We start from the raw sequence: 42,324 nt of genomic DNA on the forward strand, positions 1-42,324 counted from the left end.
CCCCCCGTGATCGCCCAGGTCACCGCCTTGTCGGCGGTCAGCGTGGTCACCGCGGTCTGGTTCTCGTTCACCGAGATCGCCGAGGCGGTCGCCCCCGCACCGCCCGACGGACCGGTGATCACCGGCGGCGTGGCGTTCGGGAAATACTGGTTGAGCGCGCCGATCGCCGCACCGGCGTTGGCGCTTCCATCGAGACCATCGGGGAGACCCGAAGACAGGTTGTAGGAACTTTGAGGGAATTGGAGAATGTAGGTCTTCGAGGCGCCGGCTGACGGCGTATATCCATCGTTAACCGTCACGCCCGATCCGATCGTGAGGCCGATCCAGTCGTACTGCCCACCCCCGGCATTCTTCACCCAGTTGATCGCGGCGGGAAAAGTTTGCGTTGAACCATTGGTAAACCGGATCGTCGCGGTCACCGTAGTGTCGTTGCCCTGCGAGCCGCCCCACTGTCCATTGCTGGAGCCCTGACTAATCGAGATGCTCGTGATATTGAGCGATGAAAACAGCATCGCTCGGCTCGTCCCGTTGGGATTGTTGGTGTACTCGGCGATGGCCCCGCGTGAAAAGGTCGCGGTGACCGTCGACTGCGCTTGCGCGGGCGCGGACATCAGCGAGGCCACGCCGACCGATGCGAGGCAGCGCACGGCCAGCGGCAGGCCGCGCACGACCGCCGCGTTGAAGGTGAGCAGGAGGGATGCGCGAGCAGGCGCGGGTCGGACGAGAGATGTCATTTGCAAACGGCCCCAATTCTTGGATGCGCCGCTATTTTAAGAAATGACGGTTAACAAACTTGAAAATTATCAAACGAGCTGTTGGGCGCCGTCGCCTCGCTCTCGGGCCGTGGTTCTAAAAACGACCATACCCTGACTATGGATAACCAGAAATGGTTACCAAAAGCACGGGTCCCGTGGGTGCGCAGAAATTGCGTCGGAGTGCCCGCTCACTTTGGGTCATTGGGTCCGGATCGACAATTTGGGTCCCCACGCGGCCCACAATGACTTGTGGGTCGCGCGCTTATATGGATTGCCGAGCGGGCTGCAGCCCTGAACAGCTTGTCGTACAGATCAGGCACCGGCCGCACCGTCAGGGCCCGGTCCCAATCACCCCTTGCCCGCGCCGAGCCGTCCCCTGCGCGCAAGCAGGAACAGCACGGATGGCCAGAACAAGGTGTTGATGACATCAGCCGCCGAAAGGCTGTCCCATGCGTCGGGACCGACTGCATCAACGAGCTCGTTAGCGACCGCGAACACCGCGACTACCCCGAGCGGAAGCCAAGAACGCATGCGCCGCCGGGCAAGCAGCGCCGCGAGCACGAAGATCGCGAGCCCGGCATGGACGTGGAGAAGGTCGTCGCTCAGGCCAAGAGCGTGACCGAGGGTGTCCTTCGCGTTCGAGTAGACCTCGGCGTAACGGGGGAACTCACGGTCCAAGGGCATCTCGCTTTCTCCGCGCGCGGGTCATCTTGAGGCTGAAGGGAACAAGGATGTCGGTACGCTCGCGACCTCGGTGATCAGTTGATTGTCGTTGGCTGGATCAGAAATCAAATAAAGAGTGAGATCCTGGACGATCGCCACCTCCCGGCCGCGACTATCATTCAATCGACGGTGATTCTTGGTTGGCTTCTCCGCCATGCCGGTCATGACCGGCGAGCGCGCCAATCAGGCGGGCCACCTATCCTCGGCGGCATCCGGGCCGGCATGCGCTGGGGTCAGGACGCTGCAGCGCCGTTGAACCCACTCACCGGGCGAACGGTTGCACAGTCACCGCGCTCGCCGACCGCCAAGGCAAACCCCGAAGGAAACCGCGCGCGGAAAGTCTCGAACTCGACCGGTTCGCTGAGCAGGTTTCCCTGCACCCCGTCGCAGTTCGACGCGCGGACAACGATCAGCTGCTCGGGCGTCTCGATCATCTCGGCGACACAGCTCATCCCCATCGTGTGGCAAAGGTCGACCGTTGCCTTGAGCAGCATCCGGCAATGCCGCGAGGTCGCGATAGTGCGCACGAGCGAGCCGTCGAGCTTGACGACGTCGAACCGCATCTCGCGAAGGTACGTCAGCGACGCGTTGCCCGCGCCGAAGTCGTCGAGCGCAACGCGGGCGCCTGCACCCTGGAATCTCCGCAAGTTCTCTCGCGCGATGCCGAGGTCTGACAACAGCGCGGTCTCGGTCACCTCAAATTGCACGCGGGCGGGGCTGAGGCCTGCCCTGTGCATTATCCCGATTAACCGCTCACCGCTATCCGCCTCGCAAAGCTGGATCGCGCTGACGTTGAACGAAAGCACGAGGTCGGGAATCGTGGCAACGTCGAGACAGGCGCGCTCAAAGCAAGCCTCGCTGATCGCTGTGACCTCGCCGGTGCGCTCCGCGATCGGGATGAACTCGCTCGGACCCACCGCGCCGAGCTGGGGATCGGTCCACCGGGCGAGCGCCTCGAGTGCAACCACCCGGCCCCCTTCGCGTAGGCTGACGATCGGCTGATACGCGACCTCGACCGACCGCGCGACCGCGCCGCTGAGGACCAGCCGCTCGATCGCGCGGTGGCGCTCTTCGGCCTTTTCAAGCGCCGCGTCGAATACCTTGAATGACATGGAATCCGCTGCCTTGGCCACGTAAAGCGCGCGGTCCGCCTTGCCGAGGGCTTCCCCGGCGGGGATCGGCTCGCTCACCAGAACGAGACCACAGCTCGCGCCCGCACTCAGGCTGTGGTCACGGAAAATCACCGGTTTGCGCGCCGCTTTGCACAGGCGTTTCGCGAGGGCACGAGGGAGGGCCTCGTCGCCCCCCCCCGGTAGCAGGACGGCAAACTCGTCACCTCCCATCCGGGCGAGCAGTGCGGTCTCGCCGAGCGTTTCCTGCAGGTTTCGGGCGATGCCGTTAAGCAGGGCATCGCCCGCGGCATGGCCAAAGACATCGTTCACCGGTTTGAAGTCGTCGAGATCGAGCAGGAATAACGCGTAGCTGCCGTCTCCGCGCTTCCCTTCGGACCACGCCTCGAGTTCCTCGACAAAGGCCCGCCGGTTGGCCAGCCCGGTCAGCGGGTCCCTCCGCGCGATCGAAGCCGCGGTCTTTTCGGCATGGACCAGCTTGCGCTGTTCGCGCTCGAGCTCGAGCGTGTTTGCGACCATCCGGTCGGCCGTGCGGCTGTGGTGGACCGAGATGCGGCCGATTAGGACCGAGACCAGCAGGATGCAGATTCCCACGAGGTTGAGCGTCGCGTCGGGCGCGAGCGCCAGCCTGATCGCCAACGGTCCCGCGAGGAGAAACAGGGGGATAGCGGCGGCAACAGTATACCCGGTAAGCGCATAGGCACACCCGATTGCCGCAAACCCGCCGAAGAACCCCACTTGGAGCGCCAGCTCGGGGCGGACCCCGATCAAGTATTGGCCCCACAGCGAGAAACCCGCGCTGATGATCGCTGCGAACACCAGCGTCTGGCGCAACGCCTTGCGCTTCGCACCAAAACCGGGTGTCGTCCTCCTGAGCCGGATCCAGTGCCCGAGCCGGGCAACGATCAGCAGCGCCAGGATGGCGATCGCCGGGGACCAGCGGTCAAGCGCGGTCCCTGCCGTGAGGTACATGCCAAGGAAGTTGGCGATCGCGACGAGATAGAGCAGCGGAACGTTTTCGACGAGCGCATCGAACCGCGCGTGGGTCCGTGCATGCTCTTGGATAGGGGAGATATCCCCGCCCGGCGCCGATATGGTGACCCCTCTCATGGGGCTGTTTCTAGTAGATGATGGTTAAGGACGCGCTAACTCGCACAAACCCACAAGATTGGCAAAGGCGCGGTGCACATTGGGCGCCCAAGTAAGAACGATAAAGGGGCGACCCCGCCGGGCCGCCCCTCTCTTTGGACTCGGTCCATTTCTTGCACCCGCCACAAGCTGCAGGCCTATCGAAACGCCAACGGCACTGTCAGGGGATACTGTTCAGCGAGTGTTGAAGCGTTAGTGAGCTGATACACGCTGGCGATTGCCGCGCGATTTCCGAGGTTCTAGGGAAAACTGCGTAACTGGCTAGAGCGCCCCCCGCGCTCAGCGACGTCGGTTATCTAGGCAAACAGGGACTTTCGCGGCTTTCAGGAAGCTCAGGGGAGCGAGCGGTACCCATAGCTGATGCGTCCCAGGGCATACCGACCAGAGGCCCCTCTATAAATTAAAGCATATTAGAGCATAACCGGGATTGTGCTTGCTGAATGCAGCTTTAAGAGGACACCCTTCATTGTAATTGCAGGGTTGGTGTCCAGTGCAGTTAAAGACAGGGTCCGCCGATTCACTTGGAAGCCGCATTCAGCGGGCGCGTCAAGCGCGCGGGTGGTCTCTGCGTGAGCTCGGAGAGCGCGTGGGAGTTGCCAAGGTTAGCGTGTGGGCGTGGGAGAAAGATCACGCCCGTCCTCGATATCAGACCCTCGAGCGGATGTGTCAGGCCTTGGGCGTACCCGTCGCGGAACTGCTCGATTTCCCTGTACCTGCGGCTCTCTCGCTCGATCATATTCTTGCCGATTGCCGCGACCGCGTTGCGCGGGCGCTTGGTTTAGACGCGGCATGCATCGAGATTCAGGTCGTCGACAAGGCCGGGCGCGCGGTCCGCGGCGCGGATCTCCCGCCCGTTGTCCAGTCCGCGCCGCTCGAAAGCTGAAAGATCCGGGCGAAAACCTCAAGCCTCCCATCCGCTGTCGCATCTCCAGCCGATCAGGCCCGCTCCGGGAGATCTCGCAGCGCGCTGCATCGTGGTTCTGCTGGTTGTGGCCGCGCCATTACCTCGCGCGGCCAAACTGGAGACGGATGTGCTCGAGCACCGAGGGGTGCAGCGGCGCGTCGAAGAGCACGCCGACCGTCGGATCGCGGTTCCACCGCACTGTTGCCGGGATCGGCCCGACGGTCCCGATCTTGATCGTCAGGTGCGCCCCTCTCTCCATTCTCCGCCCCGAGTAGTCGTCGAAGCGGCACCCCGTCGCCGAGAGGTCCGCGATTATCGCTTCCCAACTGCCGCCGGACGTGAACACCCGCCCAACGATCGACACCGCGTGACGCTCGGCTGACCGCTCCTGGAGAGCTCGCTCTCTCTCGCCGCTGACCTCGCTCGTATGGGGTGACGGAGGTGGCGGAGGTGTTGGCGGCGTGCGATCGGTTTTCGCCTCGGGATGCCGCTCGTCGTAGAACGTAGTCACCGCCTCCCAAAACGCATCCTCTGCCCCGAGCCGGACCGCAGGCCGGCCGTCGAGGAAACACGCCCAGATCGCGCCCGCGCGGGCGACAAAGAAGGCGCTCTCTTCGCTCATGTGTGCCGCATTAGTGCGAGCGGACCGCGCAACGCAACCGCGTGGAATTGCGGGCCCACCACGTGTCTTGCGCTTCGACCGCATCCATTCTGGCTGGCCACTCGCGGGCCGTGCCCGTGAGAACCCTCCCCTTTCCCCCGTGTTAACCATGTTCTGGTAGGCGTCAGGGCAGAAAGGAGTGTGCAGCATGCCTACTCGCTGTCACATCGCGAGGAGCCGGATCCTCCGACCCTACGAGGCGCGCGTGCGCTTGGCGACGCGCCTGCGCGCGGCAGGCCTTGCCAGTTTCGCGCTTGCCGCGATCGGCGCGGCGCCCGTCTCGCGTCCCCACCACGACCCCGCCCCGCCGGCAATCGCGCTGGCCGGGCAACCGCGCGCAGGCAACGAACTGGGCAACAACCGGGCGGGCCCGCACTGCCTCGCCTCGCTCGCGGGGCCGCATGGCGCGGTCGGTGACGCGCTCGAACGCTCGGCTGCCGCGCAGCTTGCCTATGCGGTCCACCAGGTCAGCGGCGAGCCCGATGCCCTCGGGCGTTATCACCTGAGCGCTCTCTACTGGTCGGTCGGTCCCGCAGGTCGCCGCTGGCTAACGCAGGCCCAAGCGACCATCGACCCCGTGACCTGCGCGGTCGAAATCACCTCATCGCACTGAGATCCTACCTTCCTAAAGCGCGCACCGCCTCCCCACTAGCTGAGCGTGGTTCCTGTAACGGGCGCCCGAGCGAACTGAGTACTGCACATAGAGTTGAATTGCGGAGAGGCTCCGCGCCTCCCCGGTACCCACCTTTCACACGAAAGAACCCTTTCATCGTGATGGCCAACCAGCCTGAGCCATATCTCAGGGATGGAGCGAGCCAGGTGGTCCTTAGCACGGTTTGCGCTCAATCTTAGCCGTTAGCTCGCGTCCGCTACCTCGCGAAGATGCCGCCGGAGGTTCTCGCGCCAGTGGACCGCCTGCAGGCCCAGGAAACTTCGCGTTTCGCTAGAATCGAGCAGCGAGAACGCCGGGCGGGCCGCGGGGGTGGGAAACTCGCTCGTCGGGATCGGGTTGACCGGGACCGCGCGATCGAGCACGCCGAGCGCCAGCGCTTCTTCCTGGATCGCGAGCGCGAAATCGTACCAGCTGGCGACTCCCGCATCGCTCCAGTGCCACGTGTCCACCGCATCCCGCTCCACCAGCCCCCAGATCGCCTGCGCGAGGCCGCCGGTCCACGTCGGCGCGCCGATCTGGTCGCAGACGACGCGCACCTCGTCGCGCTCGCGCATCAGGCGAAGCATCGTGGTCACGAAGTTCGCCCCGCCCGCGCCGTGGACCCAGGCGGTGCGCACGACGATCGCCCGATCGCCTGCGGCAACCTCCCCCGCGGCCTTGGAGCGGCCATAGGCGGAGATCGGGTTGCGCGGATCGCCGGGCATCCATGCGCGCGGGCTGTCGCCGTCGAACACGAAATCGGTCGACACCTGCACCAGCCGGCCGCCGGTTCGGGCCAGCGCCTCGGCCATCGCCTCCACCGCGCCGGCATTGACCGCGTTGGCGAGGGCCTCCTCGCTCTCGGCGCGATCGACCGCGACATAGGCCCCGGCGTTGACGACGACGTCGGGCCGTACATCGGCCAGCGCGCGGGCGATAGCGGAGCGGTCGGCAAGATCGAACATGTCGCGGGTCGCCGGTATCACCTCGGCATCACGCGGGGCGCTGGCCAGGAGCGCGCGCCCGAGCTGCCCCGCCGCGCCGGTCACCAGAATCTTCATCGCCTGTGTCCGTCCTTCACCGGTTACTCAGCGCGCGCGGATGCACGATGCGGCGCGATCTTGCAAACGCCACTAGGCGCGCTCAGGCGGTGCGCCTGATCCGGTCCATCTCGTCGTGGACGAGGGCGCGCTCGATGCCGATCGTCTGTATGGTCTGGATCGCATCTGCCATTTTGCGGTCGATGGCGCGGAGCTGCATGGTCATTTCGCGCTGACCGCTCCCGACTAGGTTCGCCACGTCGATGAGGGCGATCGAATCCTGTGCAAGCCCGGCCAGGATCTTAACGCCGGGAACCATGTGTTTGAGCCCCTTGTTCTTGACCTGCTCGGCAGCGAACTCACCGATCTTGCCGGCGACATCGATCGCCATCTTCGCTTCGCTGGACTGGCCCCGCGTCCCCGACTTGGCCTTCTTGTCGTAGACGAACTTTGCAACCGCCTGGATCCAGGTCGCGGGCGAGGCGGGGGCGAAAGCATTAACGATGATGTTGAGCGGAACAAGCGCCGCGTTCGACAGCACGGCGGTGAGTCCCCATCCGTTAGCCCCTGCGATCGTCTTGACCAGTTCCTCCCGGGTCAGCTTCATGAGGTGCAAGCCCTCGCTGTATGCCATCTGGCGCCGCCGGAGCTTGTCGTCATATTTCGCGAGGTCCATCGCTGCTCTCCTGCTTGAGTGTGGCGTCCCGATTTACTTGTAGAGTTCCTTGAACGGGGTGAGGGCCTTGTAGGCGGCCGCCATCACGGTAGCCGTCCGGTCTTCCTTGAAATTGGTTCCGAATGCGTCGAGCGGCACTAGCAGCTTCACTTCGTCGCCGCTTTGGAAGACCCGGATCGACACGTGGGTGTTGTTCACATGCGCGATCCGCACGTCCTTTCCCGGAACGAGGCCGTTCTGCCGGTTACGCGGGGTATCGGCGACGGTGAACTTGTCGCCAACGATCAGCTTGGTCATCGCAGCCGCCTCCTTATCCGAACTCGTACTCGAACCGGCCGTCTCCCGCCTTCACCTCGATGCGTTCGATCCGGTCGCCGTCCATCTGCTTCTCGAGCAGCTGGACCGACATCTCGGGCAGCATCGTGTTGGTCAGGATGTTGTCGATCATGCGGCCGCCCGAGTCCGCGTCGGTGCAGCGGCTGACGATGAAGTCGACGACGTCGTCGCCATAGTCGAACGCGATCTTGTGATTGCCCTCGATGCGCTTCTTGATGCGATCGAGCTGGATGCGGATGATGCCCTTGAGCATGTCTGGCGACAGCGGCCAGTAGGCGAGCTGCACCGTGCGGCCAATCAGCGCGGGCGGGAACACCTTGAGCAGTTCGGGGCGTAGCGCGGCCGCCGCCGCCTCCGGCTCGGGCTTCAGCTCCTCGTCCGATGCCATGTCCATGATCAGGTCGGTGCCGACGTTGCTGGTCAGCAGAATGATCGTGTTCTTGAAGTCGATGTAGCGGCCCTCGGCATCGTTCATGAAGCCCTTGTCGAAGACCTGGAAGAACATCTCGTGAACGTCGGGGTGCGCCTTTTCGACCTCGTCGAGCAGGACCACCGAGTAGGGGCGCCGCCGCACCGCCTCGGTCAGCACCCCGCCCTGCCCATAGCCGACATAGCCCGCCGGCGCGCCCTTGAGGGTGGAGACCGTGTGCGCCTCCTGGAACTCGCTCATGTTGATGACGATCATCGATTCCTCGCCCGCGAACAGCAACTCGCTGAGCGCGACCGCGGTCTCGGTCTTGCCCACGCCCGAGGGGCCGCATAGCATGAACACGCCCACCGGCTTGTTCGGGTTGTCGAGCTTGGCGCGGCTGGTCTGGATGCGCTTGGCGATCGCGTCCATCGCGTGGTCCTGCCCGACGACGCGCTTCTTGAGCCGTTCCGCGAGGTCGAGGGTGGAGCGGATCTCGTCCTTGACCATGCGGCCCACCGGGATGCCGGTCCAGTCGGCGACGACCGCCGAAACCGCGTCGGCATCGACCACTCCGAACACCATCGGGTCGTCGCCCTGGGCTTCGTGCATCGCGTCGATCGCGGCGGTCAGGTCCGCCTTCAGCCTGTCCTCGTCTGCCCCGGCACCGTCCTCCGCAGCGCGCGCACCGGTCAGCGCCCGGCGCGCCTCGACCACCTTTTCGAGCGCGGCCTTCTCGGCGTCCCACTTGGCCTGCGCCTCGTCGAGCGCGGCCTTCGCCTCGTCGATCTCGTCGACGATCTTCTGGTGGCGGTCGTCCGACCGGTACTGCCCGCCCAGTTCGCGCTCGACCACCTCCCGCTCGACCTCGAGCAGTTCGAGCTTGCGCTTGCGGTCCTCGACCCGTGCCGGGGTGGCGTGCTGCGATACCGCGACGCGCGCGGCCGCGGTGTCGAGCAGGCTCACCGCCTTGTCGGGCAGCTGGCGCGCGGGGACGTAGCGCTGCGACAGCGTGACCGCCGCGTCGACCGCTTCGTCGAGCACGACGATGTCGTGGTGCGCCTCCATCATCGGGGCGACCGAGCGGATCATCTGGATCGCCTTGTCGCGGTCGGGCTCGCCGATGTCGACCGTCTGGAAGCGGCGGGTGAGCGCGGGGTCCTTCTCGAAGTACTGCCGGTATTCGGCATAGGTCGTCGCGCCGATCGTGCGCAGGTTGCCCCGCGCAAGCGCAGGCTTGAGGAGGTTGGCTGCATCGCCCGTGCCCGCCTGGCCGCCCGCGCCCACGAGGGTGTGGACCTCGTCGATGAACAGGATGATCGGGGTGGCCGAACCCTCCACCTCGTCGATCACCGCGCGCAGCCGTTTCTCGAACTCGCCCTTCACCGACGCACCGGCCTGCATCATGCCGATGTCGAGCGAGCGCAGCGTCACGCCCTGGAGCGCGGGCGGCACGTCGCCCTCGGCGAGCCGCTTGGCGAACCCCTCGACCACCGCGGTCTTGCCCACGCCCGCCTCGCCCACGAGGATCGGGTTGTTCTGCCGGCGCCGCAGCAGGATGTCGACGATCTGGCGGATCTCGGCGTCGCGACCGATGATGGTCTCGATCTTGCCGTCCCTTGCCGCCTGCGTGAGGTCGGTGGAGAACTTGGCGAGCGCGCTGCCCTCGCCCATTCCGCCCGCGCCCGGTGCGCCGGTGTCGCCGTCGGCCCCGCCGCCCACGGCCGCAGTCCCGGCGGTCTGGGTCTGTTCGGTCGAAGCCCTGGTCAGGCCCTCGAAATCGCTCGCCAGCCGGTTCGCGTCGATCTTGCGGAACTCGATACTGATCGCCAGCAGCGCGTTCTTGAGCGTCGGGGTCTTGAGCATGCCGTACAGCAGGTGGCCGGTGCGCACCTTGGCCGCCCCCCATTGGAGCGAGGCGTAGAGCCAGCCCTTCTCGATCGCTTCCTCGATCTGCGGCGAGAAGTCGGAAATCGCGCTCGCCCCCCGCGGAAGCTGGTCGAGCGCCGCGACCACATCGCGGGCAAGCTGCGCGTCGTCGATGTTGAACGCGGTGCGGATCGCCGCGATGTCGTTTTGCGCGTCCTGCAGCAGGATGTGCAGCCAGTGGACCAGTTCGACATAGGGGTTGCCGCGCATCTTGCAGAACCCCGTCGCCGTCTCGATCGCCTTGAGAGCGGTCGGGTCCAGGCGCCCGAACAGGGCTGAGCGGCTGATCTCGGTCATTGCGAACCTTTCCTGGATTTGAGCTTCATTGCGGACCGGCGCAGGTGAACGTCGCGCCGCATGTGGTCGGTGTCGGGACTGCCCACCCACGAGGACCAGCCGAGCCGGTGCTCTCCGTCCAGCCGGGCGGGGGCGACGCGCCCCTGCGCCAGGCACAGGGTCATGGTCCATTCAAGGTGGGAGGGAGTGAAGGCATCGAGCGCCTCGGCTGCGACCGGGAACAGGTCGCCCGCCGGCTGCATCCGGCGGAACTGGCCGATGTCGTTCGCGGTGATACGCGCCTCGAAACAGTCCGACGCCTGCAGCACCCTGCGGCCGAGGATCGCATCGCCGAGCCGGTGGTGCCTGACGCCGAGGCGGGTCCGGTCGTCGACCTCGATGTCGCGCCAGCGGGGCTGGAATTCGCGCACCTCGGTCTTCATGCCGAGCAGGTGCGTCATCCCGCCCTCGATCGCCCCAGCGCTTCGCCGCGACGCGAACAGCGCGGCATAATGCAGCCGGGCCTTCGCCGGAAACGCGGAGTCCTCGCCGGCGCCCTCGTTTGCGCCGGTCAGCCGCCCGACGTAGTCGGCGAAATGGTCGGCATCGGGCCGATCGGCCTCGACAGCCGGCTGCGATACTGCCCAGGCGCGGTAGAACAGCTGCAGGAACCGTTCGGCCAGCAGGTGCAGGAAATCCCCGAACGGCTGCTTCTTCGCATTTCTGCGCTCGAGCATGGCGTATTCGGTAATGTGGAGCGGCAGCGGCGACATCGGCCCCGTCAGCCCCAGCCAGAAACCCTCTGCGCTGCCCTTGCCCCCCTCGAGGTTGATCGCGTCGAGCGTCGGCGCGGGGTAGCGGACGTGGGGAATCTGTCTGAGGCCGATGATGTCCTGCGAGGGCAGCCGGCTGGCGCCCACGGGCGGCTTGTCGGGACTGCGGGCTGCTGCTCCGCGGACGAGCGCGAACAGGCTGAAGGAGCGCGGTGCCTCGGCGGCCCGGCGCAGGAAGGTCAGATAGCCTGACGTCTGCCGATCCGGGGCATCCATGCCGCGATCTCTCCCTGTAGCTTGGTGCGGAAATGCGCCTCCGTGAACGAGTTGACGATCGCAAACTCGCTCAGGAAGCGCTCGAGCACGGCCGTGAACATGAAGATCCGCGCCTGGTCGAAGGAGCTGTCGTCCAGCTCGATCTGGACCTTGATGCCGCGCGCCATCGCCATCCGGCCAAGGCCCGGCACGCGGCGGGTAATCGGCGTGCCCCGGGCAGTCAGGATGCCGTCGATTTGCGAGCGCATGACCGGGTCCTCGGGCCGCCCGTAGAGCGCAAGATGGTTGCGCAGGAGTTCCGCATCGCCCCCGTCCTCTGGCAACAGTGCGGCGTAGTTGGGCGTGATGTGCCCGATGACCCGCCAAGCCGCGTCGCCGATCCCCATGGGTGGCAGGGGGCGTGTGGGCGAGCGCACGACGCGGATCTGGCGCGCCGGGATGCCGGAGGCGTGAAGATGGTTGTCGCTCGCGAATTCGAGCAGTTCGGGAAGCTCGCGGTTGGTGACGAGCGCCCGGACCGAGAGGTCATGGATCGTGTCCAGCCGCTCGGCATCGCCGGGGCTGGTGATCGAGAGATAGGTCTCTGTCCCGGTGTAGTCCTCCCGCCGCCGCAGCCGCCGCTCCCGCCGCGACAGCCGCCGCATTCGCACCGTGGTGGTGTAGAACAGCGCGGACCGGTAATCGTACAGCAGCGAGCCGAACGCGAACAACGGCGCGACCACGCGCGGATCGCGGTTGTCCCGGTCGTAGGCCTTGACCTCGAGCAGGCGGAAGACTTCGAAATCAAGCGGGCCCTCGCGGTCGGGCACAACCTTGAACTCGTGCTCGGCCTGGCTGAACGGCACGCGGTTGAGCTGCTTTTCGAACAGGTTGATCGCCGGCGTTGCGAACAGCTTGAAGTTCCGCTCGCTGACCGACTGGACGAGCGCATCGGCCGAGCGGGAAAACAGGATCGTGACCTCGACCGCCTTGCTCGACATCGCCAGTGCCTTGCGAAGATTGCGCAAGCGCACGAACCGGAACCGTTCGGGGCAGGCGAAGTATTCGCTTAGGATGCGATAGGCGCCAAGCGTCCGCCCGTCGTTGGGCAGCAGCGCCTCGTCCTCATCGAACCCGTGCTGCAGGGGGGTGTCGAGCAGGACATGACGGTCGTCCTGGCTGTCGAGCGGCCGCGCCACCACGGCGACGGCCTCGCCGATCAACTGGCGATAGAGCTCGTTGGGGACGGCCTCGCTGCCGTCGAGGTAGATGTCGAGGTGATCGGCCTCGACGGTGGTCATGTCGATGCCCTCGAGAGGTTCGATCCGCAAGGTCAGCGCGGCCTGCGCCCTCACCCCCGCGCGCGCGGCGTGGCCGGCGGCTGCCGCGCGGCTGCCGACGTACTCCGCTGCCGCAATCCTGAGCGGCCAGATCGTGACTTCGTGCCCGGTTTCGAAGGTGACCGGCGTGCGGCTCGAGCCCGGCGGCTCGGCGGTAAGCTGTGTCCGGCGGGGAACCACGTGACCCGCCGCCAGCCCCGGGTCACCCGGCATCGGCTCGAACGCGGCGATGCATATCGATGGGGTCGGCGCGAGGTAATGCGGCTGTACTGCCTGAAGCAGATGCTGCGTGAACTCGGGAAACTGGTCGTCGATCTTGAGATGAACGCGGCTCGACAGGAACGCCACTCCTTCGAGCAGGCGCTCAACATAGGGGTCCGGTTCCGAACTGTTCAGTCCCAGTCGCCGCGCCGCAGTCTCGTGGCTTTCGGCAAAGACTTTCGACTGGGCGTGGAGGTATTCGAGCTCCGCCTCGTAATAGTCGAGCAGCCGGGGATCCATTATTCGCTCACCTCGACCGCGGATGTCTCGACATCGATATCGGTACGAAAGCGCACCGGCAGCGACTTGGGACCGCCGAGCACCTCGGCCTCGATGAAGAAGCTGACCTTGCCGGGCATGTCGGTATTGCGGACCGGCTCGACGCGCAGGGTGCGCGGGTTGAGCCGGGGTTCGAACCTGAGGATCGCGGCGCGGATTTCCCTCGCCTGTTCGCGGTCGTTGTTTGCGCCCGACGACCGGCCCGCGAAATCGCGGACGCCGAAATTGAGCACGGACTTCTGCACCCAGGGGTGTTTCGACAGATCCTGTGCCGATTCGAATGACAGCGTGTTGAGGAGCCAGGCGAGGTCCCGGCGGACGGTCGCGCGAAGCGCGGCTTCGGTGAACCGCTCGACGTTGGCCGGGGCAAAGTTGCGGAAATCCTCGCGCGAGACGGCGGGCGCTTCTTCGTCTGCACCGATGCCGGCAAGGTCGTTGCCGCTTACGAGCTTGTCGAACAGCGTCGGGGTAAGGCGGACCTTGACCGCCATGGTCACTCGTCTGCGAAGTCGATGCGGCGGACCGCCAGCAACGGACGCTCGGTCCCGTCCGACAGCACCAGGAGGCGTTGGCCCAGGCCGGCCTCTCCGGTTCCGGTCTCGATCCACGTGGTCGCCTGGCCCAGAGCGATCGCGGGGTCTTCCGCGTGCTCGGACCCGGGGTAGCGAACCGGAATGAACCCGGCGACCTTGACGCCCTGGCGCAGCGCGAACTCTGCCGGGACCCACACCGTGTCGCGCAGGTCCTGCGGCGGATGCACGACAAGCGACTCGAGCGCCGCGAACGGCATCAGGCCATAGCGGCCCGCGATTATGGCCTCGATGGTCGGGCCGAAGCGGGGGTCGGCATCCGCGACCCATTCGAATTCTGTCCCGTCGTCGAGCGTGCCCGCGCTGGCAGGGGCCGCATCGAAGGCAGCCGCCATCGCCTCCTCGGCCCCGGCGGCGCCGGACTGGCGCAGACGGAGAGCCTCGGCGAACCGGGAGCCCCATTCGACCCTGGCGAGCATCGCCGCCGGTTCCTGCCCCGCCATCACGGCGGCGCGCGTCGCCTCGGCATCGATGCATTGCGAATAGGCGACGGCGAGCATCTTGGCGGCGGGATCGAGCTTGCCCAGCGTGTCCGCCTGGCTTTTCGCCCGATCCCATTCGCCGGTGAGCGCACAGAGTTGAAACAGGAACATCCGCACCCGCGGGTCCCCGGGATTTGCCCTGACCTCGTCGATCAGCGCAGCCCGGGCCCCGCGGATGTCCCCACCCGCCAACAGTTCATCGACATTCGACACGCCGTTCCCCCGCCGTGGCGGGCCGGGATCAACCGGCCTTGTTGAGGAGGACGTCGAAGTAACCTTCGACCTTGCCCTTCGATGTGCCCTTCTCGTCGCGCTGATCGTAGATCTGGCGGATTTTCGCGTACGTCAGGCTGCCACTTTCATCGGCATCGGAGGCGGCCGAGAAGTTGTAGTTGTTCACCACCACGTTCTCGAGTTCGTAGACGAGGAAGTCGATCTTCTTGTCGTCGCCGACGTTCGTCTGGAACGAGATCTTCGCCTTGGGGATCACCTTGCCCGATGCGCAAGCCTTGAACAGGGCGACCGAGGTCTTGTCAGCCTCCTTGGTGAAGGCGATGTCGGCCATGCGGGCCTGGCCCTTGGAAACGGTGGACGAGGCGTTGTTGTAGGCAGATGAATTATGCGCCGAGAAACTGCACGAGCTGAGCTTGATCTCGTTCTTGTGGCCCTCGTCGGTCGCTTCCCCCTCGATGCCCTCGAGCTTCATGAAAACTGAAACAGCCATTACTGGTCTCCGTTAGCTGGTTTGGACGGTTTTCACGCCGCGCAGGATTATTCCTGCTTCGGCAGTCGCGACACCATGCTGACGCTCACATCCATCCCCTCCAGCTGGTGGTGGGGAACGAACAGGAAGCGGCTTCTGTAGTAGCCCGGATTCTCAGGGTCCGGCTCAACCTTCACCTCGGCGCGCTTGAGCGGCAAGCGGGCCTTGGTTTCTTCAGACGCGGATTCGGGATCCGCGGTCACGTACTGGTGCACCCAGTCGCTCAGTTCGGCCTCGAGCTGCGGCCCCTCGCGGGTTCCGCCCACCCAGTCGCGGACCATGCACTTGAGGTAATGCGCAAACCGGCAGCTGGCGAAGATGTACGGCAACCTGGCCGCGAGCCGTGCATTGGCGGTCGCGTCCGCGTTGTCGTATTTTGCCGGCTTGTGAACCGTCTGCGCGCCGATGAACGTCGCATCGGTCGTGTTCTTGCGGTGAATCAGCGGCATCAGCCCGAGCTCGCTCAACTCGGCCTCCCGCCGATCCGAGATGGCCACCTCGGTCGGGCACTTCTGGTCTACCCCGCCATCGTCGGTCGGGAAGGTCGACAGCGGCAGGTCCTTGACGGTGCCGCCGCTCTCCACGCCGCGGATCCGGGTGCACCAGCCGTATTCGCGGAATGCGGCGTTGATCCGCACGCCCATCGCGTAGGCCGAATTGATCCACAGGTGGTTGTCGTGATTTCCGTCGGTCGTCTCGGTAAACTCGAACTCCTCGATCGGGTTGTCGCGTGCGTCATAGGTCTGCCGGCCGAGGATGCGCGGCATGGTCAGCGCGAGGTACTTGCTGTCGTCCGATGCACGGAACGAATTCCACGCGGCATGTTCGGTGGTCGAGAACCGGTTCGCCAGGTCGCGCGGATCGGAGATCTCCGTCCAGTTATCCATGTTGAGAAGGTTCGAACTGGCCGCAGCGATGACCGGCGCGTGCGCGGCGGCGCCGATGCGGGCAAGGCCCTTCATGATCGCGAGATCGGCCGACGAGTGATCGAACTGCAGGTCGCAGATGAAGGCCCCGTAGGGTTCGCCGCCGAGCTGGCCGAACTCGTTCTCGTAGATCTTCTTGAACAGCGGACTCTGGTCCCAGGCCGCGCCGCGATACTGCTTGAACACCGTCGCCAGCTCGCCGCGGCTGATGTTCATCACGCGGATCTTGAGATCCTGCCCGGTTTCGCTGCCGGTGACGAGATAATCGAGCCCGCGCCACGCCGATTCGAGGTCCTGGAATTCCTTGTGGTGGAGGATCGCGTTGACCTGCTGCGACAGCTTGCGGTCGATTTCCGCCACCATCGAATCGACGGTGGAGAAGACGTCGTCGCCGATCCGCGTGGCATCCTGCAATGCCTGCTGGGCGAGCGTCGCGACTGCCGCCTGGATCTTGCTCTTGCCCTCTTCGTTCTTGGGCTTGAAGTCGCGCTGGATGAGCTCGGCGAAGTCGTCGATCGCGATCGATTCGGTTGCTGCTGCGCCAGCTTGCTGAAGCGGATCGGTAGCCATCATTTCCTCCGTGGATCACCGCTCGAAGCGGTGGTCAGATTTCGTTCGTTTCGCCTTACTCTGCCGCGGCGTCGCCTTGCGCCGTGGCCTGCTCCGCCTCTTCGGATTTCGCCGCGGTGAGCGCCTTCATCAGGTCCGGGTCCTTCAGGACCTTGTCGAGCAGCTCGGTGGCGTTCTGCTTGCCGTCCATGAGGACGAGAAGGTCGTTGAGCTGTTCGCGCGCCTCGAGCAGCTTCGCCAGTGCCGGCACCGATTTCGCGATATTGCCCGGGTCGAAATCGTCCATCTTCTTGAAGGTGAGGTCGACCGCCAACTTGCCCTCGCCCTCGATCTCGTTGTCGACGTAGAATGCCGCCCGGGGCGCGATTGCGGCCATGCGCTTGTCGAAGTTGTCGACGTCGAATTCGAGGAAATCGCGGTCCTTGAGGTCCTTCTTGGCGACTTCGCTCTTGCCCGAAAGGTCGCTCATGACGCCCATCACGAAAGGCAGTTCGACCGACTTGCGGGCACCGTAGGTCTCCACGTCATAGGAGATGTGCACTCGCGGCGCGCGATTGCGGCTGATGAACTTCTGACCTGAATCCGACACGTCAATTCCCCCAGTCAAAAAGCACGCGTTGCGCGCCGCCGGCAGGCCCGGAGGACCCGCCACCTCGTATCACTTCATTCCACGTTACGCCGTTCCAGCAAAACGTTTTTTGCGTCGTCCACGCTGTTCGGCACTATATCTTCCAGTATCGCCATGAAGTCCTTTGTCACCCAGCCGCGCAGCCGTGCGGAAGCGACCTTTACCGGGTGGCCCGGCTCGAACCGGGCATAATACTGCTCGATCTCGGTCAGCGCCCGCAGCACGTCCTCGCGCGAGCGTACCTTGCCGCTGAAGCCGGCCCCGTTGGCAACCGCGGGATCGCCCGAGACCATGCCGGCATCAACTCCATCCCCTGCAACGTCCGCAACCTCGCCGCCGCCGGTCTGCTGCGCCAATCCGGCCAGCGAAAGATAGGCGTCCTGGACCGCCTGGATGATATCACGGGTCGTGCTGAAGTCGGGGGCGCTGGCGCCGTCCGCGTGCTCCTTCATCGCCCGTTCGATGCGCGCAAGGGCATCGAGCAGGGCGACGAACCGGGCTGCCAGCGCCTGCTTGTGGGCCTCATCCAGCGAATCGAGCACCCGGCGCGCGGTCGCGAAGTGGTCGGATGCGCCTTCGTTTTCCGCCGCGTCGCGCAGTTGCTCTCCGGTGAGAGCCATGCGACCGTCACGCACGATCGCCATCTGGAGGAAAGGGATCCCGAACGCGCCGCGCTGGGCAAGGTTTTCGAATATGCCCGCGCGCCCCGGGTACCCCATCACCCCGTCGATCGGCGGGTTCACTGCCTCCCAGTACGATTCAAGGAGGCCAGCCGAGAACATCAGCCCCCGCTCGACCGTATCGAGGTCGCCGAGAACGAGACCGCAACGCGCATAGGATACGGCCAGGAACAGATCCTTGGTCTGATCCGAAAGCGCCTCGATCTCGTCACGCAGTTCCTCCCAGTCTACGGGTGCGGGTGCGGGCACGCCGTCATCCGGCTCGATGACCTTCGCGTCGAGCGGGAAGTTGATATCGAACGCGGTTCGCAGCCGGTCGAATTCGGCGCTCTCGTCCATGTCCGGGCCGGTCGGGGCGTCGCCCGCAATCGGCGCCAACAATTCATCCAGCGGTTTCACTGCGCCCCCCCCCGGCAATCGAGACCGTTACTTGATCTCCACCGCCTCGACGCGCCGGTTGACCGGGTTCGTCTTGTCGTACCCCTCGATCGGCTGGTCAGCGCCGTAACCCACTACCTCGATCCGCGAAGGATCGACCCCTGCCGCGAGCAGAGCCGCGCGCACCGAGGCCGCACGCTCCTGCGACAGCTTGCGGTTGAAGTCGGCATCGCCCGTCGAATCGGTGTGCCCTTCGATCCGGTACCGCTTGTCCATGCCCGACGCCGCGATGTCGGCGAGCGCCTTCGCGAAGCTCTTCACCTCGGAGGCCGATTCCTTGGTCAGCCGGGCCGAGTTGATGTCGAAAGTGATGAACAGCGGAGCGCGCCGAGCAAGCGAGGCGGGCACGTCGGCAGCCGTCGAACCCAGCGCAGCGACCGGATCCTTCGAAACCGGAGCAGCGCGGCCCGCGCCGGCTGACCGGATCGAGCGGCTGGCAGTCCGCGTGGCCTGCGCCCTGGGCGCCTCGCTCACCCTTGCCGGGGCGGCGGCCCTCGGCGTGGTCGATTGCGAACGGGACGCGGTGGAACCCTTGCTGGCAGCCTTGAGCGCGCCGATGGAAAGAAGACCGCGCGTTTCCACGTCGACAATCTCTTCCTTGTCGCGGCCCGCCTCTTCCGCGGCGAGTTCGCCGCACAGACCTGCGAGTTCACAGGCCAGTTCGGCCGCGCGCGCATCTTCCGCAGCGCTCGTCTGGGCTACGGCCGCAGCCGGCAGCAACGCGGCGATTGGGAGAACTAGGTACCAGGATTTCATCTTTCACCTCCAGAGCGGGGCGCGTGCGAAAAAAGCGGCCAACCCGCTTACACCGCCCCCGGACGCGACCTGATGCTTGGAAGGTTTATCCCTCTTGTCTGGCCCTGTGGTAACATTTTGTTAATGGGATGACAAGCAGCCCTGCTCGCGGCTGTACCGGAACGAGGCAGGCCAACCCGGGGCGGAGAAGCGGTGCGCTAGCGAACCCGCTGCGTCGGTGCACCGCCTTCGCCAGGCCGGCGCCGACCGCTCGACATGTCCGCTATCTTATCTCGACCGCCTCGACCCGCCGGTTGATCGGGTTGGCCTTGTCGTATCCCTCGACCGGTCTATCGGAACCGAAGCCGGCCACCTCGATCTGAGCCGGGTCGATACCCGCCGCTATCAGTCCCATCCGCACCGCGCCCGCCCGCTCTTCGGACAGCGTGCGATTGAGCCGCTCGTCGCCGGTCGCATCGGCGTGTCCTTCGATGCGGAACCGCTTCGTCTGCCCCGAAAGCGCAATCAGTTCGAGCGCCTTGGCGAAATCGCTGATTTCCCGTGCCGACTCCTGCGTCAGCCGTGCAGAGTTCAGCGGGAATGTCACGAAAAGCGGTGCCCGTGCGGCCAGCGCCGCAGGAATGGTCGCCGCACCGGCATCGACAGGGGTGCCGATTTCGCGCGGCGCGAGCTTGCGGGTGCGCTTCAGCCTGATCGGCTCTGCGGCACGGACGACGTTCCCGACACCGGCGCCGCGGGGCCGAGTAGCGGCCTTGATCGCGCCCACCGACAGGAGCCCGCGGGGAACGACGTTTTCAATGACGTCCTTTTCCCGCGCCTGCTCCTCGTCATATGCTTCGCCGCACAGGTCGCCGAGTTCACAGGCAAGTTGAGCGATACGCTCGTTCTCGGCGACCAGGTCCTGCGCGGACGCCGGGACAACCGTGGCAAGGGCCAATGCAGGGACGAGAGGCAGCGCGAGCGGCACAATCAGCGGTCTCATATCAGGTCTCCACGCCTAAACCGCCTGGGCGCGACGGTTGCCCGCAGCCCTTTCGGCGGCACGCGACCCGATTTACGAAGACCCGTCCTCTTGTCTGGCGTAAGAGTAACAAGTTGTTTACGACGGCACAAGCCGAACGCCCGACCGCTCGCGGGGGTTGCTCGGCCAACGAGAACAGATGGCTGGATCGTCGGGGCGCGAACGACGGGAGCAGACATAGATGGCCGACAATTTTCGCGAGACGAGACTCGCGATCGACCTGGGCGGGGAACAGGTCGAATTCGTCTCGCTGACAGCGCACGAATCGATTTCCGATCCCTTTCACATCGAGCTGCAGATCACGGCTCCGCTGGGCGAACTCGATCTGGCCCCCCACATCGGCGAGCCGGTGGGGGTTACGGTGTTCGAGGACAACACCGAGGTGCGCTACTTCAACGGACTCCTGGCCGAGGCCGTCTACCTGCGCGAGACCTCGGACGGGTTCTTCTACAACCTCTCGCTGCGTTCGTTTTTGCACTTCATGGCGAGCAGGTCGGGCTTCGCGATCTTTCAGGAAAAGACCGCGCTCGACATTCTCAAGGACGTCTTCGCATCGGCCGGCGTGACCGATTACGAATTCCGCACCTCGGCAACCTACGAACCGTTCGAATACTGCGTGCAGTACGGGGAGAGCGATTTCAATTTCATCTCCCGGATAATGGAGCAGGAAGGCCTCTACTACTTCTTCGAGCACACCGAATCGAAGCACACGATGGTGATCTGCGACAAGGCGAGCAACCACCGGGAGACGCCGGTCGGCGGGCTGGCCTTCAATCCCACCGCCGAAGCGAGCCAGTCGTACAGGGTGTCGAGCGACTGGGGCGACAAGCACTATCTCAAGAGCTGGACCGAGCGCGTGTCGAGCAGCGCGCACGACCGCGTTACCTTGCGCGATTTCGATTTCAAGAAACCGACCAGGCCGGTCCAGGGCGAGGCCACCGACGAGACCAGGCACCCGAAGGACGAGGTCGAGCTCTACGGGTATCCCGGGACGTTCGTCGAGTCCGCCCGCGGCAACCGGTTGAGCAAGGCGCGGCTCGAGCAGCTGCGCGCGGAGCGCCGAACCTATACCGCCGAGGCAACGGCGAAGGGCCTGACGGTGGGATCGACCTTCACCTTGTCGCAGCATCCCAATACGCGTTTCAATGCCGAATACATGATCGTGGCGACGACGCATTCGCTCCAGTCGCAAAGCTACCGTTCGGGAACCTCGCAACTCGACGAGGACCGCGTCCACCTGGTCGCAATCCCCGCCCAGACCCAGTATCGCCCGGCTCTCAGGACACCCAAGCCGCGTGTGGTCGGCCTGGAATCGGCGATCGTCACCGGGCCGAAGGGCGAGACGATCTTCACCGACGAGTACGGCCGGATAAAGGTGCGCTTCCACTGGGACCGCACCAACACGCCGGACGAAAAGTCGACCTGCTGGATCCGCGTCTCCCAGACCGGCGGCCTGGGCAACAACATCCTGCCCCGTGTGGGCCATGAAGTGCTCGTCGACTTTCTCCATGGCGACCCCGACAGGCCGGTGGTCACCGGGCGGGTGTTCAACAAGGAGCACATGCCGATTTACCCGCTCCCGGCGAACAAGACGATCGCGCTCTGGCGCACGCTCACCTACGGCAAGCAGGGCTCCTATCCCGAGACCGAGAAGCTCGACACGGGCGAGCCGAAGGCGAATGAACTTCGCTTCGAGGACAAGGGCGGACAGGAAGAGGTCTTTCTACACGCCGAGCGTAACATGAACGTGCGCGTCCGCTTCGATTCCTCGGCCCACGTCGGACACGACGAGGAGCTAAAGGTGGGTCGCAACCGCCAGCGCTACGTCAAGAAGGACGAGAAGGTCACCATCGACGGCAACAAGACCTACGTTCTCAAGCTCAACGAGAAGAACGAGATAACGCAGGGCAGCCGCACGACGGTGATCAAGCAGGGCAACGACGACCTGACGATCAAACAGGGAAACCTCACGATCAAGGCGAGCATGGGCAAGGTGCTCATCGAGGCCATGCAGTCGATCGAACTCAAGGTGGGGTCGACGTCGCTCAAGCTGACGCCGGCCAACGCCACCCTGACGTCCCCGATGATCAAGGTCGATGGCAAGGCGATGACTGAGGTAAAGGCGGGCGGGATCCTCACGGAGCAAGCCGCGCTCATCAAGATCAATTGACGCAGAGGCCGCCGACAGTGCAGGTTCCCGCGCAATGACGGACTGGTCGATCGTCTTGTGGGCCGATGCGCGACAGGTCGCCGAGCAAGCCGGGCTGCAGCCCGCACTGTGGCCGGCCACGGGCACCGCGCCGCAAGCCTATTTCGAATCCCTGCGGGACGACGGCCGGGGCGACTTGGCGGCGCTCGTCATGGCGTCCTCGCTGCCCCGGCACGAAGCGATCGCCTGGGTTACAAGGGCACTGCCCGATCCGCCGGAAGACGATCCCGATTACCGGAGCAGGCGCCTGATCCTCGACGCCGCGCGGCGATGGGTGGACGAGCCCGACGACATCAACCGGCGGGCAATCTACGCGCTGGCCGAAACCGCCGATACCCAGTGGCCCGAAACGCTTCTGGGGCTGGCGATCTTCTTTTCGGGCGGCTCGATCACGCCGGAAGATCTCGACCCGGTGACCGCGGATCCTGCGGTGTCGGCGCACCTTGCGGCCGCGGCCTTGCAGACCGCGGCGATCGAGCGACTTCCCGCGGACGAGGGCGTGCTGGCGCGCGCGCTGGACCTGGGCAACCAGGTCGCCATCAGGGGACGCGAGGCGCTCACCCGCTCATGACGCTTACACTTGCGATCACCAACAGGGACCGGCTGGAAAACGGTTCACCCCGCGAGCTCGTGCTTCACGGGCGCGGCGCGATCATCGGCCGCGAGCAGACCAGCGACTGGTGCCTGCCCGATGATACGCGGGTGCTGTCGCGGCGCCACTGCGAGGTGGTGTTCCGCGACGGCGCCTACACCCTCGTCGACATAAGCGCTCACGGCACGTTCCTCGGCCAGGAAACCGAGCGCATGGGCGAACCGCGCCGGATCGCCCATGGGGACCGCTTTCGCCTGGGGCCGTACGAGATGGAAGCGCGGCTCAGCGGCGAGGCGCGCGCGGTCTACGAAGCGGAAGTGGCCGCCAGCGCCTCAGCGTCGCAGGGACCCTCGTGGAGCGACTGGGACGATTTTCCCGGCGGCTCGCCCGCGCCGTCCGCGGCGCCGTCAGCCGATCCGTTCGCTGCCGGAAGCGCTGGCGACTGGGATCTTGCGGGCGAACCGCGCGAGGATGTTTCTTCCTGGGCCGACCGGGCGGGAGGCGGCGCGCACGGCCAGTCCGCTGACCAGATTTTCAATTCGCTGACCGACAACCACAAGGTCGATTGGACCGCCGCCGCCTGGGACGTGGCGCCGGGCTTCGACCCGTTCGCGGTGCCCGGTGAAGGCGCGGCATCCGCCCGGCCGTCGACGAGCGATCCGTTCGGCGCCCCGCCCCGGTCGCCGGCCGACCCGTTCGGTGGACCGATCAATCCGCGCGAACAGGCGCCCGCGAGCGATCCGTTCGCCCCGCTGCCCTCGGCCCCGCCTGCGTCCACATCGCCGCCCCCCGCGGCACCGCCTCCGCCTCCCTCGGTTGCGACACGGCACCCCCCTCAACCCCTCCCCTCCGCGGCAAGCGAAGCGTGGGGCCCGCAGCCCGGCCATCCCTCGCCGCCCCCCGCCGCGCACGCCCCGGCGCAGTCCACCCCGCCGCCAACCGCCCCGCCGCCCGGTTCGGCCGGATCCGACGCCGCCTATCGCGAGCTCATGGCCGCGCTCGGCATACCGTCGGCGAGCCTGACGGAGACGCCCGAAGTTGCCGCCGCGCGGGCAGGGCGCATGCTGCGCCGCCTGCTGGCAGGCCTGATGATCCTGCTTGAGGCGCGCGCACGGGCGAAGGACGAGATGGGGGCGAGCGCCACGCAGTTGCGGTTCGACGGCAACAACCCGCTCAAGTTCGCCCGCAACGTGGAACAGGCGCTTCAGATGATGATGAACCCCGCGCGCCAGGGCTACATGGAGGCGGACACTGCGATCGAGGATTCGTACCGCGACCTCCAGGCGCACCAGATCGCGACACTGCGGGCGATGCAGGGGGCTTTGCGCGCGACGCTCCAGCGCTTCTCGCCTGCTTCCATCAAGGCGCGCGCCGGGGATGCAGGTGTGCTCGGCAAGCTGGTGCCCGGTCAGCGCGAGGCGGCGCTGTGGCGCGCCTACGAAAAACAGTTCAGCGGTGTCGCCGAGGGATCGGCCGAAGCGTTCCTCGACATCTTCTCGAAGGAATTCCGCCAGGCTTACGAAGACGCCGCGCGCGGCAACTGATCGTCAGCCGGGAACCTCGTCGGCGACCGAGAACCAGAATATGTCGGTGCGCCAGCCCTTTGCCCGCGCTTCGCTGCGGAAACGGTCCGGCCACGAGGCATCGAGCGGCAGTGGCTGATCGGCCTCCGCGTCGCCGAAAAGCTGCGTCGAGAATGGCCCTCGCCCCGTCACGACCGCTATGCCGTAACTCTCCTTGGGAGGTGATTCGAGATCGGCAGGGTATGGAATTTCGTATCCATCCGGTGTGACGGTACCCAGCAGCAGATCGACCACGGTCTTCGCATTATCCCGGCCCGCAAAAAGCGTCTTCATCCCGTTGTTGGCCTCGATCACCAGGAGGACGATATCGTCGCCAGGCTGGAGTCCTTCGATCCGGAACAACGGCTTCGCGTATCTTCCTTGTAGACTGCCACCCTGGATTGGGATGACCTGGTCCTCGACCTCGTAGGTGCGTTGCGGAGACGTGACGAGGTCGCCGCGCGCCCGGAATTCCCTCAACGCGTCCACTGCGTCGCACATGGTCTGGTTGAACGAGACGACCTCGCCCATGTCGAGCGAGATGTCGGCAGCGCCCTTGCCCGCAAGCCCGTCGGCGATCGCGTTCTGCGCCCCCGCAGGATTGCCGGCGCCGCCCACGAAGCGCGCCACTCCCCCATTGGCGCCGTCGAAGGTCAGCCACGAACACGGTTGCTGGCTCGCCAGCGACGATGCGAGCATCGTGAACTGCGGGGTGCCCGGCTCGACCGCCGCCGCCGGCCCTTCGCCAGCGCCGGCGCCTTCGGCCCGCTCGATCGGCTCTTCCTCGTCGCTCGAGGTGGCAATTACGATGCCGACCAGCCCCAGCACGAGGACGAGCGCCCCCGCGGCCCCGATCAGGGTCCACTTGCCGCCCGGCATCCCCTTCGGAAGTTTCGCGGACAATCCCGTGGTACCACCGCCGTCCGCGCCGCCGCGAGGGGGCGAGGTCGGGGTGAAGGTTCGCGGGCGGTCCTCCATCGGCAGGAATCCGGTGCCGCCCCTGTCTTCGGCTTCGTGCAGCAGCGCGATGAAATCGCTCATCGATTGCGGCCGCATCGCTGGGTCGGGCTGGAGAGCGCGTTCGAACGCGGGCCGGTATTTCGCAGGAATGGCGGAGAGGTCGGGGACCGACATCCGCTTGCGCACAGCGTCCGCGATCGACCCCCCCATGTCGGTATGGCGTCCGCTGGCGACGGCCAGCAGGGTCAGGGCGAGGCTGTAGAGGTCCGTCCACGGACCGATGTTGCGGCCGTATTCGCCGAGCTGTTCGGGCGCGACGTACTTGAGCTTGCCGGCGAACCCGTCGCCCACGATCGTCTGGGTCTGTTCGCGTGCATCGCGGGCGATGCCGAAATCGATGATCTTCGGCCGCTCGGGGTCGCCGTCGACGAGCAGGATGTTGTCGGGCGCGATGTCGCGGTGGATGGCTCCCAGCGAGTGCGCCGCCCCCAGTCCGCGCGCGAGCCGGCGCGCGAGGCCGCCGAACTGCTCGTCGGTCAGGCGCACGCTCCCGAGGCGTTCCTCGAGGCTGGGCCCGTCGACGAACTCGGTGACGATGAACGGACGGCCCTGCAAATCGCGGGAGGTCAGGCGGTAGGGTACGATGGCTTCGTGGTGAAGGCGGGTGAGCGTCGCCGCCTCCTTGTCGAACATTGCCATCACCAGCTCGTCCGACGCGAGGTTCGACAGGATCACCTTGATCGCGACCCGGTCGCTCGGCGAATGCACGTTCACGCCCTCGTAGACCTCGCCCATCCCGCCGCGGGCGATGAACCGAGTGATGCGATAGATCCCGTTGAGGACGTCTCCGACCCGGATCTGCCCCGTGCTCCCCGCAGGGGCAGCAGGAGCAGGCGTCACCTGGCCGAACGGATCGGGCGGCGCTGCCGGTGGCCCGCCTGTGCCGAGGGGCGCAAACGGATCGCCGCCAGAAGGCGCCTGCGGCGCACCTGGTGGCGGATATTGCGGGCCGCCCGGCGGCGGGACCGGCGGACCGATCTCGCCCCCTGCTCCCGAGGGAGGCTGGAAAACGGTCCGATCGTCCTTCCTGTCTTCGTCGTCACCAGTCATGAAAGGCGCTGCGCCTCCACCACGATCACGGTGACGTTGTCGGGCGCGCCGTTGGCATGGGCTGCGCGAATGAGCATCTCGGCGGCGTGTTCGGGCGTTCCCTCGGCGACGATCTCGCGGATGACGTCGTCCGGTACCGGACCCGACAGGCCGTCGCTGCACAGGAGGAAACGATCCCCGGGCTCGACCTCGTCCTCGATGATGTCGACCTGGACGGTTTCCTGCACGCCGAGCGCGCGGGTGAGGACGTGCCCCATCGGGTGATCCTTCGCTTCTGCTGGAGAGAGGATACCCTGATCGACGAGATCCTGCACATGGGTGTGATCGGTGCTGAGCTGGAACAGCCCGCCGCGCCGCCAGATGTACGCGCGGCTGTCACCCACCCAGATGATCGCGAAGCGCTGGCCGCGGATCAGCAGCGAGACGGCGGTGGTGCCCATCTGACCCATCCCGGCCTCCGCGCGCATCCGGACGAGCCGGTCGTTCACTTCGTGCATCCGCGCCGCGGCCGTGCGCACTGCATCGTCGAATTCATCCGGAAACCGCAGCGCACGGAAGCCCTGGACGGCGGTCTGGGACGCGAGCGCCCCGTTCTCGTGCCCACCCATCCCGTCCGCGACGAGCCAGAAGCACTGCTCGTCGTCCACGTGGCCGGAATCCTCGTTACGCTCACGCTTGAGGCCCGGGTCGCTGCGGCACGCGGATTCCAGCCGGTAATCGATCATGAGAGCATCGCTCCGATCGCTTCGCCGCCAGACCCGCCAAGGGGATGCGGCATGGTTGTTTCGTTCTCGTCGGGCACGAACCAGCCGGGCGCGGCAACCTCGCCTTCCCCGGCCGGAAGATCTCCCAGCGCCGCCAGCAGACGGTCGCCCGTCCAGGCGCCTTCGATGGCGGACACGACCGTGTCGTAGAGCGCCTGCGCGGCGGCCCCCGGACGGCCTGCGGCGAGCAGGGGGAACAGTCGTCCCACCCGGTCCGCGCTCGGAATGGCGACGGCCGAGATCCGCTCGCCGCCGTAGATCCACGGCTGTGCATTCCGGTATCGTTCTTCGAACTGGTCACCCCATTCCTCGCGCGCTGCGGCCAGCCAGCCGGCCAGCCAGCGGTCGATCGCGGTTTCCTGTTCGGCCGTCAGGCCCCGACTCACGAAATCGCCGTGCCCGGGAAGCTTGCCGTAAAACGCGGGCGACGCGATGATGCTTGCCGTTACAGTGTCTGCGGGCATCTGACCGACCACAGTCCGCCGCCGCTGAAGGGGTTCTGCGAAGGCGGGAAGGAAATCCGGAACACGGCCTTGGCGGGACCCGGGTTGAAGGTCGCCTCGATCTCGCCTTCGCCCTTGTTGCGCTTCTCCGCGCGATCGAGAACGCGGAACAGCGACCAGGGTCCGTCCTTGCTGTTCCGCCACACCACCTTCTCGCTGCCGCCGTCCGCTGCGCTGTAAATCTTCATTTCCGACATGCGCACGAGCCCGGCACCAGGCTGCCAGGCTATCCGCTTGGGTTCCGCGTCACTCGCGCCGAACCGCAGCGTCGTGCCCCCGGTCGACAATTCGACCCGGCTCACTTCGTTGCCGATCGCGACAAGATCGAATTCGAGCGGAAGCCCCTCGGAAAAGGCGTCCCGCAATATCGCCGCCTTCTGGAAATTGCCGGGGGATACCGGGCTGAATCCGCCGGCGATGGGATCGTCGTCCCGCCAGCGCCAGTACTCCCCGCTGCGGTCGAGATACTGACCGAGCCGCTGGTCGACGAAGGCGTTGAGCAGGCCTCCCGGGCCAAGCGTTTCGCGTACCTGTGTAAGGCTGGCGTCCTCGGTCGCGCCGGGATTGAACGGGTACTTTCCTTCGACTACCTGCTGGCAGGCAGGCAGCACGGTGTCCTGGTATGCGACCGAGGTTTCTCCCTGGAGCGTGCCGACCTGGGCCTGGCTTCCTCCCGTGGCGACATCGGCGGCGAACTGCCTGACCATGTCCGGTACCTGCAGCGCGCTCTGCTGGAGCGGCGCCATCGCCTGGGCGAGCGCGCCTGCGCTGTCTGCGCCGACCCCGGCGCTCTGCGCGACAAGCACCTGTTTGAACGATTCGCGCACCTGGTCGATGAACTGATCGATCGGCGCGGCCTCCTTTCCGCTACCGGTCCACGCGTTGAGGTCGGCAAAGTGCGCGGCAATCTGCGCGTCGGCCGAACCCCCGCCGCCGCCCGAGGCTCCCGCGATCTGGCCGGCTGTCCGGACGTAGCGGTTCTGTTCGAGCTTGCGCCGCGCCAGGTCCCCGGCCTTGCCCGCCGCGCCCCCGCCGAACGAGGTGTTCCTGCGAACTTCCGCGAGGACCGTCTTCAACGGCGACGGGGTCTTGGCAAAAGCGCTGTAGGCCTGCTGGTCGGAGAAGAAATTCGCCGGCTTGAGCGACGCCACGACGCGTTCCCACTGCGCGATGTAGTCGGCGGCGTAAGCTGCCGATACGCCTGCCTTGAGCCCGCTCATCTCCTGCCGCAGGCTCTCCTTGGCCGCGTCGTCCCCCAGTACCCACAGTTCGCCCTTGAGGTCGCGTTCGACGGTTGCGAGGCGGACCGCGTAGCTCTTGGTGAAGCCGGCCTTGGTGAAGAAGTACGGAACCGACTGGTTCATCACCACGTCCGGGTTGGCGAAGGCGCGCGCGTCGGCCTGGCGCAGGACGTCGCTCATCTGCCAGTCCGCAGCAGGATTCGCGGCTTTCTGGAGCATGATCGCATAGGCGCGCTGGGCGAGGCTCATCTGGCCGACGCTTGCCCGCGCCGCATCGACGAGGTTCGCGTCGAGCGGTGCCCGCCGGCCCGGCCAGGCAGCCGAGATATCGGGATCTTCGGTAAGCGCCTTCAGGTGCACGGCGAGGTCCTTGCGGATGGGGGCCATCTCGCCGCCGGCGAACTGCTCGCCCGCCCAGTCGCGCTCGACGAAATTGCGCACGGTCTTGCCGTCGATCCGTCCCTCGGGTCCCGCACCGCCCAGCATCAGGTAGACCTTGAGCGGTTCGTAGAGCGCCACCGGATCGGCCATGCGCGCCTGCATCTGCTGCTCCAGCCGCAGGACAATGCGCGGAAGAAGGATACGCCTCAGGCCGATGCGATAGGCCTCTTCGTTCTGCCGGCTGAGGCCGGACTGGAAGAGGCCGAAACGCCTCGTCAGCGGCGCCCCCCCGGCTTCGATCGCCGCGTAACCTTCGGGAAGGTTTCGCAGCTGATTGAGGAGCGGAACCAACTGGTCGAGGGGCGCATCGCTGTCGCTCACCCTGACCAGGTCCACCTGGCTCGCGTCGATTTCCTCGGCCACCTCGCGCGCGGCCCGGTTGCTGTCGGTCTGGAATGACCGGTTGGAGACGAAGCTGACGACCCAGGCCAGCACCAGCAGCGTCGCGACCGCCGCGATTCCGGCGAGTGCCATCGTCATCTGCGACTTGCGCCTGCGCGCGGCCGCAGCGTCGGCGATCGGCAGCCCCGCCTCGGCGAACGCGACGTCCTGCAAAAGGCGATTTAGGAAGAAGGCGCGGCCCTCCTGCGAACCGGCAGTTTCGCCATGCGCTCCGAACGATTGCGATACGCCCTCGAGGATGCGGTCGATCGCGCCGCCGTCCTGCATGCCCGACGTGAGGTAGAACCCGCGCAGCCGCCCGCTCGGCCGGTCCTCGTTGAGGAACGCGCCCTCGATGAACCGGTGCAGCGGCGCGCGCACCGCGTGGAGCTGGCTCGGGAAGCCGAGGATCAGTCCGCGGCGGCGGATGTCCTGTTCCTCGTGCAGGCGCTTGGGATGGCGCGACTGGATGTCGTTGACCATGTGGTCGAACGCCGTGGTGACGTCGCTCGACGACAGCCTCTCCGCCTTCCAGTCGAACGTATGGCCGAAGACGGCGCGGCGCCCGTCGACGTCAAGGTCGCCGAAGAAATCGGCGAATCCGGCGAGGAGATCGGCCTTGGTGAGGACAAGGTAGACCGGCAGTTCGGTCTGCAGTTCCTGCCGGATCTCGTGCAGACGGTGGCGCACGATCGCGGCATGGCGGTCGATCGTACGCACGTCGCCCTTCTGCAGTTCGTCGACCGGCATGGCCACGAACACGCCGTTGACCGGCTCGAACGGGCGGTGGCGGCGAAGCAGGCGAAGAAGGCTCGTCCAGCCCGATTTGTCGACCTCGCTGTCGGAATCCTGGGTCGTGTAGCGGCCCGCGGTATCGACCAGCACGGCCTCGTCGGCGAACAGGAAATCGAGGTTGCGCGTCCCCCCACTGCCGCCCAGCGTCTGGTCGGAAAACGGGAACCGCAGGCCCGAATTGACCAACGCGGTCGTCTTTCCCGCTCCCGGCGGACCGATGATGACGTACCAGGGTCGCGAGTAGAGGTAGTTGCGCTTGGCCCCGCTCGCGCTGCGCAATTTCGCGATCGCATCGCGCATCCGGCTCTCGACCGCGCCGGCCTCCTCGCCCGCGCGGTCCGAACCGGCCAGCTCCGCCGCGAGCGCCGCCTCCGCCCGCTTCGCTTTGCGGCGACGCAGGAAGAACATCAGCCCCCACAGGCCAATGAAGACGCCCGCGACAAGCAGCCGAACCCACAGCGGCTTCATCCACGAAACGAACAGCGGCAGGCCGACCGCGAAGAGCAGGATCAAGAGCAGCGTGGTGCCGACCGAAACCGTCCACCAGCTGGTAAAGAAGCGCTTCATCGGGCCCGCCCCGTCACAGTCCGTGGTCGAGGACGACCTCGACCCGCCGGTTGCGCGCCTTGCCCGCGGCACTGTCGTTCGAGGCGATGGGGACCGTGTCGCCCAGCCCCACCGCTCTCACGCGCGACTTGTCGCTGAGCTGGGTGCGGATAATGTCCGCCACCGTGCGGGCCCGCGCCTCGGAAAGGGCCATGTTGCTCGGGAACTCGATGGTCGGATTTATCCGGTCGGAATCGGCGTGTCCCTCGACCGTGATGGTGCCGCGCTCGAGCTCTGCCGCCTTGCCGATGCGCTCGAAGATCGCCTCGCGGCCCGCGACAAGGTCGTCCGAAGCGGGCTCGAACAGCGTGCCTACGGTGGTTCGCACCCGGTTGTTCTCGACCTCGACGAGACCCTGCTGGATTTCGGGCGCAAGAAACTGGCGCAGCCGGGCCTCGGCATCGGTCGGCGGGGGCGTGAAGGCCGCCGCCGAGCGATTGAGCTCGAGCGGATCGCCGGGAAACAGGTTTGCCACCCGTTCCTCGACATCGTTGCTGGTGGTGAACAGCACGACGAAGAAGACGAGATAGATGAGGAAGCAGACCCCCGCCGCGATCGCACCGACCAGAGCGACGAGACCCCAGAAGTTGCCGGGATTGCGCGCCGCCTTCTCGCCCTGCCAGTGATGGACGATCTCGTGCTGCGACAGCGAGCGGAGGTGGTCGAGCGCACCCACCAGGCTGCTCATCACCTCGCGCTTCTTGCTGAAGCCGTCCGGCATCGTGCGCGTGCGGCCTTCGAAGCCGGCCGCGAGGCAGGCGTGGAACAGCTCGATCAGGTCGCGGTTGCGCGCGGGATCGCGCAGCATCTCCTGGACGAACTCCCAGAACCGGTCGCCGCCGATGTTTTCGCGGAAGAAGGTCACGACCATGTTGCGCTGGGCCCACTGGGCGCCGCCCCCGGCCATGCCCGGCAGGTTCTGCATCACGTCGTCGATCGTCGCGCAGACCGCGTACTTGGCTCGTTGCCGCACGCCTTCTGGGTAGAGCGGCTCGATCGCACTTTCGAAAGCACGGATAGCGGCCGTTGCGCGGGCGTGGAACTCCTGCATCGGGATCTGCCACCGACCCGACTGGATCGCAGCGGCCATCGCCAGCACCGGCGCGGCATGCGCGACGAGGGGATTGCGGTCGTCGCGCGGGGCGCGAGGCTGGGGAACGTCGTCTGCGAACTGCACGGGGGCCGTCGTCGCCCCGGACGAAGTGGAGGGAGGCGGCCCGCCGAGCGGCTCGCCGAACGGGTCGCGTCCGGTCCCACCGGGCGGCGGGGAAGGCGGCGACCCGAGAAACGGGTCGTTCGATGGCGACGGCGGCGCACCCCAGCCACCGCCCGGGGGCGGCGGGGGCGAAGGCGGCGGCGTGCCGGCCGCGCCTCCGCCGCGCAGCGGTGAGGGCCGGAACACAGTCTTGTTGCGGTCGTCCGAGCTCATGATTTCTTCTGCTTGACTGCCCACAGCTCGAGCTTGAGCTGCGGCCACTCGTCCGCGACGAAGATCCCCATGGCGGGCGCGGCGTAAACCTGCGCCCAGTCCTCCGCCCCGCGATCGAGCTCGAAATAGACGTAGCCCGGCAACACGTGGAGCTGGGAGGGGGGCGTGGTCACGTGCCGCAGCGGAATGCCCGCCTGCAACGAGGAACCGACCAGTTCGCGCATCTTCGTGTTGGGGCCGATCTTGCAGATGGCGGGGAAACGGCTGCGGATTTCCTCGAGCGACTTGGTGGGGTCGGCAACCGCGAGGTAGATATAGCTCTGCTTGAGCAGGGCGCGGTTCTTGATGACGTGCAGGTACTGCCCCGGACCACGCGCCACGACCTCGAGCGGTTCTACGGAGCGATCGAACTCGCCAGACAGAAGCATCTGCAGAAGGTCGATCACAGGATCGAAGCAGGCCTGCAGGTTCTCGTGATCGTAAGCCGGCAGCGGCGGCGGGCGGCGTTCCTTGCGGGTCAGCGTCGAGACCTCGCCGGCCATCGCGAGCAGGGTTTCGAACAGGCGCTCGGGATGGATCGCCGGCATCGACTGCAGGTGTCCGAGGACCGCCGTCCAGCGGTTGAGCGACTGGAGCAGCAGGAACGCCTTGTAGGTATCCTGTCCGCCCTCGGTGGTCTCTGCTGCGCGCAGCGCAAGTTCGCCGATCATCTGGTCCGCTCGCCCGATGAGATCCGCGACCGCCCCCTTCAGGCGCACCGCCCGAATGTCGATCGTAGGCGGGATATATCCGGCGTCGAACACCAGCTTCTTGCCGGACACCTCGCGCACACGCGCGATCCCGACCAGCAACCGGCCGTCTGTCTCGTCCGCGGTCAGGCCAATCCGCAGGTTGGGAACGCCGAGGGCTATTTCCTCTGACGCCCGTTCCTCGGAAAAGTTGTCGGTGACCTGTGCCTCGATCACCTTGAAGCGGGCATCGAGCGACGGCTGCTCCGCCTCGTCGAATTCCATCGCGCCGCTCTGGCGCGGAGGCAGCGTAAGGTAGACGATCGCGTCTCGCACCGACGATCCGATCGCCAGCGGCGGCGGTGGCGGCTGGTCGCCGGGGATCGAAAACGGCGTCCCATCGGGCATGACGCCCTTCGCCGAGCGCAGCGCGACCTGCCCGATCTCGGCCAGCGAGGTGTCGAGCTCGATTTCCGAGAACCCCCAGGAGTAGGGCAGCGCCCAGTCGTGCCGCGCGCCGACCAGCGATTCGAAGTGCCGGTCCTGCGCCTGAAAATGCTGCGGCCGCAGGAACATTCCTTCGCGCCAGGCCACACGATTTCGACCGGTCATGCCTTGTCGCCCCCTCGGCGGCCAATTAAGCATACGCGCGTGTCATGTAAAAGCGCGCATGCTGCCGATTGTTCGGCACTTTCCGGGCCGCCGCAAGGCTTTTCGGCAACCGCGCGATGAAGCGCGAGACGACGTCGTTCGACCCCAAGACCTGGCTGGACGACCGCAAGCCGTCGCCCGAAACAACGTCGTTCAACCCGAAGACCTGGGTGGGCGACGGTCCGCCGCCGGCCACCGACGGCAAGCCGCAGCCGGGATCCCCACCGCGCCGCGTTCCGCTGCTGGCCTCCCTTGCCGGGCTTGCGCTCGCGATTGCGACCGGCGCATGGTTCTGGCTGGGAAGCGAGGATGCCGCCGATTCCGGCGACGGTGCTGCCGCCACCGCGACACCGACCGCTCCGGCGGGCGCCGTGATCGAAAGCGCGCCGACGGAGGCGCCACGGATCGTTTCGGTCCGGAACTACCAGGACCTCGGGATCGCGCTCGAACAGATGGGCGTCCCGCTGGGCGAAGCGATGGCGATCGCCCGCGAAGCGGTCGGCGCGCTGGGGGTCGAGGACCAGGAGATGCGGATCGAGGTCGTCCTGACGGGCCGCGGCGAGGCGAGGACCGTGCATTCGCTCGTCGCCGAACTCGACGGAGGCACCGGGGTCAAGCTCACCCGCCAGTCCGACGGCACATTCGCGCGCGAGGAGAACTTCCTCAACGCGGAGACCCGATACAGTTCCGCTACCGGGACCTACGATGGTGGAACGTTCTATACGTCCGCGCTCGGCGCGGGAATGCCCGACAGCCTGACAACCCCGTTCGCCAAGGCCTTCTCGTTCGACTTCGACTTCCGTGATCTCAGCCGGGGAGACACCTTTCTTGCCGTCTGGGAAGAGCGGGTGACCAGTTCGGGCCGGCGCCTTTCGCCGCCCCGGCTCATCTATGCCGAGCTTCGGACCGCCGTTGCCGGTTCGCATGCCTATTACGCGTTCACCCCGCCGGATGAGGTCGAGCCGCGCTGGTTCGACGCGCAGGGCAACGGCGCGGCGCGGGGCCTCATGCGCACGCCGGTCGACGGGGCGCGCATCACCAGCGGCTTCGGCGGCCGGCGCCATCCCGTCCTCGGCATCCTCAAGAACCACAACGGGACCGACTTCGGCGCACCGGTCGGGACCCCGATTTACGCATCGGGCAACGCGACCGTCGCGGCGGTGCTCCCCATGCACGGCGCGGCAGGCAATATGATCAAACTGCAGCACGGCGAGAACATGCAGACGTGGTACATGCATCTGGTTCGCTTCGCGGAAGGGATCAGCGCCGGACAGGCGGTGAACCAGGGCGAAATCATCGGCTACGTCGGAGCGACCGGCCGCGTGACGGGCGCCCACCTGCACTACGAGGTCCGGATCGACGGTGTGCCGACCGACCCGCTCACCTACGAAACGACCAAGGTCGAGCCGCTGGTCGGGGAAGCGATGACCATGTTCGCGGCGCGGCGCGCGGAAATCGACGCCGCCCGCAAGTAGTCCGTTCGCCGTCATGCTGTCGCCGCCGATCCGGCAACAGGCACACCGTCGACAAGCAGGCCGCCGCGCCATTCGTACCTGCGCCTCCCGCCGGCACCGAGATCGGCCACGGCCAGTTCGATCGGTTCCAGGAAGGCGCCGACCTGGTCTGCCGTCTCGGTCCGCGCGAATACATCGAATACGCGCGGATCCCAGAACCGGAACATCACGATTTCACCGTCGGGCAGACGCGCGGTGGTAAAATGCCTCAGATGCCGCCGCAACGCGGCAAGCTCCAGCCCGCTCCGCAGCAGGATACCCCAGAAGCGGCCGGATTCGTGCGCGCGCCAGAGCTTGGCGATCGCCGAATCCTCTTCGATCGCGACCAGCCATGGAAGCGCCTTTCGCGTTTCCCCGTCGTAGTCGCCGGAATAGAGGCAGGCCTGATCGCGCTCGGCGGCAACGATGTCATACAGCCGCGCGTCGGCCGCGCCGTCGACGACCGCATACCAACGGCTCACCAGTGGCAGACCGCGCAGTAGGGTTTGGCCTCGCGGTGCGCGCCGATGAAGGTTTTCATCTGCAGGTTCGGCTGCGAGAAAGGAACATTGCCGGGCATGCCGGCACCGCCCCCCCCGCCGCCGCCGCCACCGTTCCCTCCATCGCCGATCAGCACCGTCGGCGCGCCGACGACGATGACCCCGCCGTGCGCCGTGTTGTCCCCGATCCGCGCGGCTGGAAGCCCGCCGACGAGTACCGTGGCGGAACCCTTCACGATGATGTCAGATGGGCCCACGCATATGCACATGTCCGAAACGCGCGCCTGTGGCACCCCGACCGTGATGACGTTGGGCTGCCCCTTGACGATCGGACCCCCGACATGCGGGATCGGCGGCGTGCCCGGTGTCGCCATCGGGCAGGTGTGCATGTCGCCTATGCGCGAGGCGGGCGGCACCGGGACCTACTGACCGGTCGCCGCTGCGACCTGCACCGGCGCGCCGGCAAGCAACGAATTGTCGGTATCGCCCACGACGAAGAAGCCACCCCAGAAGAAGGGATGCGAACTGGCCCGCACTCCCATCAGATCGCGCTGCGCGACGTTGAGCGCTGTTGCGATGTCGTTGGTCCGGCCACTTTCGTAGAAGCGCTGCATGAACACTTCACTGTCACCGCTGTTCGACGTTTCCCAGTAGGTCGCCAGGACAGCCCGGGCGTTGGCACTGAAGAACGCGCGCACGAGTCCTTCGAGGGTCGCACCCGGCTGGGCTTCGCCCGACAGGCGAAGGGCGCGTTCGCCAATGGCCGAAGCGGTCTCGCAGGCCGACAGCACGACGAGGTTCGCATCGAGGCGGAGCTTGGCGATCTCGTCGAAGCTGAGCAGCAGGTCCGAGCCATCCGTGCCGAGCGAGGTGAGCAACGCCGCGGGCGCTTCCGGGCAGCCGAACTGGCCCTCCGTCAGACCGTGGGTGGCGAAATGGAGGATCTTGAACCGCGACAGGTCCCCGTCGGCCTCGCCCATGCGCATCACCGCAGTATCGGTGAACGAGCCGTCCTGGACGACCGGCGCGGTGCCGATTTCAAGGGCGTTGGCCGCCAGCTGGATCTCGCGCGCGGGGATCGGCGCGAGACGGGTCGTGAGCTCGCCAACCGCCGCCGGGGCAAGCCAGCACGGCCCGACCTTGATCATCCCCTGCGCCGCTGCCGCCGATGGCAACGGTTCGGGCGAAGCGAAGCCGATCAGTGGCTGGGTTGCCTTGGACGGCGCGAGCGCGCGCGACGCCACGAAGCTGCGCGGAGAAATCGCGACGCTCGAGGTCATTCGTTTGGCCAGGAAGTCGATCTTGGTATAGTCGAGCTTGTCCTTCTGGCGGGTGAAGCTCAGGACCGCCCTGGGATCGGTGACGAGCACGGCCGGCGACAACCCACTGAGGACCTGTCCGCCATCGACGACGAGGCTAGTCTTCCCCTTAATCTGCTCATCGATCGATCCGAAGAGTATCCGATACAGGACCACTGCGTTGGTGACCGAGAATTCGGGAACCCGCCCGTAATCGATCCCGCCGTCAATCGAATCGCGAAGCCGCTTGCTGACGAGGAGCACGTCGTTGACATCCTGCGTCGGGCGGATGGCGTGCGACCCGCTCTTGTCCACCATCATCCCGTAGATGCGGTCGCCGATGACGTTGAAGCGGACGTACGCTTCCCCGTCGCGGAGGGCGGACCGGACTTCCGTCAGGCTTGCCGGACCGGTCGAAACCGGACTGAGGCGGGCATCCGCCTGGACCCTTGCGTCGAGTTCGAAGTAGCGCGCCTGGACGTCGGCCCGCCGCTGTTCGAGTTCCTGCGTCGGCTGCCCGGCATCGCGCGCCTCCTGCAGCAGCAGTTCGGTCTCGGTCAGCGAGCGCTGCAGATCGGCGAGTTCGCGGAGCATGCCGCCGGTTTCGCCGTCTGCCGCGACGATGGTCTGCAACTGGCTGATCTGGCGGGCGGCCCCGGGCTCGCCGCTGACCTGCAGCGCCTGGAAATACTTGTGAGCCGCGCCGTCGTCGCCGGCCTCCACCCGCTCGGCGAGCCGGTCGAGGTAGGGCCGAAGCGCGGTTGTCGAGAACGCCGCGCTTTCCTCGCGGGCGAGCAGGAGCGCGTCCACGGCCTTTTCGTACGCCGCGTCGATCTCGGCCTGGGGCCTCCCGGCCCTGGCGACGAGGGCCGCCCGCTCGAGCTCGAATTCGGCAACCGCCGGCTCGGCGCCCGTTCCGGCCCGGGCGAGCGCACCGCGCTTGAGATCGGCGATGGCGCTGTCGAACGACCTGAACGCCGCGCTGTAATCCCCGCGGGCGGCCTCGATCCGGCCTTGCTGGCGGGAAATGCGCGCGCTCATCCACATGATCCCGTCGTCGCGGGTACGCTCCGCGGCCAGAACGCTGCGCAGCTGGCCGAAGCGCTCCCGGGCGCGCTGGAGGGCGGCCTCTGCTCCGGTGGTGTTGCCCAGCGACAGTTCGGCGACACTGAGCGCCCAGGCTGCCTGCGCATTCAGGAACGCATCGCGCTTGCCCTGGTCGTTTCCGAGCGCGATCGCCGAACGGACATCGCCCTCGCCGGCGGCGACCGCGTTGAGCTGGAGCAGCGTACTGGGATCCGTAAGCGCGCCGCTTGTGGTCCTGTTGCCCGTCACAAGCGGCTGCAGGAGCCGCCGCGCAGTCTCGAAATCGCGCTGGTTGAGCGCATGGAGGCCGAGATAGCTTTGCAGTTTGGCGCGCAGGTTGCGCTGGTTCTCGGTATCCAGCGTCGCGATGATTGCGCCGGCATCGGCGAAGAGCTTTTCGGCGCTGCTGAAGAACTGGATATTCGAATCCGCCAGCCCTGCCTCGAGCATGAGCGAAGCGCGCGTCGCCGGAGATGCCTGCGGGTCGAGCCGGCCAAGCGAGTCGGTCAGGTATCGCGATGCATCGGCGCTGAGGCCGCGGAAATTGAGCGCCGTGCCGCGGCCGAGGATGGCATCGAGGCTTTCGCTCCCGGCGCTCGCGGCGACATTGGCGAACGTGCCTTGCGGCCTTTGCAGCGCTGCCACGTCGAGCGGCTGGCGATCTGACGTCGCATTCTCAGGCGTATCGAGACCGGCGAGGATTCGTGCAGCCTGGTATCCTGCCCCCACCGCATTGGGAGCAGCGGCGATCTGGTACGCGCTGTTGCCGCGGTTCGCATCCACGAGGACGGCCTCGAACCCAAGCCCCGGATCGACGCACCGCCGCGCGACGGCCCTGTCGAAGCCCTCCAGCGTGACTGGCTGCGCTGCCCCGCAATTGAGCGAGGCGGTGAACGCGTCGCGCGAAGAGCCGCTGTCGAAACTGCGGACACGCGCCAGGGTGCCAGATGCGCTTCCGCTGCAGTTCACCGAATAAATGTCGGAGAACTTGGTGCTGCTCGCACCGAAGCTCGGGTCGGTCCAGTTGTAGGCCGCCGTGCACGGTTCGCCGGCTGCGTTCTCGCCCAGGCTGAACTGTCCCCCCGGGCTAGCAGAGGGAACGGTCGCACATCCGGCAAGTACCAGCGCGAGCCCGGCCGAAGAAAGAGCGAGATAGCGCGATCGCACGAAAATCATCTCAGTTGTCTCCCTGGCGTTCGACGCACACGCCTCTTTCGTCACGCGGACACTCGAGGTTCTGGTCGTCCGACGCGGCGTCAGAGAACAGCCCCTCGTTGTTGGTTCCGACCAGCGGATCGAACGGCACCAGCAGTCCGGTGTCGCCCGACAGCGGGTTCACGGCCTCGCGCGGGAGTGAGATCGTCGTGGTCCCGACGGTGGCGTTGAGGCAGTCGGCGCCGCTTCCGATCTGGCATCCGTTGATGCGCGAGAACGGGCGCTGGAGCGTGTCATCGACGAAGATCACCGGTTCGCCCGCGATCGCCGCCGACGGTCCGACGAGGTTGTTGATCTGGCCGAACAGAGCAAAGGTGTTGGTCGGGTCGAGCGTGTCGATCCTGAGCGTGCCGCCCCCGCCGACCGATCCGATGACCGCGCCGTTGTTGGTGGCTACCCCCCCTGTCACGCTGCCCGTGTTCTGGAACAGTGCCGAGTTGGCGTAGGACACCGACAGGTTGCCGGCCCGCAGATAGACGGGATCGCTTGCTCTCGCGGCGCTCAGCGGGGTCTGCAGGCCCGGATTGAAGAGCGACGATCCCGAATTGCCGACAATCAGGAACGCCAGGTCCTGACTACCGCGGCCCTTGACCTCGTTGAGGAACGGCAGCTGACCGAAAGCGATGTCGGTCGCACGCAGGTCGAGCGTGGCCTGCCCGAGGTTGATCGTCGCATTGTCGATGTCGGCCGTTATCCGCGAAGCGAGGCCGGTCGCCGACGCCGGACCAGTGCCTGCGCCGCCGCCGAAGCGAACGACGCGGCCTGCACCGTCGGCGGTGAAGTTTCCATCGAAATGGACCGTGCCCGTCGTTGTGGTCAGCACGTCGAACCGCTGCGATCCCGCGGCGCCGGTCAGGCTCACGCCCCTCACGTTCACGGCGTTGCCGCCCGCGTCGATCGTCAGGGTGGCAGCGTCGATTCGGTCGAGCTCCGCGTCGCTGAGCGCGAACACTCCCGGTCCCGAGCCCAGCGCCACGCCGCCCGTCCCGCTGGCCCGCAGGACCACGTCGGACGCCTTGAAGGAGCCGCCAATGGCGACGTCGCCCGCGGTCACAGTGGCTGCAGCGGTTCTCGCATCTACGGCTGCCTGGGTGGTGAAGGTGCCGTTCGTCGTGACGGTCATACCCAGAGACGACACGGGACCGGTGAAGGTCACCGAGGAAGGCCGCGCCACGGTCCCGACCCTGAGCGCACCCCCAGCCGTCGTGCCGCCCGCGATCACCGCGCCCGTCGTGTCGAGATTGATCGTGGTGCCTGCCTGCAGCGCTGCCCCGGCGCCGGTCAGCGCCTGGCCCAGCGTCAGCGCACCGCCGCCCGTGCTGTCGATATCGATTGCTCCACTGGCACTGACCTTCCCCGTGGTCGTCACCGGGCCCCTTGCCGCAAGACCGACGTCTCCGCCCGTTGCGGTAACCGAGGTTGCCGAAATCGCGCCGCTGGCCGCGCTGACGAACACGAACCTGTCCGAGCTTACGGCGCCAGTAGCGGTGACGTTCTGCGATGCGGAAAGGACTACGCCGCCGCCCGCCGCAGTCGCACCCGTGGTCGAGATCGATCCGCCGGTGCTGGTGACGCCGACCTTGCCCGCAGTCGCATTGACGGTCGTCAACGTTACGTTTCCGCCGCCAGCTATGTCGACGGCCTTGCCGCTAACAGGGCCCGTAGCGCTGACGGTCGTTCTCGCCGCCAATGACACCGCGTTGCCCGCGGTGACCGCCACGGTGGAAATCGCGCCGTTGGTCGCCCCGATGCTGACGTTCGCGTCCGAGCTTATCGTTCCGGAAGCAGTCACGTTCTGTGCGGCCGTCAGGATAGCGTCTCCGCCGATCGCTGCGACGCCCGTAGTGGTGATCGAACCGCCAGTGCTCGTCAGCGAGATCGGGCCCGAACTCGTGCTCGCGTTCCTGATCGAGATGTTGCCACCGCTGACGATTCCGAGAGCGCCGGATGTCGCCACGATGTCCTGTCCGGTCACCGCTCCCGTCACCACGAAGTTCACGCTCCTGGCCGTCACCGGGCCGGTGAACGTGGCCGAGGACGGAGCCCTTGCACCCCCGACCGTGAACGCTCCGCCCGCAAGCACCCTGCCCGCAGACAGTGCGCCCGCGGTGTCGAGGCTGATCGTCGTGCCCGCGTTGAGCGTGCCGAGGTCGAGCGCGCCGCCCGCGGTGCTGTCGACGTCGATCGCATTCGACGCCGAGATGCCCCCGGTGGTGATCGAACCCGGCGCCGTCAGCAGCGCATCGCCGCCCGAGGCCGACACGAAGCTCGCCGAGATGGCGCCGCCGGTGCTGTCGATGTCGACGTTGCCCGCGCCCGAGGCGACGAAGCCCAGGCTCACGTTGCCCGACGCCTGCA

The 42,324-nt window shown here is 66.6% G+C and carries 35 protein-coding genes; 6 read left to right on the top strand and 29 right to left on the bottom strand.

The window, feature by feature from the left end:
* The 4 genes from ACPV3N_RS13260 to ACPV3N_RS13275 all read right to left on the bottom strand — a co-directional run.
* Window positions 1-734, bottom strand: a 734-nt coding sequence (locus ACPV3N_RS13260; protein WP_440118563.1) for a hypothetical protein, incomplete at its 3' end; no start/stop codon positions are given.
* 369 nt (window positions 735-1,103) lie between these two features.
* Window positions 1,104-1,439 carry a hypothetical protein gene (locus ACPV3N_RS13265; RefSeq protein ID WP_440118565.1) on the bottom strand — a complete coding sequence of 112 codons (336 nt, stop codon included), beginning with the start codon at window positions 1,437-1,439 and terminating at the stop codon, window positions 1,104-1,106.
* Window positions 1,440-1,460: 21 nt separating this feature from the next.
* The gene (locus ACPV3N_RS13270; RefSeq protein WP_440118567.1) at window positions 1,461-1,643 is read right to left on the bottom strand and encodes a hypothetical protein; all 183 of its coding nucleotides are present in this window, start codon (window positions 1,641-1,643) and stop codon (window positions 1,461-1,463) included.
* Between the two features lie 68 nt (window positions 1,644-1,711).
* A complete protein-coding gene (locus ACPV3N_RS13275) occupies window positions 1,712-3,718 on the bottom strand; it encodes a putative bifunctional diguanylate cyclase/phosphodiesterase (protein WP_440118569.1) in 2,007 nt (668 codons plus the stop codon).
* Between the two features lie 529 nt (window positions 3,719-4,247).
* Here ACPV3N_RS13275 and ACPV3N_RS13280 point away from each other — a divergent pair.
* Window positions 4,248-4,640, top strand: coding sequence for a helix-turn-helix domain-containing protein (locus ACPV3N_RS13280; RefSeq protein WP_440118571.1), 393 nt, complete (start codon window positions 4,248-4,250; stop codon window positions 4,638-4,640).
* 118 nt (window positions 4,641-4,758) lie between these two features.
* Here ACPV3N_RS13280 and ACPV3N_RS13285 read toward each other — a convergent pair whose 3' ends face one another.
* Window positions 4,759-5,283, bottom strand: coding sequence for a PilZ domain-containing protein (locus ACPV3N_RS13285; RefSeq protein ID WP_440118573.1), 525 nt, complete (start codon window positions 5,281-5,283; stop codon window positions 4,759-4,761).
* A 187-nt stretch (window positions 5,284-5,470) separates the two neighbouring features.
* Between ACPV3N_RS13285 and ACPV3N_RS13290 the strand changes: the two genes are divergently transcribed.
* Window positions 5,471-5,935, top strand: coding sequence for a hypothetical protein (locus tag ACPV3N_RS13290; RefSeq protein ID WP_440118575.1), 465 nt, complete (start codon window positions 5,471-5,473; stop codon window positions 5,933-5,935).
* A 242-nt stretch (window positions 5,936-6,177) separates the two neighbouring features.
* Here the strand turns inward: ACPV3N_RS13290 and rfbD are convergent, their stop codons facing one another.
* The 14 genes from rfbD to ACPV3N_RS13360 all read right to left on the bottom strand — a co-directional run bounded on the left by rfbD (window position 6,178) and on the right by ACPV3N_RS13360 (window position 20,363).
* Window positions 6,178-7,035, bottom strand: coding sequence for a dTDP-4-dehydrorhamnose reductase (gene rfbD / locus ACPV3N_RS13295; RefSeq protein WP_440118577.1), 858 nt, complete (start codon window positions 7,033-7,035; stop codon window positions 6,178-6,180).
* Between the two features lie 82 nt (window positions 7,036-7,117).
* Entirely contained in the window at window positions 7,118-7,690 is a 573-nt protein-coding gene (locus tag ACPV3N_RS13300; protein WP_440118579.1) for a hypothetical protein, read from the bottom strand.
* A gap of 33 nt (window positions 7,691-7,723) precedes the next feature.
* The gene (locus ACPV3N_RS13305) at window positions 7,724-7,987 is read right to left on the bottom strand and encodes a hypothetical protein (protein WP_440118581.1); all 264 of its coding nucleotides are present in this window, start codon (window positions 7,985-7,987) and stop codon (window positions 7,724-7,726) included.
* 13 nt (window positions 7,988-8,000) lie between these two features.
* Window positions 8,001-10,661, bottom strand: a complete 2,661-nt coding sequence (gene tssH / locus ACPV3N_RS13310; RefSeq protein WP_440118583.1) for a type VI secretion system ATPase TssH — start codon at window positions 10,659-10,661, stop codon at window positions 8,001-8,003.
* Window positions 10,658-11,689: a type VI secretion system baseplate subunit TssG gene (gene tssG, locus ACPV3N_RS13315; RefSeq protein ID WP_440118585.1), complete on the bottom strand. Its 1,032-nt coding sequence runs from the start codon at window positions 11,687-11,689 to the stop codon at window positions 10,658-10,660. The genes tssH and tssG overlap by 4 nt, the downstream gene beginning before the upstream one ends.
* Window positions 11,653-13,509 (bottom strand): type VI secretion system baseplate subunit TssF, encoded by a 1,857-nt coding sequence (gene tssF / locus ACPV3N_RS13320; protein ID WP_440118587.1) that lies wholly within the window; start codon window positions 13,507-13,509, stop codon window positions 11,653-11,655. The genes tssG and tssF overlap by 37 nt, the downstream gene beginning before the upstream one ends.
* Window positions 13,509-14,039 carry a type VI secretion system baseplate subunit TssE gene (gene tssE / locus ACPV3N_RS13325; protein ID WP_440118589.1) on the bottom strand — a complete coding sequence of 177 codons (531 nt, stop codon included), beginning with the start codon at window positions 14,037-14,039 and terminating at the stop codon, window positions 13,509-13,511. The genes tssF and tssE overlap by 1 nt, the downstream gene beginning before the upstream one ends.
* Window positions 14,040-14,041: 2 nt before the next feature.
* Complete coding sequence (locus tag ACPV3N_RS13330; RefSeq protein ID WP_440118591.1) at window positions 14,042-14,833, bottom strand: type VI secretion system accessory protein TagJ; 792 nt, start codon at window positions 14,831-14,833, stop codon at window positions 14,042-14,044.
* Window positions 14,834-14,861: 28 nt separating this feature from the next.
* Window positions 14,862-15,344: an Hcp family type VI secretion system effector gene (locus ACPV3N_RS13335; protein WP_440118593.1), complete on the bottom strand. Its 483-nt coding sequence runs from the start codon at window positions 15,342-15,344 to the stop codon at window positions 14,862-14,864.
* 47 nt (window positions 15,345-15,391) lie between these two features.
* On the bottom strand, window positions 15,392-16,879 hold the full coding sequence (gene tssC / locus ACPV3N_RS13340; protein WP_440118595.1) for a type VI secretion system contractile sheath large subunit: 1,488 nt from the start codon (window positions 16,877-16,879) through the stop codon (window positions 15,392-15,394).
* A gap of 55 nt (window positions 16,880-16,934) precedes the next feature.
* A complete protein-coding gene (gene tssB / locus ACPV3N_RS13345; protein ID WP_440118597.1) occupies window positions 16,935-17,468 on the bottom strand; it encodes a type VI secretion system contractile sheath small subunit in 534 nt (177 codons plus the stop codon).
* A 74-nt stretch (window positions 17,469-17,542) separates the two neighbouring features.
* A complete protein-coding gene (locus ACPV3N_RS13350; RefSeq protein WP_440118599.1) occupies window positions 17,543-18,586 on the bottom strand; it encodes a type VI secretion system protein TssA in 1,044 nt (347 codons plus the stop codon).
* Between the two features lie 27 nt (window positions 18,587-18,613).
* On the bottom strand, window positions 18,614-19,381 hold the full coding sequence (locus ACPV3N_RS13355) for an OmpA family protein (RefSeq protein WP_440118601.1): 768 nt from the start codon (window positions 19,379-19,381) through the stop codon (window positions 18,614-18,616).
* A 262-nt stretch (window positions 19,382-19,643) separates the two neighbouring features.
* Window positions 19,644-20,363, bottom strand: a complete 720-nt coding sequence (locus tag ACPV3N_RS13360) for an OmpA family protein (protein WP_440118603.1) — start codon at window positions 20,361-20,363, stop codon at window positions 19,644-19,646.
* 220 nt (window positions 20,364-20,583) lie between these two features.
* Between ACPV3N_RS13360 and ACPV3N_RS13365 the strand changes: the two genes are divergently transcribed.
* From ACPV3N_RS13365 to tagH, 3 genes are read left to right on the top strand one after another with little or no spacing between them, the layout of a single operon-like run.
* Window positions 20,584-22,572, top strand: a complete 1,989-nt coding sequence (locus tag ACPV3N_RS13365; RefSeq protein ID WP_440118605.1) for a type VI secretion system Vgr family protein — start codon at window positions 20,584-20,586, stop codon at window positions 22,570-22,572.
* Between the two features lie 34 nt (window positions 22,573-22,606).
* A complete protein-coding gene (locus tag ACPV3N_RS13370) occupies window positions 22,607-23,182 on the top strand; it encodes a DUF6931 family protein (protein ID WP_440118607.1) in 576 nt (191 codons plus the stop codon).
* Window positions 23,179-24,747 carry a type VI secretion system-associated FHA domain protein TagH gene (gene tagH / locus ACPV3N_RS13375; protein ID WP_440118609.1) on the top strand — a complete coding sequence of 523 codons (1,569 nt, stop codon included), beginning with the start codon at window positions 23,179-23,181 and terminating at the stop codon, window positions 24,745-24,747. Before ACPV3N_RS13370 ends, tagH begins: the two co-directional genes overlap by 4 nt.
* 3 nt (window positions 24,748-24,750) lie before the next feature.
* Here tagH and ACPV3N_RS13380 read toward each other — a convergent pair whose 3' ends face one another.
* The 6 genes from ACPV3N_RS13380 to tssK are packed head-to-tail and all read right to left on the bottom strand — an operon-like array spanning window position 24,751 to window position 34,335.
* A complete protein-coding gene (locus tag ACPV3N_RS13380; protein ID WP_440118611.1) occupies window positions 24,751-26,835 on the bottom strand; it encodes a serine/threonine-protein kinase in 2,085 nt (694 codons plus the stop codon).
* On the bottom strand, window positions 26,832-27,560 hold the full coding sequence (locus ACPV3N_RS13385) for a PP2C family protein-serine/threonine phosphatase (protein WP_440118613.1): 729 nt from the start codon (window positions 27,558-27,560) through the stop codon (window positions 26,832-26,834). The genes ACPV3N_RS13380 and ACPV3N_RS13385 overlap by 4 nt, the downstream gene beginning before the upstream one ends.
* Window positions 27,557-28,063: a type VI secretion system-associated protein TagF gene (gene tagF, locus ACPV3N_RS13390; protein WP_440118615.1), complete on the bottom strand. Its 507-nt coding sequence runs from the start codon at window positions 28,061-28,063 to the stop codon at window positions 27,557-27,559. Before tagF ends, ACPV3N_RS13385 begins: the two co-directional genes overlap by 4 nt.
* The gene (tssM, locus tag ACPV3N_RS13395; RefSeq protein WP_440118617.1) at window positions 28,045-31,527 is read right to left on the bottom strand and encodes a type VI secretion system membrane subunit TssM; all 3,483 of its coding nucleotides are present in this window, start codon (window positions 31,525-31,527) and stop codon (window positions 28,045-28,047) included. The genes tagF and tssM overlap by 19 nt, the downstream gene beginning before the upstream one ends.
* Window positions 31,528-31,540: 13 nt before the next feature.
* Window positions 31,541-32,995, bottom strand: coding sequence for a type IVB secretion system protein IcmH/DotU (icmH, locus tag ACPV3N_RS13400; protein WP_440118619.1), 1,455 nt, complete (start codon window positions 32,993-32,995; stop codon window positions 31,541-31,543).
* Window positions 32,992-34,335 carry a type VI secretion system baseplate subunit TssK gene (gene tssK / locus ACPV3N_RS13405; protein WP_440118621.1) on the bottom strand — a complete coding sequence of 448 codons (1,344 nt, stop codon included), beginning with the start codon at window positions 34,333-34,335 and terminating at the stop codon, window positions 32,992-32,994. The genes icmH and tssK overlap by 4 nt, the downstream gene beginning before the upstream one ends.
* A gap of 116 nt (window positions 34,336-34,451) precedes the next feature.
* Between tssK and ACPV3N_RS13410 the strand changes: the two genes are divergently transcribed.
* Window positions 34,452-35,849, top strand: coding sequence for a M23 family metallopeptidase (locus ACPV3N_RS13410; protein WP_440118623.1), 1,398 nt, complete (start codon window positions 34,452-34,454; stop codon window positions 35,847-35,849).
* Window positions 35,850-35,860: 11 nt separating this feature from the next.
* Here the strand turns inward: ACPV3N_RS13410 and ACPV3N_RS13415 are convergent, their stop codons facing one another.
* From ACPV3N_RS13415 to ACPV3N_RS13430, 4 genes are all read right to left on the bottom strand, one after another.
* Window positions 35,861-36,349: a DUF4123 domain-containing protein gene (locus tag ACPV3N_RS13415; protein WP_440118625.1), complete on the bottom strand. Its 489-nt coding sequence runs from the start codon at window positions 36,347-36,349 to the stop codon at window positions 35,861-35,863.
* Window positions 36,346-36,741: a PAAR domain-containing protein gene (locus tag ACPV3N_RS13420; protein WP_440118627.1), complete on the bottom strand. Its 396-nt coding sequence runs from the start codon at window positions 36,739-36,741 to the stop codon at window positions 36,346-36,348. Before ACPV3N_RS13420 ends, ACPV3N_RS13415 begins: the two co-directional genes overlap by 4 nt.
* Window positions 36,742-36,789: 48 nt before the next feature.
* Window positions 36,790-39,927 (bottom strand): CHAT domain-containing protein, encoded by a 3,138-nt coding sequence (locus ACPV3N_RS13425; RefSeq protein ID WP_440118629.1) that lies wholly within the window; start codon window positions 39,925-39,927, stop codon window positions 36,790-36,792.
* Between the two features lies 1 nt (window position 39,928).
* A partial coding sequence (locus tag ACPV3N_RS13430; protein WP_440118631.1) for a beta strand repeat-containing protein occupies window positions 39,929-42,324 on the bottom strand: 2,396 nt, incomplete at its 5' end.

Origin of the sequence: Tsuneonella sediminis (genome assembly GCF_051912845.1) — a bacterium.
Classification (GTDB): Bacteria; Pseudomonadota; Alphaproteobacteria; order Sphingomonadales; family Sphingomonadaceae; genus Tsuneonella; species Tsuneonella sediminis.

What these genes read in the sequence shown, in the direction of transcription:
- ACPV3N_RS13265 (WP_440118565.1), bottom strand. Translation starts at nt 1,439, where the DNA reads ATGCCCTTGGACCGTGAGTTCCCCCGTTACGCCGAGGTCTACTCGAAC.
- ACPV3N_RS13270 (WP_440118567.1), bottom strand. Translation starts at nt 1,643, where the DNA reads ATGACCGGCATGGCGGAGAAGCCAACCAAGAATCACCGTCGATTGAAT.
- ACPV3N_RS13275 (WP_440118569.1), bottom strand. Translation starts at nt 3,718, where the DNA reads ATGAGAGGGGTCACCATATCGGCGCCGGGCGGGGATATCTCCCCTATC.
- ACPV3N_RS13285 (WP_440118573.1), bottom strand. Translation starts at nt 5,283, where the DNA reads ATGAGCGAAGAGAGCGCCTTCTTTGTCGCCCGCGCGGGCGCGATCTGG.
- ACPV3N_RS13290 (WP_440118575.1), top strand. Translation starts at nt 5,471, where the DNA reads ATGCCTACTCGCTGTCACATCGCGAGGAGCCGGATCCTCCGACCCTAC.
- rfbD (WP_440118577.1), bottom strand. Translation starts at nt 7,035, where the DNA reads ATGAAGATTCTGGTGACCGGCGCGGCGGGGCAGCTCGGGCGCGCGCTC.
- ACPV3N_RS13300 (WP_440118579.1), bottom strand. Translation starts at nt 7,690, where the DNA reads ATGGACCTCGCGAAATATGACGACAAGCTCCGGCGGCGCCAGATGGCA.
- ACPV3N_RS13305 (WP_440118581.1), bottom strand. Translation starts at nt 7,987, where the DNA reads ATGACCAAGCTGATCGTTGGCGACAAGTTCACCGTCGCCGATACCCCG.
- tssH (WP_440118583.1), bottom strand. Translation starts at nt 10,661, where the DNA reads ATGACCGAGATCAGCCGCTCAGCCCTGTTCGGGCGCCTGGACCCGACC.
- tssG (WP_440118585.1), bottom strand. Translation starts at nt 11,689, where the DNA reads ATGGATGCCCCGGATCGGCAGACGTCAGGCTATCTGACCTTCCTGCGC.
- tssF (WP_440118587.1), bottom strand. Translation starts at nt 13,509, where the DNA reads ATGGATCCCCGGCTGCTCGACTATTACGAGGCGGAGCTCGAATACCTC.
- tssE (WP_440118589.1), bottom strand. Translation starts at nt 14,039, where the DNA reads ATGGCGGTCAAGGTCCGCCTTACCCCGACGCTGTTCGACAAGCTCGTA.
- ACPV3N_RS13335 (WP_440118593.1), bottom strand. Translation starts at nt 15,344, where the DNA reads ATGGCTGTTTCAGTTTTCATGAAGCTCGAGGGCATCGAGGGGGAAGCG.
- tssC (WP_440118595.1), bottom strand. Translation starts at nt 16,879, where the DNA reads ATGGCTACCGATCCGCTTCAGCAAGCTGGCGCAGCAGCAACCGAATCG.
- ACPV3N_RS13355 (WP_440118601.1), bottom strand. Translation starts at nt 19,381, where the DNA reads ATGAAATCCTGGTACCTAGTTCTCCCAATCGCCGCGTTGCTGCCGGCT.
- ACPV3N_RS13360 (WP_440118603.1), bottom strand. Translation starts at nt 20,363, where the DNA reads ATGAGACCGCTGATTGTGCCGCTCGCGCTGCCTCTCGTCCCTGCATTG.
- ACPV3N_RS13365 (WP_440118605.1), top strand. Translation starts at nt 20,584, where the DNA reads ATGGCCGACAATTTTCGCGAGACGAGACTCGCGATCGACCTGGGCGGG.
- ACPV3N_RS13370 (WP_440118607.1), top strand. Translation starts at nt 22,607, where the DNA reads ATGACGGACTGGTCGATCGTCTTGTGGGCCGATGCGCGACAGGTCGCC.
- tagH (WP_440118609.1), top strand. Translation starts at nt 23,179, where the DNA reads ATGACGCTTACACTTGCGATCACCAACAGGGACCGGCTGGAAAACGGT.
- ACPV3N_RS13380 (WP_440118611.1), bottom strand. Translation starts at nt 26,835, where the DNA reads ATGACTGGTGACGACGAAGACAGGAAGGACGATCGGACCGTTTTCCAG.
- ACPV3N_RS13385 (WP_440118613.1), bottom strand. Translation starts at nt 27,560, where the DNA reads ATGATCGATTACCGGCTGGAATCCGCGTGCCGCAGCGACCCGGGCCTC.
- tagF (WP_440118615.1), bottom strand. Translation starts at nt 28,063, where the DNA reads ATGCCCGCAGACACTGTAACGGCAAGCATCATCGCGTCGCCCGCGTTT.
- tssM (WP_440118617.1), bottom strand. Translation starts at nt 31,527, where the DNA reads ATGAAGCGCTTCTTTACCAGCTGGTGGACGGTTTCGGTCGGCACCACG.
- icmH (WP_440118619.1), bottom strand. Translation starts at nt 32,995, where the DNA reads ATGAGCTCGGACGACCGCAACAAGACTGTGTTCCGGCCCTCACCGCTG.
- tssK (WP_440118621.1), bottom strand. Translation starts at nt 34,335, where the DNA reads ATGACCGGTCGAAATCGTGTGGCCTGGCGCGAAGGAATGTTCCTGCGG.
- ACPV3N_RS13410 (WP_440118623.1), top strand. Translation starts at nt 34,452, where the DNA reads ATGAAGCGCGAGACGACGTCGTTCGACCCCAAGACCTGGCTGGACGAC.
- ACPV3N_RS13420 (WP_440118627.1), bottom strand. Translation starts at nt 36,741, where the DNA reads ATGGCGACACCGGGCACGCCGCCGATCCCGCATGTCGGGGGTCCGATC.
- ACPV3N_RS13425 (WP_440118629.1), bottom strand. Translation starts at nt 39,927, where the DNA reads ATGATTTTCGTGCGATCGCGCTATCTCGCTCTTTCTTCGGCCGGGCTC.